The sequence below is a fragment of the Endozoicomonas sp. ALB115 genome, assembly GCF_049310245.1.
In the GTDB taxonomy this organism is placed as follows: Bacteria; Pseudomonadota; Gammaproteobacteria; order Pseudomonadales; family Endozoicomonadaceae; genus Endozoicomonas.
In genome coordinates, this window is record NZ_JBLYZG010000023.1 from 1 (window position 1) to 57,671 (window position 57,671).

The 57,671-nt window shown below is 49.9% G+C and carries 53 protein-coding genes (1 of these 53 running past the window's edge); 36 read left to right on the top strand and 17 right to left on the bottom strand.

The features are described from left to right. From ACO6VE_RS12015 to ACO6VE_RS12025, 3 genes are all read left to right on the top strand, one after another. Nucleotides 1–1,376, top strand: a 1,376-nt coding sequence (locus ACO6VE_RS12015; RefSeq protein ID WP_422461473.1) for an ankyrin repeat domain-containing protein, incomplete at its 5' end; no start/stop codon positions are given. 82 nt (nt 1,377–1,458) lie between these two features. Then, complete coding sequence (locus ACO6VE_RS12020) at nt 1,459–2,343, top strand: hypothetical protein (protein ID WP_422446880.1); 885 nt, start codon at nt 1,459–1,461, stop codon at nt 2,341–2,343. A gap of 149 nt (nt 2,344–2,492) precedes the next feature. Then, nucleotides 2,493–2,651: a phage minor head protein gene (locus ACO6VE_RS12025; protein ID WP_422446882.1), complete on the top strand. Its 159-nt coding sequence runs from the start codon at nt 2,493–2,495 to the stop codon at nt 2,649–2,651. Here ACO6VE_RS12025 and galU read toward each other — a convergent pair. Next, a complete protein-coding gene (gene galU, locus ACO6VE_RS12030) occupies nt 2,648–3,472 on the bottom strand; it encodes a UTP--glucose-1-phosphate uridylyltransferase GalU (RefSeq protein ID WP_422446884.1) in 825 nt (274 codons plus the stop codon). The genes ACO6VE_RS12025 and galU overlap by 4 nt on opposite strands. A gap of 67 nt (nt 3,473–3,539) precedes the next feature. Then, on the bottom strand, nt 3,540–4,907 hold the full coding sequence (locus ACO6VE_RS12035; RefSeq protein WP_422446886.1) for a phosphomannomutase CpsG: 1,368 nt from the start codon (nt 4,905–4,907) through the stop codon (nt 3,540–3,542). Between the two features lie 213 nt (nt 4,908–5,120). Here ACO6VE_RS12035 and ACO6VE_RS12040 point away from each other — a divergent pair, with 213 nt between their 5' ends. The 8 genes from ACO6VE_RS12040 to ACO6VE_RS12075 all read left to right on the top strand — a co-directional run bounded on the left by ACO6VE_RS12040 (nt 5,121) and on the right by ACO6VE_RS12075 (nt 12,970). Then, complete coding sequence (locus ACO6VE_RS12040) at nt 5,121–5,672, top strand: RimK/LysX family protein (protein ID WP_422461475.1); 552 nt, start codon at nt 5,121–5,123, stop codon at nt 5,670–5,672. Further along, nucleotides 5,669–6,256, top strand: coding sequence for a hypothetical protein (locus ACO6VE_RS12045; RefSeq protein ID WP_422461477.1), 588 nt, complete (start codon nt 5,669–5,671; stop codon nt 6,254–6,256). Before ACO6VE_RS12040 ends, ACO6VE_RS12045 begins: the two co-directional genes overlap by 4 nt. A 30-nt stretch (nt 6,257–6,286) precedes the next feature. Then, the gene (locus tag ACO6VE_RS12050) at nt 6,287–6,988 is read left to right on the top strand and encodes an ATP-binding cassette domain-containing protein (RefSeq protein WP_422461479.1); all 702 of its coding nucleotides are present in this window, start codon (nt 6,287–6,289) and stop codon (nt 6,986–6,988) included. Continuing rightward, on the top strand, nt 6,982–8,139 hold the full coding sequence (locus ACO6VE_RS12055) for an ABC transporter permease (RefSeq protein WP_422461481.1): 1,158 nt from the start codon (nt 6,982–6,984) through the stop codon (nt 8,137–8,139). Before ACO6VE_RS12050 ends, ACO6VE_RS12055 begins: the two co-directional genes overlap by 7 nt. Nucleotides 8,140–8,381: 242 nt before the next feature. Beyond that, nucleotides 8,382–9,305 carry a hypothetical protein gene (locus ACO6VE_RS12060; RefSeq protein WP_422461483.1) on the top strand — a complete coding sequence of 308 codons (924 nt, stop codon included), beginning with the start codon at nt 8,382–8,384 and terminating at the stop codon, nt 9,303–9,305. 209 nt (nt 9,306–9,514) lie between these two features. Continuing rightward, the gene (locus tag ACO6VE_RS12065; protein WP_422461485.1) at nt 9,515–11,107 is read left to right on the top strand and encodes a peptide chain release factor 3; all 1,593 of its coding nucleotides are present in this window, start codon (nt 9,515–9,517) and stop codon (nt 11,105–11,107) included. A gap of 188 nt (nt 11,108–11,295) precedes the next feature. Beyond that, nucleotides 11,296–12,477 carry a CD0519/CD1768 family membrane protein gene (locus ACO6VE_RS12070; RefSeq protein WP_422461487.1) on the top strand — a complete coding sequence of 394 codons (1,182 nt, stop codon included), beginning with the start codon at nt 11,296–11,298 and terminating at the stop codon, nt 12,475–12,477. 256 nt (nt 12,478–12,733) lie between these two features. Continuing rightward, nucleotides 12,734–12,970, top strand: a complete 237-nt coding sequence (locus ACO6VE_RS12075) for a hypothetical protein (RefSeq protein WP_101748311.1) — start codon at nt 12,734–12,736, stop codon at nt 12,968–12,970. Between the two features lie 80 nt (nt 12,971–13,050). On the opposite strand, the gene ACO6VE_RS12080 is transcribed toward ACO6VE_RS12075, so the two are convergent. Further along, nucleotides 13,051–13,536, bottom strand: coding sequence for an FKBP-type peptidyl-prolyl cis-trans isomerase (locus tag ACO6VE_RS12080; RefSeq protein ID WP_163372544.1), 486 nt, complete (start codon nt 13,534–13,536; stop codon nt 13,051–13,053). A gap of 142 nt (nt 13,537–13,678) precedes the next feature. Here ACO6VE_RS12080 and ACO6VE_RS12085 point away from each other — a divergent pair, with 142 nt between their 5' ends. Beyond that, nucleotides 13,679–14,260 carry a DNA-3-methyladenine glycosylase I gene (locus tag ACO6VE_RS12085; RefSeq protein WP_422461489.1) on the top strand — a complete coding sequence of 194 codons (582 nt, stop codon included), beginning with the start codon at nt 13,679–13,681 and terminating at the stop codon, nt 14,258–14,260. On the opposite strand, the gene ACO6VE_RS12090 is transcribed toward ACO6VE_RS12085, so the two are convergent. From ACO6VE_RS12090 to ACO6VE_RS12110, 5 genes are all read right to left on the bottom strand, one after another. Further along, a complete protein-coding gene (locus tag ACO6VE_RS12090; RefSeq protein WP_422461491.1) occupies nt 14,227–15,207 on the bottom strand; it encodes a hypothetical protein in 981 nt (326 codons plus the stop codon). The genes ACO6VE_RS12085 and ACO6VE_RS12090 overlap by 34 nt on opposite strands. 154 nt (nt 15,208–15,361) lie before the next feature. Then, entirely contained in the window at nt 15,362–16,324 is a 963-nt protein-coding gene (locus ACO6VE_RS12095; RefSeq protein WP_422461492.1) for a hypothetical protein, read from the bottom strand. Between the two features lie 86 nt (nt 16,325–16,410). Beyond that, entirely contained in the window at nt 16,411–16,782 is a 372-nt protein-coding gene (locus tag ACO6VE_RS12100; RefSeq protein ID WP_422461494.1) for a hypothetical protein, read from the bottom strand. A gap of 89 nt (nt 16,783–16,871) precedes the next feature. Further along, nucleotides 16,872–17,192 (bottom strand): DUF2288 domain-containing protein, encoded by a 321-nt coding sequence (locus tag ACO6VE_RS12105; protein WP_422446913.1) that lies wholly within the window; start codon nt 17,190–17,192, stop codon nt 16,872–16,874. Between the two features lie 208 nt (nt 17,193–17,400). Next, entirely contained in the window at nt 17,401–18,264 is an 864-nt protein-coding gene (locus tag ACO6VE_RS12110) for a hypothetical protein (RefSeq protein WP_422446915.1), read from the bottom strand. 836 nt (nt 18,265–19,100) lie between these two features. On the opposite strand from ACO6VE_RS12110, the gene ACO6VE_RS12115 reads away from it, so the two are divergent. Together ACO6VE_RS12115 and ACO6VE_RS12120 are read left to right on the top strand one after the other, a co-directional pair. Next, nucleotides 19,101–19,463, top strand: a complete 363-nt coding sequence (locus ACO6VE_RS12115; protein WP_422461496.1) for a nitrous oxide-stimulated promoter family protein — start codon at nt 19,101–19,103, stop codon at nt 19,461–19,463. Nucleotides 19,464–19,850: 387 nt separating this feature from the next. Further along, a complete protein-coding gene (locus tag ACO6VE_RS12120) occupies nt 19,851–20,627 on the top strand; it encodes a baculoviral IAP repeat-containing protein (RefSeq protein ID WP_422461498.1) in 777 nt (258 codons plus the stop codon). Nucleotides 20,628–20,799: 172 nt separating this feature from the next. On the opposite strand, the gene ACO6VE_RS12125 is transcribed toward ACO6VE_RS12120, so the two are convergent. Next, nucleotides 20,800–21,522, bottom strand: coding sequence for an SDR family oxidoreductase (locus ACO6VE_RS12125; RefSeq protein WP_422446921.1), 723 nt, complete (start codon nt 21,520–21,522; stop codon nt 20,800–20,802). Nucleotides 21,523–21,951: 429 nt separating this feature from the next. On the opposite strand from ACO6VE_RS12125, the gene rsxA reads away from it, so the two are divergent. The 7 genes from rsxA to ACO6VE_RS12160 all read left to right on the top strand — a co-directional run bounded on the left by rsxA (nt 21,952) and on the right by ACO6VE_RS12160 (nt 29,782). Then, the gene (gene rsxA / locus ACO6VE_RS12130; RefSeq protein ID WP_020581588.1) at nt 21,952–22,536 is read left to right on the top strand and encodes an electron transport complex subunit RsxA; all 585 of its coding nucleotides are present in this window, start codon (nt 21,952–21,954) and stop codon (nt 22,534–22,536) included. A gap of 71 nt (nt 22,537–22,607) precedes the next feature. Further along, nucleotides 22,608–23,198 (top strand): electron transport complex subunit RsxB, encoded by a 591-nt coding sequence (gene rsxB, locus ACO6VE_RS12135; RefSeq protein WP_422461500.1) that lies wholly within the window; start codon nt 22,608–22,610, stop codon nt 23,196–23,198. Beyond that, nucleotides 23,195–25,543 (top strand): electron transport complex subunit RsxC, encoded by a 2,349-nt coding sequence (gene rsxC / locus ACO6VE_RS12140; protein ID WP_422461502.1) that lies wholly within the window; start codon nt 23,195–23,197, stop codon nt 25,541–25,543. The genes rsxB and rsxC overlap by 4 nt, the downstream gene beginning before the upstream one ends. 88 nt (nt 25,544–25,631) lie before the next feature. Further along, the gene (gene rsxD, locus ACO6VE_RS12145; protein ID WP_422446926.1) at nt 25,632–26,708 is read left to right on the top strand and encodes an electron transport complex subunit RsxD; all 1,077 of its coding nucleotides are present in this window, start codon (nt 25,632–25,634) and stop codon (nt 26,706–26,708) included. Between the two features lie 3 nt (nt 26,709–26,711). Further along, entirely contained in the window at nt 26,712–27,422 is a 711-nt protein-coding gene (gene rsxG, locus ACO6VE_RS12150) for an electron transport complex subunit RsxG (protein WP_422461503.1), read from the top strand. Continuing rightward, nucleotides 27,412–28,152, top strand: a complete 741-nt coding sequence (locus ACO6VE_RS12155) for an electron transport complex subunit E (RefSeq protein WP_422446930.1) — start codon at nt 27,412–27,414, stop codon at nt 28,150–28,152. Before rsxG ends, ACO6VE_RS12155 begins: the two co-directional genes overlap by 11 nt. Nucleotides 28,153–28,432: 280 nt before the next feature. Continuing rightward, a complete protein-coding gene (locus ACO6VE_RS12160) occupies nt 28,433–29,782 on the top strand; it encodes a hypothetical protein (RefSeq protein ID WP_422446932.1) in 1,350 nt (449 codons plus the stop codon). Between the two features lie 214 nt (nt 29,783–29,996). Here ACO6VE_RS12160 and ACO6VE_RS12165 read toward each other — a convergent pair whose 3' ends face one another. After that, entirely contained in the window at nt 29,997–30,725 is a 729-nt protein-coding gene (locus ACO6VE_RS12165; protein WP_422461505.1) for a hypothetical protein, read from the bottom strand. Nucleotides 30,726–31,061: 336 nt separating this feature from the next. On the opposite strand from ACO6VE_RS12165, the gene ACO6VE_RS12170 reads away from it, so the two are divergent. The 6 genes from ACO6VE_RS12170 (at nt 31,062) to plsB (ending at nt 38,053) form a co-directional block, all read left to right on the top strand. Continuing rightward, nucleotides 31,062–31,874: a DUF3943 domain-containing protein gene (locus tag ACO6VE_RS12170; protein ID WP_422446936.1), complete on the top strand. Its 813-nt coding sequence runs from the start codon at nt 31,062–31,064 to the stop codon at nt 31,872–31,874. Between the two features lie 89 nt (nt 31,875–31,963). Further along, complete coding sequence (nth, locus tag ACO6VE_RS12175; protein ID WP_422446938.1) at nt 31,964–32,596, top strand: endonuclease III; 633 nt, start codon at nt 31,964–31,966, stop codon at nt 32,594–32,596. Between the two features lie 33 nt (nt 32,597–32,629). After that, a complete protein-coding gene (locus tag ACO6VE_RS12180; protein WP_422461507.1) occupies nt 32,630–33,688 on the top strand; it encodes a beta-N-acetylglucosaminidase domain-containing protein in 1,059 nt (352 codons plus the stop codon). A gap of 49 nt (nt 33,689–33,737) precedes the next feature. Continuing rightward, the gene (gene dapE, locus ACO6VE_RS12185; protein WP_422446942.1) at nt 33,738–34,892 is read left to right on the top strand and encodes a succinyl-diaminopimelate desuccinylase; all 1,155 of its coding nucleotides are present in this window, start codon (nt 33,738–33,740) and stop codon (nt 34,890–34,892) included. A gap of 10 nt (nt 34,893–34,902) precedes the next feature. Next, nucleotides 34,903–35,319, top strand: coding sequence for a hypothetical protein (locus ACO6VE_RS12190; RefSeq protein WP_422461509.1), 417 nt, complete (start codon nt 34,903–34,905; stop codon nt 35,317–35,319). Nucleotides 35,320–35,554: 235 nt separating this feature from the next. Further along, nucleotides 35,555–38,053, top strand: coding sequence for a glycerol-3-phosphate 1-O-acyltransferase PlsB (gene plsB / locus ACO6VE_RS12195; RefSeq protein ID WP_422446946.1), 2,499 nt, complete (start codon nt 35,555–35,557; stop codon nt 38,051–38,053). A gap of 62 nt (nt 38,054–38,115) precedes the next feature. On the opposite strand, the gene ACO6VE_RS12200 is transcribed toward plsB, so the two are convergent. Further along, on the bottom strand, nt 38,116–38,895 hold the full coding sequence (locus ACO6VE_RS12200) for a class I SAM-dependent methyltransferase (protein WP_422461536.1): 780 nt from the start codon (nt 38,893–38,895) through the stop codon (nt 38,116–38,118). 327 nt (nt 38,896–39,222) lie between these two features. Here ACO6VE_RS12200 and ACO6VE_RS12205 point away from each other — a divergent pair, with 327 nt between their 5' ends. Beyond that, on the top strand, nt 39,223–40,341 hold the full coding sequence (locus ACO6VE_RS12205; protein ID WP_422461511.1) for a polyamine ABC transporter substrate-binding protein: 1,119 nt from the start codon (nt 39,223–39,225) through the stop codon (nt 40,339–40,341). 285 nt (nt 40,342–40,626) lie between these two features. On the opposite strand, the gene ACO6VE_RS12210 is transcribed toward ACO6VE_RS12205, so the two are convergent. Continuing rightward, on the bottom strand, nt 40,627–41,979 hold the full coding sequence (locus ACO6VE_RS12210) for an NAD(P)/FAD-dependent oxidoreductase (protein ID WP_422461513.1): 1,353 nt from the start codon (nt 41,977–41,979) through the stop codon (nt 40,627–40,629). A 291-nt stretch (nt 41,980–42,270) separates the two neighbouring features. Between ACO6VE_RS12210 and ACO6VE_RS12215 the strand changes: the two genes are divergently transcribed. From ACO6VE_RS12215 to ACO6VE_RS12240, 6 genes are all read left to right on the top strand, one after another. After that, the gene (locus ACO6VE_RS12215) at nt 42,271–43,272 is read left to right on the top strand and encodes a substrate-binding domain-containing protein (protein ID WP_422446956.1); all 1,002 of its coding nucleotides are present in this window, start codon (nt 42,271–42,273) and stop codon (nt 43,270–43,272) included. A 175-nt stretch (nt 43,273–43,447) separates the two neighbouring features. Continuing rightward, nucleotides 43,448–46,510, top strand: a complete 3,063-nt coding sequence (locus ACO6VE_RS12220) for a beta-galactosidase (protein ID WP_422461515.1) — start codon at nt 43,448–43,450, stop codon at nt 46,508–46,510. A gap of 172 nt (nt 46,511–46,682) precedes the next feature. Further along, entirely contained in the window at nt 46,683–47,204 is a 522-nt protein-coding gene (locus ACO6VE_RS12225; protein ID WP_422446960.1) for an MFS transporter, read from the top strand. Between the two features lie 171 nt (nt 47,205–47,375). After that, entirely contained in the window at nt 47,376–47,633 is a 258-nt protein-coding gene (locus ACO6VE_RS12230) for a hypothetical protein (RefSeq protein ID WP_422447927.1), read from the top strand. A gap of 42 nt (nt 47,634–47,675) precedes the next feature. Next, nucleotides 47,676–47,993 carry a GH36 C-terminal domain-containing protein gene (locus ACO6VE_RS12235; protein WP_422446962.1) on the top strand — a complete coding sequence of 106 codons (318 nt, stop codon included), beginning with the start codon at nt 47,676–47,678 and terminating at the stop codon, nt 47,991–47,993. A gap of 76 nt (nt 47,994–48,069) precedes the next feature. After that, nucleotides 48,070–49,119, top strand: a complete 1,050-nt coding sequence (locus ACO6VE_RS12240) for a methyltransferase domain-containing protein (protein WP_422461517.1) — start codon at nt 48,070–48,072, stop codon at nt 49,117–49,119. Nucleotides 49,120–49,255: 136 nt separating this feature from the next. On the opposite strand, the gene ACO6VE_RS12245 is transcribed toward ACO6VE_RS12240, so the two are convergent. After that, a complete protein-coding gene (locus tag ACO6VE_RS12245) occupies nt 49,256–49,774 on the bottom strand; it encodes a ProQ/FINO family protein (protein WP_422446966.1) in 519 nt (172 codons plus the stop codon). Between the two features lie 340 nt (nt 49,775–50,114). Continuing rightward, entirely contained in the window at nt 50,115–50,324 is a 210-nt protein-coding gene (cspE, locus tag ACO6VE_RS12250; RefSeq protein WP_101748687.1) for a transcription antiterminator/RNA stability regulator CspE, read from the bottom strand. A gap of 667 nt (nt 50,325–50,991) precedes the next feature. On the opposite strand from cspE, the gene ACO6VE_RS12255 reads away from it, so the two are divergent. Next, nucleotides 50,992–51,720: a hypothetical protein gene (locus ACO6VE_RS12255; protein ID WP_422446968.1), complete on the top strand. Its 729-nt coding sequence runs from the start codon at nt 50,992–50,994 to the stop codon at nt 51,718–51,720. Then, on the top strand, nt 51,704–55,243 hold the full coding sequence (locus ACO6VE_RS12260) for a hypothetical protein (RefSeq protein WP_422461519.1): 3,540 nt from the start codon (nt 51,704–51,706) through the stop codon (nt 55,241–55,243). Before ACO6VE_RS12255 ends, ACO6VE_RS12260 begins: the two co-directional genes overlap by 17 nt. Nucleotides 55,244–55,369: 126 nt before the next feature. On the opposite strand, the gene ACO6VE_RS12265 is transcribed toward ACO6VE_RS12260, so the two are convergent. The 3 genes from ACO6VE_RS12265 to ACO6VE_RS12275 all read right to left on the bottom strand — a co-directional run. Next, nucleotides 55,370–55,861, bottom strand: coding sequence for a hypothetical protein (locus ACO6VE_RS12265; protein WP_422446972.1), 492 nt, complete (start codon nt 55,859–55,861; stop codon nt 55,370–55,372). Between the two features lie 361 nt (nt 55,862–56,222). After that, entirely contained in the window at nt 56,223–56,960 is a 738-nt protein-coding gene (locus tag ACO6VE_RS12270) for a hypothetical protein (protein ID WP_422461520.1), read from the bottom strand. A 94-nt stretch (nt 56,961–57,054) separates the two neighbouring features. Next, nucleotides 57,055–57,671, bottom strand: partial view of a hypothetical protein gene (locus ACO6VE_RS12275; protein ID WP_422446975.1) — the 3' portion only. 976 nt of this gene lie beyond the right edge of the window; the window shows 617 of its 1,593 coding nt (coding positions 977–1,593); its start codon lies off the right edge, out of view; it ends in the stop codon at nt 57,055–57,057.

Genomic DNA, 57,671 nt, shown 5'->3' on the forward strand with positions numbered 1-57,671 from the left:
CCCTGTCCAATCTTCTGTTAACCGGTCATTGTGATCAATTGACCAGTATCGTGAACAATGATCTGGACACCCCCCTGGCGTGCTTTGCAAGTTCCGGTAATTTGCCTGGATTGGAATACCTGTTGAAACCGGGCAACCCTCAGGTTCACCAGAAAAATATCCATGGCTCGACGCCCCTGCACATCGCTGCCGAAAACGGGCATGTAGCGTTCGTCAGGGCGTTACTGACCATCGATGGCATTGACGTCAATGTGAAGAGTAACGATGGCTCGACGCCCCTGCACTGTGCTGCCTTAGAAGGCCACGTAGTGTGTGTCAGGGCGTTATTGACCGCCGATGGCATTGACGTCAATGTACAGGATGAAGATGGCTCGACGCCCCTGCACTGTGCTGCCTCAGAAGGCCACGTAGCGTGTGTCAGGGCGTTATTAACCGCCGATGGCATTGACGTCAATGTACAGGATGAAGATGGCTCGACGCCCCTGCACTGTGCTGCCTCAGAAGGCCATGTAGTGTGTGTCAGGGCGTTATTGACCGCCGATGGCATTGACGTCAATGTGCAGAATGAAGATGGCTTTACGCCCCTGTACTTTGCTGTCGCAGAAGGCCACACAGAGTGCATCAGGGCATTACTGTCCACCGACGGCATTGACGTCAATGTGGAGACTAACGATGGCTTTACGCCCCTGTACCGTGCTGTCGCAGAAGACCTCACAGAGTGCATCAGGGTATTACTGTCCTCCGGCAGCATTGACGTCAATGCGAAATCGTCTTCAGACTTTACGCCCCTGCACTGGGCTGCCACGAAAGGTCAGGCAGAGTGCATTCTGGCGTTATTGACCGACGACCGGATTGACGTCAATGTGACGACTAACGAAGGCTGGACGCCCCTGTGCTGCGCTGTCCATTATGGCTATACAGACTGCGTCATGGTGTTATTGAATGCCAAAGGCATTGACGTCAATATGACACTACCCGGGGGCCTTACGCCTCTGCACTGGGCCGCCATAGGCGACAACGTAGAGTGCGTCGTGCTGTTATTGAACGCCAGGGGCATTAACGTCAATCTGAAAACAACCGAGGGTTTCACGCCCCAGCACTGCGCTGCCCAATTTGGCCGGGCAGGGTGCATCAAAGCGTTACTTACAGCTCCCGGCATTGATATCAGTATAAAAAATAGCGATGGCTTGACGCCCCTGGACGTCGCTCGCCAAAATGGCCATGCAGAGTGCGAAAGACTGCTGATTCCACTTTTAACAGTTACTGGTTCATTAACTGATAACCGTGATAGTACTGATGCTGGATTCCTGGCGGTGTCAGAGGAAAGCGCATCAGGAACCGGGTGGGAGTCAAACCCACTGGATTTCAACGATTAAAATAACCAATGGACGACAGTATTCATCGATCCTGCCAGCCTGAAAGTGGTGTCCCCAAATCTAATTAAGGATACAAATGACTATGCCCCCGTTAGCAAGCTCCAATGCACATTCACTGCCTTTACCACCGTCTAATCCAGACGTCAGTGAGGTTGTTTTCGCAGCTTCATTCAATGCCAGTGTTCAAATATCAGCCCCTTGTTCAAGCCGACTTCCTGATTCCGGCGAGCGTCCCGGGCACTCGCTGGATGAACACCAAATTACTGCTCTAAAGTCTGGTGGTGCAAAAACAGAGTCTGTCAAATCACCGGCCAGGTTTCAGGAAAATGATATAGTGCTCGTTTACCCTTATCGTGATTTTGATGGAAATTCCCGTTTTGATTTGGAGGTAAGACTCGAAAGACTTAAAGAAAGGTTAGCTTCGCAATTATGTGAGGAGTTGGCTGAGATAGATCCGAAAGATCTGGCAATCAGCAGTCAGGATTTGCCTTCCAAGGGGCTTACGGAAGAGTGGCTGGCTGATTTCATATTTTCAAAGTTTCCTCCAGAGCTAACAGAATTCCTTAACAAAGACTGGTCAGGTAAAACCCTGTTTGCTCCCGAAGAGTACCAGGTCCTGGCGAGATTCCACTGTGCAATGACTATGTATGATGATGTTTGGGGCTTAAAATATTCACAAGACTGGATGGATGATGAATTTGCAGATTTTTTCATAAATGAGTGCTTACCCCTCCGTGATGGCTGGACCAGCACAGAAATCGATTTAGTTCAGGGTGTGCTGAATCATGGACTGGATCAGTATATGGATTTTAAACCTGAGTTTATTAAACCTTGCCATTATGGTCTATTAAAAGCCGGATGTGTGTCGATCTGCAAAAATTATCATTGTCACTATAGCATCACTGAAAACTGGCAAACATACAAACACATCAAAAACCTTGAGAGCCAGCTGGCAAAGTTGTCATAACACTGCCACTCTTCCATACCAGTTAAAGAATATGCAGCTGGGCAGCGAAAAATTAGAAAAGACATTCAGACCCCACCTGCAGAGCACCTATGCCGTCGGCCAGTGGCAGTGCATCAAGGCCAACAGCAAAACTGCCCGCTATTTGATGTATGACGCCGTGGAAGAGCACCCCCGGGCAGAGCATCAGCAGCACCGCCCGCCCGGTAGACGACCCATTCTGGCAGACACACTATCCACCCAATGGCTGGAATTGCCGGTGTGGTGTGATTCAGCTGACCAAAGAGGAGATGGAGCAGACCTTTTTTTAACGGTACAAATGGTCGTAACAGTAGTTGGTAGCCTCAATAAAGCCCTCAATACTGCCACAGTCAAAACGCTCACCCTTGAACTTATAAGCCATGACACAGCCTCGCTGCGCCTGAGCCATCAAAGCATCGGTAATCTGAATTTCACCACCTTTACCCGGCTGGGTATCATGAATCAGGTCAAAGATGTCCGGTGTCAGAATATAGCGGCCAATGATAGCAAGATTACTGGGCGCATCTTCTCTGGCGGGCTTTTCCACCATATTCTCAACCCGTAGCAGATCTTCTGAAATGTGCTGGCCAGCGATCACCCCATATTTATGCACTTCATCTTCGGGTACTTCCTGCACTGCAACGATACTGCAACGGAACTGCTTATAGAGTTGCGCCATCTGGGCGAGAACGCCGGGCCCTCCGAGATTGATGCAGAGATCATCCGCCAGCACCATGCCGAATGGCTGGTCACCAATCAGCGTCTGCCCGGTTAATACCGCATGGCCAAGTCCCTTCATCTCACGCTGGCGGGTGTAGGAGAAGGTACACTGATCAATCACACTGCGAATATCGGACAGCAGGCTTTCCTTGTCCGTACCGGAAATCTGATGTTCCAGTTCGTAGTTCACATCAAAGTGATCTTCCAGCGAGCGTTTGCCCCGGCCGGTGACAATGCAGATATCCGACATACCGGCCTGCAGTGCCTCTTCAACACCATACTCAATCAGCGGTTTGCTGACGATGGGCATCATCTCTTTGGGCATGGACTTGGTGGCTGGCAGGAACCGGGTACCATAGCCTGCTGCCGGAAAAAGGCATTTCTTGATCATTTAAGGCTCCTTATTTATCCAACTCAAATGAAGAGACTGCTCCTTAATGAGCAATCTCTTGAAAATATCAGTCACGAATCAGCTTCAGCAGCTCGGCAGTTTTTTTCTGCATCAACACATCATCGCCACGACTTTCTACATTCAGACGAATCACTGGCTCGGTATTGGACAGTCGCAGGTTAAAGCGCCATTGACCCATATTCAGGGAGATGCCATCGGTGTTATCAATTTCCAGCGCATCTTGCTGATAGTGTGCCAGCACACGCTTTATAGCGGCCTGGGGATCGGTCAATTGGCTGTTAATTTCACCGGACGACGGGAACATAGCAATCCGCTCACTGACCAGCGCTGACAAGGGGTGACCCTTTCTGGAAATCAACTCAGCGACCAGCAGCCAGGGAATCATGCCGGAGTCACAATAGGCAAAGTCGCGGAAATAATGATGGGCACTCATCTCGCCACCATAAACCGCATCTTCCCGGCGCATCCGCTGCTTGATAAAGGCGTGACCGGTTTTACACAGCACCGGTTCACCACCCGCCGCTTTTACCTGATCGATGGTGTTCCAGGTCAGCCTGGGGTCATGGATGATTTTTGCCGCGGGGTTGTGGGCCAGGAAAGCCTCCCCCAATAACCCGACAATATAATATCCCTCGATAAACTGCCCCTGCTCATCAAACAGGAAGCAACGATCAAAGTCGCCATCCCAGGCAATGCCCATATCAGCCTGATGTTCCAGAACGGCGTCTACCGTTGTCTGACGACACTCAGGCAATAATGGATTAGGAATACCCAGTGGGAAGTGACCATCCGGCTCGTGCAGGACTTTGATAAACTCTACCGGCACACCGGCCACCCGGAATCGCTCCTCGATAGCATCCACCACATGCCCTGCTGCACCGTTACCGGCATTGACCACCAGCTTCATCGGCTTGAGACTGTCAGCCTGGATATACCCCAGAACGTGGCTGATATAATCATCCAGAACAGAGATCTTCTTGTAGCCGCCCCGTTGTGCCGCAGGCTCCCCAAACCGGCTCTCCTCTGCCAGCTGCTGAATCTCCCGCAAGCCGTTATCGCCACTGATGGGTTGCGCACCGGCCTGCACCAGTTTCATACCGTTGTAGTCAATGGGGTTGTGACTGGCCGTCACCTGAACACCGCCATCAACCCCCAGGTGGAATGTGGCAAAATAGATCTCTTCGGTACCGGACAGGCCAATATCCAGCACATTGACCCCGGCATCACGCAGGCCTTCAGACAATGAGTGTTTCAGGGCTTCACTGGTCAGGCGGCTATCGCCACCAACAACGACATCCTTCGGTTTAAGGTGCTCGCCATAGGCCCGCCCTATGCGGTAAGCAATATCTTCATTAAGTTCATCCGGCAGGCGGCCACGGATATCGTATGCCTTGAAGCAGGGAAGCTTGGTCATTTCTCGGTCGCAACGGAAATTAAAAGTCTGTATTTAACTACGAATCCCCCCAAATAGACAAACTGTGTCGGATAAAAAGTACCGGCATGTTAAACGACAAGGCAATACATCAATCACAAAGCCTTTGTGGAGAAAGCCACCTATCAAACCGTCACCTGAATAGCCGATAGCTTTCAGATAAATGCTGAACAGAGTAAAGCGGTTTTCAGAGCTATGAACAGGACCATCCCCCCCCCATCCACGCAGCCATCAGAACGGCTGTTACGGTTCATTACCGTGGTCTTCTTTTCAGGTTTGTCGCTGTCGACACCAGTAGCCAGCCAACCCTGCACCGCTAACGGGCGACCGCTGTTTGGCTATCTGGAAAACGCCACGCTGGTCAATATAAATCAACATAAGGTCGCATCACTGGTTGACAGTGGTGCGACAACCACTGCCCTGGATGCCCGTAATATCCGCATGCATATTAAGAGAAATGGCTATCGCTGGGTTTACTACGATTTCGTTCACCGGGAAAGCCGCCAGAAAACTCCCATGCATCAACCAGTCAGCCGGGTAGCCAGAATAATCACCCATAAAGGTGCGCCCAGTAAACGAGCGGTTGTCCGAAACACCGTAAAAGTGGGCCGGATTACGCGCATTGTAGAAATGTCCTTAATCAGTCGCAGCAATTTTCCTCAACAGTTATTGATTGGTCGCAACTTTCTCAAAGATACCGGACTGATTGATGCTGGAAAGCGATACCTTCAGGAACGCTGCCCATGAACATTCACCACAAAGCAGTGACTGCCTGGCTTATACTGGGCCTGACCGTCGCGATAACGTCAAGCCATGGGAAAGACCGCTCCATTGGGCAAAATATCCATCGGGCTTATGAACCGGCATCCATGCTGCTGGATGTTAACTTGCAACAGGATACCCTTAACCTGTTCCTCTCCATCTCCCCGGAGGCGACGAACGCGATCACCGCACTACCGCCCGGTGCCCTGGCCCGGTCTCTGCAAGAATTCACCCCTCTGGTTACCCTTCCGGACGATGCACAGTGTCGGCAAACGCAAAAGCTGTTTCTTGTTGAGCCGCTTGACCGCCCTGATCCCAAGGCGGAATGGCTGGCTGCACAGCTCAGTGAAATCAACGGCTATCTCGAATACGAATGTCAGCACCCGGAAAACCTGTCTCATTTCACATTCCTGGCTTTTGCAGCAATACCTGACTTAAAGCACACCAGCGTCTGGCTGGTCAGTGACAACTGGCAAAGTAAACAGCAGCTAAGTCAGAAACAGCAGGAGGTTCAGTTGCAGAAACATCCAGCAAAAAGTGATGTGTTTCCGGACTTTTTTAACGATTAAAAAAAGCTGTGCGTTGCAAGAGGGCCATGTATGAGTCAGGCAGTTACCGTAGAAAAGCTTGAATTAAGCAGAGGAAAGCAAAACTGCCTGTCGATACCACTGTTTACGGTAGAGAATGGCGAACGCCTGCAGATTACCGGGTTAAACGGCTCTGGCAAGACCACGCTACTGCAACTGCTGACCGGGTTACTCCTACCGGACAGTGGCAGAATTGACATACTTGGGCAGCAGATTGACAGCCTGTCCAGATCCGGGCGGGAGACATTTCGAGCCGGACAGATAGGCTACATCTTCCAGCAGCCAACATTGGTCCCCTATCTGAATCCACTGGAAAATATTTTACTACCCTGTCGTTTATCCAGGTGGCGCCTGCAGCGGCTGGCAGACCGGAAAACCACGGCGAATTATGAGGCCTACCAGCTGATGGCCGCACTCAACATGGAGAACCCCGAGCTCTTGCGCCAAAGCACCGGCATGCTGAGCATTGGTCAGCAACAACGGGTGGCTATTGCCCGGGCACTGATCGGCTCCCCCCCGCTGATTCTGGCCGATGAAGCCGCATCAGCACTGGACCCGCAGGCGCGAACAACCCTGTATGACATGCTGCTGAAAAGCACCAGAGAACATGCACAGACATTGATCTGTGTTGACCATACCCCTTACCCGGGATTTGACCGCTGTATTGATATGTCAGACATCAACCATTCACAACTGGTGGCCAGGCTATGGTAAACATCCACTGGCTCAGTACTGCACTACTGACCTTTCAGCACGCCATGAAGAGCATGAACTATCGGAAAAAGAACACGCTGATCATGCTGCTGGTTCTGGCCTTTGGTTTTTACCTTGTGTTTCTGTTTCAAGGTATCAAGCAACAAATGATTGAAAGTATTGATCGCTATTCACTGGAAAGCGACCTGATCATCAGTAAAGAAACACCTGCCATGCCCCTGGTTCTGTTCTCGCTATTCCATGTGGGCTCACCACCACCACAAATGCGCCTGAGCCTGCTGAATAAGCTGATAAGCCACCCGGAGATTGAATACGCCATTCCTTATGCCTATGGCGAAACTCACCGGGGAATCACCGTTATTGGTACCAGCGCTGAAGGGATAGCGCGATTGACTCGACATTCAGCCAACCCTGCAAAACACCCACAGAGAAAACAGCAACGGCCGATCAGCCCAGAAACATTACCGCCAGCAACTCACCCGATGGTCGCTTATATCGGGATAAACATCGCCAATACCCTTGGTTACCAAATCAACGATCAGATCACCATTGCCGATGGCAGCGAACCAGGGTTAGAACAAGAATACAACGAGCTATTTACCATCGCCGGTATTTTGCCACGGCAGAATACCCATCAGGATGACAGTATTTACATCCCGATTGAAGGTTTGATAACCGCAAGAAAATCCTACGCAAAAGGCAATACGCCGAGCTGGTCAAGCCCTGATGATATCTCTTTTATCGATATCAAACTGCAGGACCGCATGGCCCTTCTGGCGCTGGAAAAAAGCCTGACTCAATCGGCCACGGAACAAGGCCTGGCGATAACCGCCGCGATGCCAGCCAGAGAACTGGAGCTACTTTATAGCTATCTGAACAGGGCAGCGGTCAGCCTGATATTCATCTCGTTTGTCACGCTCGGGTTGTGCCTGCTGACCCTTTTTTATGCATTGACCCGCAACCTTCAGGAACGAAGGCAGGAAATACAGCTTTATCAGACGCTGGGAATGAGCCAGACCTGCATCAGTGTTATGGCCCTGCTTGAGCCTCTGTTAATTATCTCCGGTGCTCTTGTTCTGGGTTTCATTGCCAGTGAAATGCTGTCAGCCCATACCGCCGATTTTTTCCTGATAACATGGTTAATGAATTAAGGTGATTTAAAAAAGTATTTTTTTGATCCTTGGTTATTAACCCAGACTGAACACGAAAAATTGCCGGGCAAAACAACAAATCAAGCTCATAACCCGGTTAATAACGCTAAGCTGGGAAGGCAATAGAGGGAACTTTTCCATACAACCCGGATCTAATGGAGTTAATCACAGTAGTTACCAAACACGTTGGAAGATTTCATTCCGAATTGATCAGCGGAGAAACTTCCACCCGGAGTGCAAGAATGCCCGCGCAAGTTGTCAACAGGCTACCCAACATAGCCTTACTTCTGGTTCTGACCATTTTTATCACTTATCCGCAGCTTGATTATGCCAGTAGCCATGCTGGATTTCCCGGGCAAAGCCATAGCAACTACTCTCTGCCAATTGACTACCGACATATGGCGCTGTTTCAGCTTAAGCTCAATCGTTATTACTACCCTTCCCGTTCAGGTAACCCCGACTATATTCATATTGAACACACCCATCATCATTCACACCTGGGTTGGTGGGATGGCCCGATTTTCTGGGGAGGCCATACCATTGACGACGATTCTTCCTTCAGTGAACGGGTGTCGGACGGGCTGATTGCGGTTGCAGTGGTGCTGACAGTCATTGCTGTTACCGCAGCAGCCATCTACTCAGTGGTCCATGCAACCTCGCCCTATCTGGGCGCTGTCGGCCTGACATCGATTGAACTCCCGGAAAACTCACCCTGGAAAATTACGGGTTATAAAGTTGCACATGGTGGAGCGATACGATACTCAGATTTTGCCTTCAACGAAGACGCCATGATCAACGCCAGAGAACAGGAAATGTTCGACCGGCAGCAAATGAAGCAAGGCCGCTTTCTTCTCGTTGACCAGGAGAACTGGTGGGGTATTGTCGATTACCCTGTAGACGTTGACGTAACCTTCACCCACTTTGATGACGTTTCAGGCGAAGCCACTGAACAGGTAACGGTGAATGTGCAACGTAAAGTCACCAACGGCATGAAAGCCGGAACCATTTTGCCACGGGTTGTCCACAGGACTCAAAACCTGCAGAAGTATCAACTGGCCACCAGAACCGATTATCCGGCATGGTTCAATTTTTCCAACTGGTATCATCAGCCAGCCCGGATAATGATTGATTTCAAGCCCTCTGGCCCGGTGACACCTCACGATTAATTACCATCTCTTGCCAATTCAGCGAGTTGAAAGTCCGGTCTTCGTTTTTTAAACCACAGAATCACCGGACTGACCGCCAGCCTACTTGCAGTCATCCCCCCGATTTGGATAATTCACCCAAATTTTGATTATTTTCTTGTTTTGTACACATCCCTTCTTTGCGGTAGGCACCTGTGTACAGAGATACGTACACAATTTGGAACCCGCTCATGCCTCCAACAACGTCACCACTTCTCCGGGAAGTTGAAGCCAGACGCACTTTTGCTATCATCTCCCACCCCGATGCCGGTAAAACCACGATTACCGAAAAGCTCCTGCTGCTCGGCGGTGCCATTCAGCTTGCCGGTACAGTAAAAGGCCGCAAGAGCGGGCGTATGGCCACCTCTGACTGGATGAAGATGGAACAGGAGCGTGGTATCTCCATCACCACCTCGGTGATGCAGTTTCCCTATGACGGCCGTACCGTAAACCTTCTGGATACGCCCGGACACGAAGACTTCTCCGAGGACACCTACCGGACACTGACCGCAGTTGACAGCTGCCTTATGGTGATCGATGGCGCCAAAGGTGTCGAAGATCGCACCATCAAACTGATGGAAGTCTGCCGCCTGAGGGACACACCAATATTTACCTTCGTCAATAAAATGGACCGTGAAGTCCGTGACCAGATTGACGTGCTGGATGAAATTGAAGATATTCTGAAAATCCAGTGTGCACCTATCACCTGGCCTATCGGCATGGGTAAACAGTTCAAAGGGGTTTATAACCTCTATACCGATACCATTCATGTGTTCAAACCCGGTCAGGCCAGTGTGGTTCCGGAAGATATCCGAATCAAAGGTCTGGAATCAGCAGAAGCCAGAACCCTGCTGGGTGATCTCCATGAAGAGTTGATGGAGGAAATTGAGCTGGTGAAAGGTGCCAGCCATGAGTTTGACCTGGAAGAGTACCTTGCCGGTCGGATGACTCCGGTCTTCTTTGGTACCGCACTGGCCAACTTCGGCGTTCGGGAAATGCTGGATGATTTTGTCAAGTGGGCTCCCTCCCCCATGCCCCGGGAAACCAATGAACGCACGGTGGTCGCCAATGAAGAGAACTTCTCTGGGTTCGTCTTTAAAATCCAGGCCAATATGGACCCCAAACACCGTGACCGCATTGCCTTTCTGAGAATCTGTTCCGGCAAATACACCCGGAATATGAAAATGAAACATGTTCGTATCGGCAAGGATGTAAAAATTGCCGATGCCGTGACGTTCCTGGCGGGTGACCGTTCCCATGTGGATGAAGCGACCTCCGGTGATATCATCGGTCTGCACAACCACGGGACTATACAGATTGGTGACACCTTTACCCAGGGTGAAATGCTCAAGTTTATGGGCATCCCTCACTTTGCGCCCGAGCTGTTCCGCCGTGTCCGCCTGAAAGACCCATTAAAGCTCAAGCAATTGCAAAAAGGGCTGCAACAGCTCTCGGAAGAAGGTGCTACCCAGCTATTCATGCCAGTGAACAATAATGACCTGATCCTGGGGGCAGTGGGTGTACTGCAGTTTGATGTGGTCATGCGCCGACTGAAAGATGAATACAAAGTTGAAGCGATCTATGAGCCGGTTAACGTCAACACCGCGCGCTGGATTGACTGCAGTGACCAGAAAAAGCTGGAAGAGTTCAAGCGCAAGTGCGCTGATAACCTGGCTATGGATGGCGGTGGCCATCTAACCTATCTGGCACCCACCCGGGTCAACCTTTCCCTGGCAGAAGAGCGCTACCCGGATGTGACTTTCCGCGCGACCCGGGAGCATTGATCGCAACCGATAACCCCGGATATAAAGTGACAGGCAAACAGGTTTGGACTGTCTGTCACTGTGATTAGTTCCATTGTTCAAATCAATAATTTATCTCGCCTGCACTTATTTCTTTTCTGACTAATACCGATACTGCGGGACCAAAAAATATTGTCTAATCTGAAGGTTCCTTTCTTTCTGGTATTTCTATGAGTGATGCAGTCTCGACCAAATCGGAAACCTCAACGGGTGTACGTCAAATCGTAGAGCCGTTAGTCCTTCTTCTCTTGGCAGGACTTTTGTTTGGCTACCTTGGCCAGACTATGGGTGTTACCCACATGTTCAACACCCTCTTCAACACCGCGCACCAGCTGTTGTTAAACACCGTGCTGTTCCTGATGGGGATCACCGTATTGACCGGTGCCGCAGGCCGTCTGCTGATGGAGTTCCATGTCATTTCCCTGATTGAACGGCTGCTGGTGCCATTAATGAGACCTGTGTTCAATCTCCCCGGCCGTGCTGCCATGGCGGCCATGATGACCTTTTTCTCAGATAACCCGGCCATCATTGGCCTGGCAAAAGACAGGCGTTTCAACCACTCCTTTAAGGTTCCCGAAATCATTTCACTGACCAATTTCGGTACCTCTTTTGGTATGGGACTTATTGTCATCACCTTTATGGCAACCCTGCAGAATAATGAGACTGGCGCTACCTATTTCCTGCCGGCCATGATTGGTCTGGGCGGTGCCCTTATTGGAGCCATCATATCCACACGGCTGATGCAGCGCCTTATCCGAAATGATTCCCGGCTGCATGAGCTAAGCATTAAAGATACTCACAGTGAACTTCTGGATGACCACAGCTCCACAGATCCGGTCTGGTTGAGATTCCTCAACGCTCTGCTGGATGGCGGTAAAGGCGGCGTCAAAATGGGGGTAGCGATTATTCCCGGAGTCTTAATCATCAGTACGTTTGTTATGGTCCTGACCTTTGGCGCACCAGTAACCGGCTATACCGGTGGAGCGTTTGAGGGAGTCGCCCTGCTGCCCAAACTGGCCAGCCACGTTACCTGGCTGTTTGAGCTGCTGTTTGGTTTTGATCATGCCGAACTGGTTGCCTTCCCCATTACCTCGCTGGGTGCGGTTGGTGCCGCCATGTCGCTGGTACCAAACTTTATCAGCCAGGGCATTATTGGTGGCAGTGATATTGCTGTGTTTACAGCTATGGGTATGTGCTGGAGTGGTTACCTGAGTACCCATACGGCCATGCTCGACTCTCTTGGCTTTCGCCAGCTCACCTCAAAAGCCATTCTGGCTCATACGGTTGGTGGTATCTGTGCCGGTATCGCTGCCCGTTATCTTTACCTGCTGCTCAGTCCTTTTATTGGCTAACAGCCGGAACAAACAATCAACCCATCGGATGAGTTGATTGTTTGTTTTTTCGCTTGGGAACGGCAAAAACAGTATCCGCAATAATATCCCCCTCCAGATCGCGATCAAGTGACTCAAACCAAGGTCTAACGGTCAAAAATCATTTCCGGAGCCATATTTAAGATTCTACAGATATAAGCAGAAAGCTTATTACACCCACAGATTTTAAAAAACTGGACTGATCAGTCCGGAATACTGAATTGGTAAGGAGAGATGTATGCGCCTGAACCTTCTGTTAGCACCGCTACAACAGGTAATCGATACCATGCATAAGGGAAAAACCTTCAAGATCCGGGTGCTGATGGAGGAGCTTGGCCTGTGGGAACATCAGGATGATCTGCAAAAAATGAGAACAGCCCTGGCTTTTCGCTCCATGGTGGAAAGTGGCGTGCTTAGCAATATTCAGCTTCTCACTCACCATAAAACCCGCCATGCGGTTTATATCACGATATAATTGCCATAAAGAAGCCGGAGATATCCGGCTTATGAGATCAACGTTCTGCTCAACGCTTCACACTGTGGGATTTGATAGACTCAGTGAACATGTCCGCCAGGCCCATGCACATGACCGTGGTCCAGCTCTTCCTTGGTGGCTTCACGAACCTCAACCACTTCAACGCTAAAGTGCAGATTCTCACCCGCCAGGGAATGGTTAGCGTCGATCACCACCTGGTTCTCTTCATCATCAATAGCCACCACGGTGACAATACGTGGGCCAATGGCGGTATCGGCATGGAACTGGTTACCCACCTCTACAGGATGGTCACCAAACTGCTCTTTCGGTACCGGCTGCACCAGACTTTCGTCGTACTCGCCGTAGCCTTCAGCAGGCTCAACCACCACATCAAACTTGTCCCCAGCCTGCTTGCCTTCCAGGGCATTTTCCAGTCCTTCGACAATATTGTGCTCACCGTGAAGATAAGCCATGGGCGACTCGCCTTCCGAACTGTCGAGAACTTCTCCCGCATCATTTTTCAGAGTGTAATGGAACAGAGCCACTTTCTCTTTGGCTATCTTCATCTGTTTATGCCCTTAATAAAGTAAACAACTATCTTAACTGCCATTGTTACTGGTAGCCAGAAAACTGCAAATAAATGCGTTATCTGATCTAATTGGCAAACTACCCCTGTTGGCAAGCGCCTGATAAAAGGAGTTTTTTATCTTGAACGATTCTCGATGCAGCTGGTGCCATGGCGATGAACTCTATACCCAATACCATGACACAGAGTGGGGGGTTCCCTGTCATAACGACCAGAAACTCTTTGAATTCCTGATTCTTGAAGGTGCCCAGGCAGGTCTGAGCTGGATCACCATCCTGAAGCGCCGGGAAGGCTACCGGACAGCATTTCATCAATTTGACGTTCAACAAGTGGCCAGAATGACAGACCCGGATATTGAAAAGCTGATGCAGGACGCTGGCATTATCCGCAACCGGCTGAAAATCCGGAGCGCCATTAACAATGCCAAGGCGTTCATCCGGGTGCAAGAGGAATTTGGCAGTTTCAGCCAGTATCTGTGGTCGTTTGTAAACCATCAGCCCATCATCAACCGGCGACAATCCATGAGTGACGTACCGGCCACCACAGATATTTCAGACCGGATGAGTGACGATCTGAAAAAACGCGGTTTCAGTTTTGTTGGCAGCACGATCTGTTATGCCTATATGCAGGCGATGGGGCTGGTGAACGACCACTTGGTCAGTTGCCCATCTTATCTAACCGAAAACGCTATTGCTTCTTCATAGGTCGGTGGTTGCTCTTGTGGTGCTGGTTTATTAATCAAGGGAACTGCTTGTGTTCCATGCTTGCAGGTTGTTTGTGTTCCCTGCCCACAAGTGGCTGGCGCTGTCGGCGCAGGGGCTCTTTGAGCAGAGGGAGCTGGCAGTCGGTACATTTCCTCCGGATTATACCGGGTTCTTTCCATATCATTTGGGTTATGGAATGCTGCTTTAATTAATTGATAGCTTGATGCATCAGGGTTGTAGTACTTGAATTGCTGATACCTGGCATGGACGTTGGCGCAGCAACCAATACCGAAAAACACCCCCGCAAGGACCGCCATTCCACCGAAGATACACAAGGCCTCGAACCCTTCGCTCTCGTAAAAAGAGGTGGGCTCAGAAGTCGTGTTCAGGTTTGTCGTTGAATAGGCAAAGGGTGGGTTGTATGGGGTATCTGCCACATTTACCCCATTACTGTAAGCGTAGGTCATGCTGCAGCCAGGCGCGCCATCAGGGCATACCGGTCTGGTACTCACCGGGTGGGCACCCGCCAGAGCAGGCATTGCCGCCAAAAACATCAGACTCTGTTTTATGTCCGGAAATACGCCAGGGAACTGCCCTGATTTCATCAAATGCTGAAGGGCGAAACCGGCGACATTGTGTATCAGCTTATTGCCGCCCTGCAGACCGGCCTGTAAGGTCTCATTGACAAGCTGTACTCCGTAACCAGAGAGGGATTTGTCTGTTTTACTAATGATTTTATCCGGGCACACCGACTGGCTGGGGTGTGCGCAGTTGACAACCCTGCCATTAGTCATTGACACCTGAGGAGAACATTCGATTTGGGAAGCTGCGTCCTTTTTGATAGCAACCATTTGCGCATGAGGCGAGCTGGATGACGATTCAGGGATAGCGTGCATTTTTGAAATTCCTTTCGAAACAATCTGCTGATTTTGACCATCAATCGGCAATCAAGTTCAATCAAGAAGATTGATGTGATTGGCATCATTACAGTGGACATGGATAAGAATGCTCCGAAAATCAGACGCAGGAGGATGAATCGAAAGGCTTGAGGGTTACCTGAAAAGCAAATGGTCATGTACCTGATGCCTGAGGATTTTCAGGCTAAGTACGTGTTGCTTCATCATAGGTTGGTGGTTGTTGCTCTTGTAGTGGTGAGTCATTAATCACTGGATACGTTTGTGTTCCCTGCTCGCAAGTTGTTTGTGTTCCCTGCTCACAAGTGGTTGGCGCTGTCGGCACCGGGGCTCTTTGAGTATGGGGAACTGGCACCGACGCAGGGGGGCTTTGAGCAGGGCGAACTGGCAGTTGATACCTTGCCCGCCAGTTATACCGGGTTCTTTCGAGATCATTTGGGTTATTGAAAGCTGCTTTAATGAGTTCACGGCGTGATGCATTAGGGTTTTGGTACTTGAATCGCTGATACTCGATATGGACGTGAGAACAGTATGCATAAGCGCAACACAAGCCCACAAGAGCGGCAATTCCACCGATGACACACAAACCAACAAACCTTTCGCTCTCGTAAAAAGAGGTGGGTTCAGAAGTCGTGGTCAGGTTTGTCGTTGGGTAGATGGAGGCTGGGGTGTATGAGGTAGCTGACTCGTTTACCCCATTACTGTTATCGGAGGTCATGCTGCTGCCAGGCACACCATCAGGGCATGTCGGCCTGGTACTCATCGGGTGGGCACCCGCCAGAGCAGGCATTGCCGCCAAAAACATCAAGATCTGTTTTATGTCTGGAAATACGACAGGGAATTGCCCCGATTTAATCACATGCTGAGAGGTGAAACCGGCGACACTGCGTATCAACTTATTGCTGCCCTGCTGACCAATCTGTAAGACCTCTCTGGCAAACTTTACACCGTAATCAGACAAGGATTTGTCTGCCGTAGTAATACTGTTATCCGTATCCGGGCAGTCCGGCGGGCTGGGTTGTGCGCAGCTGACAGCCCTGCCGCTGGGCATTGTCACCTGGCAACAACCTTCGGTTTGGGAAGCTGCATCTTTTTTACCAACCAGCTGCGAATAGCGCAGGCCTGATGGCGGATCAAGAGAAGCATGCATTTTAGTATTCCCCTTTCCAAGAAATCTGTTATTACAGACCATCAGTCGGCAATGTAAGTTCAATCAATGGCAACAGATGACTCTTGTTATTTCTCCTCCCCCCAGTTTATCGCTAAAGACATTTCAAAAGAGGGTGGACAACGCAGAGAGATCAGGTTTCGAGAAATAATGATATCCTCAAGACAGCTATTTTTGAGATCAACCAGGGATTTCAGGCAACTGTAAGTAAGAACACAAGCGTTGGTTGCCAGTGTAGCCACTGTTCTGGCCGACAGGTTTCTGCCTTCCTGAAGGCATTGCAGCAGACTTAAACTGGTTCCCATGGTAGCGGAAAGACACATGACACAATGACCTTGCCACTGAACCAGGGGTGAACAGTTAGCCAGACCATAATTGAGATTTACGGCAGCTGTCAGGCCAAGCCCCGCCAAACCAGTTGCTAAATTGCCAATATTCATGGTGTCTCCAATCTCTGCTTCAGTTATCCTCCCTGCTCAGACATTTGAAAATAGTGAAAGGTTCATTATCCCTTATTCCGAAACAGCCCCTAACGTCTTTCCTGCTCTCTTTCCTGCACCAGTACCCAGGGGCGAACCACAACCGCCCACAGATCACGATTATCGGTAACCCAGGACCGGGCCTGCTCATCGCTGACTGCCCCCAGGACACCCTGTTCAACCCAGGCTTCTACCGCTGATTTATTGTCTACCGAGATCTGATAGCCAACATCAATCAGGTCCAGCGAATCATCTACCAGCAGCACAACCCCCTGGGCAAAGTAACGCAGCAGTTCGGACCAGGCTATTAATGAGGTTTCCTGATTTAATTTGGCCTTTTCAAGCAATTCACGGCTAACCGTCTCAGACATCTTTTGCTTCCCATTTAATTGCACAGAGATTGTACAAACCGACAATTTTTTTATAACGGTGGGCGGGAGCATAACAGCACATAACACTAAAGTGAAAACGCTCAAAAGGGCCCTGTTGACGTTTCGTTGCTTACTCGCAACGCGTCAACAAGCCCTGATAAGAGTTGAGCTGACTTTGTCTTTAATGGAGAGAAGCCCCGGTTCTCTTCTATACGGCACCTTGACTGATGCTCAAAGCTGCAAAATCTGCACTATCGGTGATGGTTATCTGTTTGTTTTGCAATTTGAACAACGCCCCGGGAGACCGATCAATACTGGCTTGTTGCCCGCTGTAAAAGTGCCTGGTGAGTTGATCAATGCTGTCACTGTATTCTGAATATGCAAACACCTGTGCAGACCAGCCAGCCTGGAGAATGAATTCTTTTAGTTCATTGAGTGCCTTTTCAGCCCTGATGATAGGGGAACCGATAGCCTTTTGTTGATTCAAATGAGATAACACAATGCTTTTGAACTTCAGGCCGAGTGCTTCACAATTCTTTTTATAGAATTCTGAAAGGTAAACCTCCGGCTCACCTGAGACATTTATTGAAACTTTAATAAACTGCATTGATGAACTCATCCATGATATTGAAGAATCAAGTTCACCAACGAACTTTTCAAGATCTGAATGTTGATCTTCTGCTCCAATTAATAAGAAAACAGAATTTGCCCTGGCAATCTCACAGGGTGCGCCTGACACTATATATCCACCAGTATTACAAGGTGCTGTCTCTTGACTGTTGCCATGCGTGGGTGTGGGCGGGTTAAATTCTAAAATGACAATCGCACTATTTTCTTTATCTGTGGTCCGGAGTTGCTGACCATTTAACTTTTTGTTCAGGTAGGTGGTTGCTGTAGTAAAAAACCGGACATTTTTTCCCTCTATAAACTGCTTTCTGACATTTTTAAGGGTCGGTGAAGACCCCGGGGAACGAGAGGAATCCTCGACATAATCAATATCTATACAGCGCCAGGCAATTTTTTTATCTGATACCCCGCTCTTGGTGATTTGCTGGTGAATCAGCTGCTCCATCAACAATGCTCCAGCCCCCATGGATATAAAAGTTACCCGACTGTCCGGCAGTTTTTGCAGATAGTCGCACACCCATTGAGTCACCTTGTTGATCACCTTTATACGGGATTTTATGCTGTCAATTTCGTCATAAACATTAAAACTCAGGTACCCCAATTTAACACAGGTTAGTGATTCATTGCTTGCCTCCGATACTTCCCGTCGATGGATAAACTCACTGGTATGGATATCTTTATACTCAAGCTTCTTTGCTACCAGGGGGAGGCGCTTGAATAAATCATCAATTTCCTGAAGCTTAACACTGGGCAGGTCGTGATAGATCATTTCTTCAACCATACGATGAATTGCTTCTTTTTTTTCTGACTCTGTTCCACCTGAAGGAATTTTTTTGAGCAGCGAGAGGCAGGCTTCGTTTGTCAGTTTTAATACAGTTCTCAAGGACAAGGGTATTTTTTGATGTTCGATGATATATCGTGAAACAGTCTCCTTTACAGCACTGGGGTTAACAGTAATGTTCTCTGGTAATGACTGACCAGCAGCCTGAGGCTCTGGTGTAGAAGGGGTACTGTGGCAGCTGCTGATAGTGGTTTGCATAATTACTGACTCAAGTGATTATTTTAATGGGCTGAGCAAATTTGTTCAGTACTTGAGTAGTAGAAATAACTTCTTGAGAAAAGTTCAGTTTTGTCACTGGTCAACTGGTATAAACGACACGAATAGGCTGGTTCTCAATGGCTATCAGACTTCGTCAGTGCCATTTTCGAATGGCCTGATTTGGCAATCAAGGCGGATTATGGGAGGATGGCTTCCTCGAAACAGAGAAGGTTACGTTGTTTATGCCCCTCGCTCTCAAAGGCCGCCTGAAAGATCACCCCAGGCTGGCCCGTGAATATTTTACCGTTACCCGCATGATTGAGCTTTACTGCCACCACCACCAGCACCCCACCCTGTGCAATGAATGCCTGTCTCTGCTGGCTTTCAGCAAGCGACGGCTTGAACGCTGTATTTATGGCGTCGAAAAACCCACCTGCGCTAACTGCCAAATCCACTGCTATAAACCAGAACAACGCCGACAAATTCGTGAAGTGATGACATGGGCTGGCCCTCGCCTGCTACTTAAACATCCCGTTCTGACCATTCAACACCTTTTTGATCAACGCAGGGCTGCGCCGGTGCCCCCCAACGCCGGGAGCAATTGAATGAGCTGAGGGAACTTTCCTGTAAGAAACTGGTCAGAGAGCTATAAACAAATATACCTCTGGACGGATCTAAATATGGAATGTCATTGGCTTAACCCGAATGTTTTTCGAGCCCCACAGCGTGGATACCTTCTTCTTCTACCTAGAGAGCCCGGGGAAGAGAGACATACACCGGTTCACTTTCGTAACCCCCTGACGGGCAACTCATTTACTGGTCTTCGTTTTGCACCGGTTCCAGGATTACTAGTAACTCACGCGCCTCCCCACACGCCGTTCGAGCCAAGGGATCTGCATACCCGTAAATCACATCATGCACCTTCCGGGCATGTTTATACCCGGCTTCCCCACGAGAACCCCCCAAGCCCTTCTCAACGAAATGATATGCTGATGGCCAAAGCAGCCACATTCAAGGGCTTTGAGAAGAACTTCCCCTATCATACTCCGAGGGAATTGGCTGAAGCGGGATTTTCCTGCAGTGAATATAGTGACTCAGTTTATTGTGATAAATGTGATATGCATGTTGGCAACTGGAAACCTGATGATATCCCATGGATTGAACATACTCGCCTGTCGCCAGACTGCGCGATCGTGAAGTGGGAAATGGGTCAATCATTTATCAAAACGATTAAAGAGTCATTTGATGTGGAAAAACAATTAAAACAGCACTGCGATCAACACACTCCTGTAAAAGAGAATCCTTACAATACGCTTGTAAAATTCAGACTGAGCTGGCCTTACCAACAACTTGAACAGATTTACAATAAAAACCTTAAAGATCTTCCAGAACAAATGCGCAAGGTCGAACAAGCCTTTATTCATTGGCATTATACTGAAAACCTCTCTGGAAATAGCACCTTGCACGCTTCCTGTATTCTAAGCCTGCTTGATCCCCGGAACCATAACAAGCCGGCCATAGCTGAATCCTGTAGAAGATACGAGCAGGAATACAATGAATACCTGGATCAATTAAAAGAATTAAAAGAATTAAAAGAAGTGCAAAAGCTAATTGTTCAGTTGAAAAATGAGCGCATTGCACTCTTTGAACAAGTAAATCAGCAAAGGCAAATAAGAACCAAGGCTGAACAAGAGGGTGAAGATGCAAAGATCGCCCGTAGACTTCAAGAACAGTACAACAATGGACAGTTTCAATTACCTGCCCACTAAGTCAGAAAATATGATTTCATTTGGTTAACTACGTAGTTTCATTTGAGGACTCGAGTTGGCTTGCATGCACTATGAATTCACATGCAAGCCGACTTTCATCGAGACCATTTGCAACATGTTCGCGACAACCCCGGGGTCGTCGGAATCAGGTGCCTGTCAGAGCGGAAATTCTCTACGCCGTTTGTCGGGTAGCCGTCACTACCAGTTCACGGATACAGACATTTTGCGGCTGCTGATACACAAAGGTAATACAACGGGCAATATCCTCTGCCGTAATAACGCCGCCCATGCCGTGCTTCCACTGCTCATAGCCCTCCTTGATGTCACTGGATGTGGTATGGCTCAGCAGCTCAGTTTCTACCGCTCCCGGTGCGATGGTTACCACCCGTACACTGTCGTCAGCCAGCTCTTCTCTCAGGGTTTCAGACAAACCATGCACGGCAAACTTGGTGCCACAATAGGCCATATGATTTGGAAAACTTTTGATACCAGCCACTGAGCTGATATTGAAGATGGTTCCCCCTTTTCTGGCTTTCATCTGATGGGCAACAGCATGGATGCCATTCAAAACACCTTTGATATTCACATCAACCATGTTGTCCCACTCGGCAGGATCCTGTTCATCGACACGCCCCAGCTGCATTAGCCCGGCATTGTTGATAAGACAGTCTGTAGGTCCATAGCGGGACTCGGCCTCTTCGATAACCAGTTTCAGGGCATCACGATCCGTCACATCCACTCGTCGGCAAAGTGCGTCAGTCAGATCCAGGGCCTCCAGGCGCTCGACCCTTCTGGCCAGTAATAACAATGGATGTCCAAGCTGACTCATGGCCCTGGCAACGGCTTCACCAATACCAGAGCTGGCTCCGGTAATAACAACCAATGGTTTATTCATGGCAGGACTCCTGCTGGAGTATATGAAGGGATTTCAGTCCACCGGCGTGTGGTGAACCCGGGTGCGGATGCATTTACATGCAGATAATTATGATAGCTGATCTGAAAAGGCTTATTGATGAGAAAACAGCATTCGTTGACTGTTATTCGGTTTTCTTCAGCCCCATTAGAGGCATCACTACATGCATCCTCCCTGTTGTGGCGTTATAATCCCCGCCTCCTGAGCCAGGAGGCTGTTCAATTAAGACTCAATGAGTCTTCCGAAAAAAGCACACAAACCGGTTACCGGATTATCGTTATTCGATTTGCGTCTTTAAAGATGATTTATCAGCTTATTTCGGAAATATATACTTGACGCCCTCCATCAGGCATTCAACAGCATTTTTGATCGACCGGCTCTAAGAGCCGGGCATTGCGGCAGGAAACCCCAATGAGCGAACTGATACTGATTCTGGTCAGCGCCATACTGGTTAACAACTTTGTACTGGTCCAATTCCTTGGGTTGTGTCCTTTTATGGGCGTGTCCAACAAGCTGGAATCGGCCATGGGTATGTCGATGGCCACCACCTTTGTGCTGACACTGGCCTCTATCTGCAGCTATCTAACGTATAAGTACATCCTATTGCCACTGAATCTGGAGTTTCTGAAAACCATCTCATTCATTCTGGTGATTGCCGTGGTGGTGCAATTCACCGAGATGGTGGTGCGCAAAACCAGCCCGCTGCTGCATAAGGTGCTGGGCGTTTTCCTGCCACTGATCACCACAAACTGTGCGGTACTCGGGGTTGCCCTGCTGAACACCAACCGAATGGACAGCTCCCTGGTAGATTCAGCCACCTACGGCTTTGGTGCGGCGGCCGGTTTTTCCCTGGTACTGGTGCTGTTTTCCGCCATGCGTGAGCGCATCGCCGCAGCGGATGTACCAACGCCATTCAGAGGGGCAGCCATTGGTATGATCAGCGCCGGTCTGATGTCGTTGGCCTTTATGGGTTTTACCGGACTGATCAAACTGTGAGTGCAGGATTTCAAACCATGATGAGAAATGCCAGACGTGATAAAAAGCTGAAGGAGCGGTTGCGTTAGTCCATGGACATTGTTCTTTACGCCATTGGAGCCCTGCTGGCTCTTGCCCTGATTTTCGGGGCGATTCTCGGTTTTGCTGCTATCCGCTTTAAGGTGGAAGGTAACCCGATTGTTGACCAGATTAATGAAATTCTGCCCCAGACCCAGTGTGGCCAGTGCGGTTATCCGGGGTGTCGCCCCTATGCGGAAGCCATTGCCAATGGCGATGCCATCAATAAGTGCCCGCCCGGTGGTCAGGCAACCATCAACACACTGGCGGACCTGCTGGATGTGGAGCCTGAGCCGCTGGATGCGGAACATGGGCAGGAGTCGGTCACCAAAGTTGCCTTTATCCGGGAAGCGGAGTGCATCGGTTGTACCAAGTGCATTCAGGCCTGCCCGGTGGATGCCATCCTGGGTGCCGCCAAACAGATGCATACGGTGATTTCCGATGAGTGTACCGGCTGCGATCTCTGTGTTGAGACCTGCCCTGTTGACTGTATTGAAATGCGTCCTGTGGATATCACGGTCAGGACCTGGAGCTGGGCGCTGCCCCAGCCGAATCATGGCAAGGCTGGCTTGATTGCCACTGACCTCAGGGGGCAGACCGTATGAACGCAATTGTAAAAAGTCCACACCAGGACATACAGAGCCCTGTGGCCGGGAGCCAGGTGATAGCAAGTTCTGAACGCAAAATCTGGCCACTGACCGGTGGGGTTCACCCGGAAGAAAACAAGCATCAGTCCACCAGCCGCCCTGTCAGTGCTGCGCCTCTGCCTGAAACACTGGTGCTGCCATTGTCGCAACACGCCGGTTTGCCTGCTGATCCGCTGATCCGCGTGGGAGACAAAGTACTCAAAGGCCAGATGATTGCCAAAGCGTCCGGCTTTGTCAGTGCTGCGTTGCATGCGCCCACTTCGGGCACTGTTACCGCCATTGAGAACCGTCCGATTCCCCATGCCTCCGGCTTTTATGATCTGTGCATCATTCTCGAAACCGATGGTCAGGAGCAATGGTGTCAACTGGCACCCGTAGTGGATTATCGTCAACTGTCGTCTGCTGAACTGGTAGAAAAAGTGCGTGATGCCGGCATCAGCGGTATGGGGGGCGCTGGCTTCCCTACAGCCATCAAACTGGCACCCGGCACAGCAATCAATACCCTGATTATCAATGGTACGGAGTGTGAGCCCTATATTACCGCCGACGATATGCTGATGCGGGAAAAGGCCGATGCGGTGATTCAGGGCGCAGAAATCCTCCAATACATGCTCGGTGCCCGGGAGTGCCTGATCGGTATTGAAGACAACAAGCCGGAAGCCATCGCCGCGATGCGCAGGGCGGCGACCGGCAAAAATATAGACATTGTCGTTTTCCCCACCATCTACCCTTCCGGTGGTGAAAAACAGCTGATCCAGATTCTTACCGGTCAGGAGGTGCCTTCCGGAAAACTGCCTGCGGATCTGGGCATGGTGGTTCAGAACGTGGGAACAGCCGTTGCCGTCAAAGATGCCATTGTGGACGGCAAACCGCTGATCTCTCGTATCACCACCCTCACCGGTGATGCCCTGGCAGCGCCACAAAATGTCGACGTATTGATCGGTACACTGGCTCAGGACCTGCTGCAATATGCGGCGCTCAAAACGTCCGAATTATCAACGCTGGTGTTTGGCGGCCCCATGATGGGCTTCACTGTTGATCGCATGGATATCCCGGTGATCAAAACCTCAAACTGCCTGATTGCCGCGACGGAGGATGAATTTCCGGCAGCACCGGATGCCCAGGCCTGTATCCGTTGCGGGCACTGTGCCGAAGCGTGTCCGTCGTCATTGCTGCCCCAGCAGCTTTACTGGCACGCCAGGGCTGAGAACCATGAGCAGCTTATGCACCACAATCTCTTTGACTGTATCGAGTGCGGTGCCTGCGCCTTTGTCTGCCCGTCGTCTATTCCGCTGGTTCAGTATTACCGGGCATCCAAAGGCGCTATTCGTACCCAGGAAGCCAAACACACCAAGTCGGAGCGCTCGAAACAGCGCTATGAAGATCGCCTGGCCAGACTGGAGCAGGAAAAAGCCGAGAAAGAGGCCAAACGAAAAGCCAATGCCGAACGGGCAGCAAAACTGAAGGCGGCCAAAACAGCGGAACAAACCGGAAGTGACGCCAAAGCCGAAGAAGACCCGATCCAGGCCGCTATCGCCCGGGCCAAGGCACGAAAAGCAGCGGCGGCTACCGGGAACTCCGAGCCCACGTCAGCCAGGCAAGCGCCTGACAGACCGCTCTCTGCCAAACAGAAAGAGCTGAAAGTTCAGCTGTCCATGGCCAAAGCTCAGGCCAAAAAGACAGAGAGAGCGCTGGCTACCGCAGAAGCTTCTGCTGAGCTTAAAGGCGACAGGGGAGATATTGAACAACTGAAGTCTAATCTGGCGATGCTGAATGAGCAGGTGAGTAAACTTCAGCAGGCGTTTGATGAAAACAGTCAGGATTCTGCCAGCAAAGACAGTCCAGAGAAGCCCGCTAAAGCAGCCAAACCGGCACTCTCAGACAATGAGAAGAAACGCAAGGTTGAACTGGCCATGGCCAAAGCGGCCTTGAAAAAAGCAGAGCGCGCACTGGCAGCCGCGGTTGAGAGCAACAACGAGAACACCGAGTCGTTCAAGCAGGCCGTCGAAGCGTGCCAGGCCAACATCAAGCGCCTCGAAGCTGAAGCTTCAGAGCCTCCGACAGAAACGGCAATAACCCCTTCTGCGGATGCCAAACCAACAGCAACAAAGGCCAAAGCGCCGTTAACTGATGAAGCAAAAAAGCTGAAAATCGAGTCGGCCATGGCCAACGCTGCGGTGAAAAAACTTCAGCGAGCGATCGCCAGTGCCGGTGAAGATGAGCAGGATACGCTGAAACACCAGCTGGTGGCAGCGGAACAAAAGGCGGCTGAGCTGAAACAGGCTCTGGAGAGTCTCTCGTGACTTACAGCTACAGCCACCTTGTTCCCACGCTCTGCGTGGGAGGAAGCCCGGGAAGCATGATAAAGACACAACAGAGCGGAATCGTTGAATGGCCTTGATTAATAGCAGATCGTCCATCAGCCAGCGGGGAAGAGAGACCTCACCCCATGCGCTGGGACAAAACAGCACTCAGCGGGTCATGAGTCTGGTGATCATGGCTACCATCCCCGGTCTGATGGCACAAACGGTCTTTTTTGGCTGGGGCACACTGATCAATGTTATCTGGTGTTCCCTGGTTGCGATGGGCTGCGAAGCGGCCGTGGTATCAATGCGCCAACGGTCCGTGAGCTTCTACCTGAGTGATTGCAGCGCCCTGTTGACCGGTGTACTGCTGGGGCTGGCATTGCCGCCCTTTGCCCCCTGGTGGCTATCACTGGTCGCTGTGTCCTTCGGTATGGTCATTGGCAAACATCTCTATGGTGGCCTGGGTCAGAACCCCTTTAACCCGGCCATGCTGGGCTATGTTGTGGTACTGATTTCGTTTCCCCAGGAAATGACCACCTGGCTGCCACCACTGGGGCTGGAAGGTCATAACAACAGCCTGACCGATGCCCTGTTCACTATTTTCCCCCTGGGCCAGAGTGTTGATGCCATCAGTATGGCCACCCCACTGGATGTGTTGCGCGAAAACAAAAGCCAGACCATCAATGAACTTTGGGAAGCCAACCCGGTATTTGATGGCATGGCTGGTCGTGGCTGGATGTGGGTTAACCTGGCTTATCTGGCCAGCGGCGTCTTTCTGATCTGGCGCAAAGTATTTACCTGGCACGGCCCTGTGGGGATGCTCGCCGCCATTGCCATTATGGCGACCCTGTTCTGGAGTGGTAACGGGTCAGACAGTCATGGTTCCCCGCTGTTTCACCTGTTCAGTGGTGCCACCATGCTGGGTGCTTTTTTTATCATTACGGATCCGGTCAGTGGTGCAACCAGCAACCGTGGACGTCTGATTTTTGGTGCGGGTGTTGGCGTTATGGTCTACGTCATCCGTGCCTGGGGTGGATACCCGGATGGTGTCGCCTTTGCCACGCTGCTGATGAATATGGCGGCCCCCACCATCGACTATTACACTCAGCCACGCACTTATGGCCACCACAAGGCCAATAAAGGCCTGCCAAAGAAGGACTGAATCATGAGTGACGGCCAGATTCCTTTAAAAGACACCACCGGCAGCAAGGCTCCCGGCGGGAACGGTCTGCTGCAAAGCATTTTTCGCAATAGCCTGGGCCTTGGCCTGTTTGCCGTATTTACCGTAGGCCTGATTTCCGTGACCTGGATCATGACTCAGGAACAAATAGAGACACAGGTTCGAGCCTATGAAGCCAAAGCATTGATGGAGATTTTACCGGCCGACACTCACGACAATGTGCTGGTAGATTCGAAAATTATTCTGGAACCATCCCCCCTGCTTTCCAGCCAGGATCAACGTGACGCCTATATTGCCCTGAGTGATGGGGCGGTCTCTGCCGTTATTCTGCCGGTCACCGCACCTGACGGGTATAGCGGGCGAATTGAGCTTTTGGTGGGCATCAACCGCAATGGTACGCTGTCAGGCGTCAGGGCCATCACCCACAAAGAGACACCCGGGCTTGGCGACAAGATCAACAGCAATGTCACCGATTGGATTCTCGGGTTTGCCGGCAAATCCCTGGGCAACCCCTTTAGCGAAGGCTGGGGAGTGAAAAAAGACGGTGGTGAGTTTGACCAGTTTACCGGTGCCACAATAACGCCAAGAGCGGTTGTTGCCGCGGTGTACCGCGCACTGCAATACTTTGAGGCAAACCGCAAGCGATTGCTGGACCCACTCGCCGGTGTCCGCGAGGAGATTCAATATGACAAATGACACTGTGGCGAACAAGAGCACTGCTGGCAGCCAGGCCGCAAAGATTGCCCTGGACGGTCTCTGGAAAAACAATCCGGCACTGGTCCAGCTGTTGGGCCTGTGCCCTCTGCTGGGGGTTTCCAGCAGTGTCGTCAATGCGCTTGGTCTGGGCATAGCCACCATGCTGGTGGTGATGGGCTCCAACGTTGCCGTCTCCCTGATACGACACCAGGTAACCGATGCCATTCGCCTGCCCGTATTTGTGATGATTATTGCTTCTTTCACCACCTGTATCGAACTGCTGATGCAGGCTTATACCTACGAACTCTATCGGATACTGGGTATTTTTATTCCGTTGATTGTCACCAACTGCATCATCCTGGGCCGGGCCGATGCCTTTGCCTCCCGAAACCCGGTGCTGCCTGCCGCTTTTGATGGCTTGATGATGGGTACGGGCTTTGCTGTGATTCTGGTATTGCTGGGGGCACTGCGGGAGCTGATTGGCCAGGGCACGCTGTTCTCCGGCATGGACCTGCTGCTGGGCTCCATTGCCGCTGACTGGACCATTACGGTGATTGCCAACTATAAACAGTTCCTGTTTGCCATTCTTCCCCCGGGTGCCTTTGTCTTTATGGGCTTTTTGATTGCCATTAAAAATATTATTGATCGTCGCCTGGAAGAAAGAAGGAAAAGCCTGCAACCAGTAACTGCAAAAGTAAGCAAACGGGTCAGGGTTACCGGTAATGTTTGAATATTCTTAAGTAGCTGGCCATATGAAATCATATATTTCTGGCTACTTGGGCAGGTGCTATGCGAGGCACAACGGAGGGAGCATAGCCGTAGCTATGTGACCGGAGTTGTAACGAAGCAGAGTGCCTGAACAAGGAGTCAGAAATATATGATTTCATATGGTTAGCTACTTAACGCCGACACAGGAACTTATTCTCTGATTTCCTGTCTATTGAATCAGAATTGGTAAACCTTTTTTGATTTGCCAGACAGGCCCCCATTAAACCAGAGGAAATTCTGTAATGTTATCTGTTCAATCGACTCCCCCGCCCTTGCAATCAACACCAACAGGCAATGAAAAAGCGGTTAAAGACGTGGAGGTGAGCAGATCAACTCAGCCTGTTGAACTGACACAACTCCAGAAATGCATCCTGGACAACCAGCGCTTTATCCTCGATACAGTAAATCTGGTTAAAGTTATGAACAAAGTCTTTGGAAAAAAGGAACCAGACGCCTCGCTACGAATGCCAGACAATTTCGATGCACTGCCGGAGCCAAAAAAGTACGAAAGTCTGATTAAGCTTGTCAGGCAACTTGACGTCTATTTCCACCAAAGCCCTATTCTCAGGGAAGAGCAGGGAAAAATAGTGGAGCGCTGGAATGCCATAGAGCAAACTGAAGTCATTGAAAACCTGAGTGACGCTGCCAAAAATGAGCTACGGTCAGCACTTAAGCCCTTAAGGACTGCTGACTCAGAGCCCCTTGAGTTTACTGATCAATCAGTTCTTCTTTTTCCGGGAGCGGCTATCCCTAGAATGCACCTTCGTCCTAATTTCGCTATTGCACAAAACAGTGACAATAAACTGCCCGGACTGCTGCTCTGTAACGGTTCTTCAAGGACTTTGGGCGACGTCGACGAGCTTCAGGATGTTGCTAGCAATGATCGTCTGTATAAGCGCATGGGTGAGCTGGTTAAAGAGTTTAAAACTACCCTGGGATCCACTGCCACAGAAACTCACGCCCAAATGGCTCTTATGGACATGCTCCGTATGGCTGACCAGAAAAGCGATCAGAAAAGTGAGGAGATAAGCGAGGAGATAAGTGAGGAGAAAAGCGACCAGAAAAGTCAGCAGACATGCTTTCTGAACAAACAAACCATCTATGTAACTTATACCGGAAAAGTTCAATTCTTTCAGCAATCTCTCCAGGAAGATGGCAAATACACGCTCAACCTCAATGAGAAAAATATCATCACTGGCAGAGCAAACACCGAAGGAACGATAGTGTCTGCCTTAAATGCCCTGGAACTACTGCCTGGAGCCACTCCCGGAGACATCGTTCTGGTCAGCAACCAGCCCCATATACGTGCCCAGCAAATTGCCACAGAACGCGTGGTTGCCAATAGAGGGTACAACAATGACTACTCTCCAATAACCATCCGTGCCTGTGGTGACGAGTGTTCGCTGACAAGCTCTAAAGATTTGTTCCTTGCCATCGACTCAACCAGAAAGGCAATCCAGTTGTTAAATCCGGAATATCATGTGACAACTAATTGGGTTAAAGCCCCGGAATGGAAGCTGTTTGAATCCAGGAAAGCCGGTGAATGGCAGCTCTATAAGCCTGAGCTACCGCCACTGGAACTGTTGGTTTAGGCTTTCTTCGCAGGGTGGCTTGCTGATGTTATGCCAACCTGCGAACGTCCCTAGGAGCCTGTCGGACTTAAGCGTCCGTAGCGAGGATTGAGAGAAATTGAGGATAAAAATTTCTGCTTCTGAGGAGAATAGCGGGGCTATTTGACGAAAAAGCAGGAATTTTTAGACCAATTTATCGCAACCACAGTAGGACAGTCTTAAGTCCGACAGGCTCCTAAAAATCCACATCAAGATGATAGCTGTCAATCAATTTCTGAATTTGATTATCCAGTTTTTTCTGATGATTTATAAAGGCACCCTGCCTATTCTGATGCTCTGTTAACAGGCCATCACTATCAGCATAAAAGGCTTCTGCCCTGGTTAATCCGTTATACAGAGGATGATATTCACGACTTGCCCGTTCAGCAGAAAAATAGAACGCATAGGTTTGCGATACCAGAATCGAGCCTCTATCCATAACCCGGGCGGTGATAACAACTTCTGTATCGGTATCTGAAATCGGGTTTATGGTTCTTGGTCGAATCATTGTCAGGGGTTCCATTTTTAAATGAGCAAGCTGATCTGAATAGACAGAACCAAATTCCTTTATCTCCCACAACTGGTCGATATCCCCTCCCTCAGAGTACACGGTCCCCCTGCCATTCGACCGGGTTCGAACATCAACATCAAGCTCAATCATGTTGAAGGCATTGGTTGGCGCCCTCACGTTTGCACCGGATTTTTTCAATGAAACTGACAGCTGTTTTTCCAGATATCGGGCAACACCTGAAGCGGCATGTTTTTTATCAACATAAACGGAATCTGATCCAAGACGTCCTCTGGCGATGAGGCTTTCGGCAAGCTGGTTGGCAATAACATTCCAATATTGAGTAAATGGAACAGGCTCATATTCCGGTGAGGATACTGCCAGCAACCTGGTTGAAGGAAATAGTCCACCGATCATTAATAAACCTGTAACCACTGACAGGTATAACTGCTTATTAAACACGATACATCCCTATACTGCTTTTTTATTTCAATGTAGCATGTGCAACCTTATTCGTGTTCAGGTTGCCTGAACCACTGCTCTGAACAAAGTCAGAAATCCGGCATGACAAAATAAGAGCCTGATTTATCAGCCCGATAAAACTGGAAATAATGATAAACCTCAATCGATTATTGACAGAATTCGCTATAGAATCCCCCTCTTTTGTCCAGAACAGGGGTAATGACCTGAATGGATAACCCGTTTTTGGGTGGTTTCTGCGCCACCCCCCAGCCATCTCATGAATAAAAGACGATGCTTAACCAGATATTGCCAGTTTTTTTATCTGGCCTGATCATGCTTTCCGGCTTTGTCCAGGCCAACGCCACAGCTCCTGCTGTCCCATCAGTGGCGGAGCCAGACGCTGAGTTCACCCTATCTGAAGAGCGCTCCCCATGGGCAATAACCCTGTTCGATGACAATCCTCAGGAGAATCAGGCACGTCTCTGGTCCCAGACAAAACTCATGTTCGGTCTGGGCGTTGGTGTGATTGGAGCCCTGGCCGTTATGCCGGAGTCCTTTACCAACTGGGATAAGTCTGACATGAAACAGTTCCACAAAAAGTGGTGGGATAATGTCAGTTCAGGCCCGGTGATGGATGAAGATGACTTTTTCCTTAACTACGTAACACACCCTTACTTCGGTGGTGTTTACTACATCGTTGCACGGGAGTCTGGTTACAACCAGTGGAACTCCTTTGTCTACTCCTTCCTGATGTCCACCTTCTACTGGGAGTACGGTATCGAAGCCATCGCTGAAGTGCCTTCCATTCAGGATATTATCGTAACGCCCATTGGTGGCTGGCTATACGGCGAATGGGCTTACCAGAAGAAGCGCTCGATTGTCGACAATGATGGCCTGGTATGGGGCTCTGCCGGCCTGGGCTCCACGGCACTGTTTTTCCTGGATCCGGTCGACAGTATTGACCAGTGGATCAATGGTGACCGTGAACAGCCCGTTATGGAAGACTTTGATATCCGTCTGACATTTGCTCCAACCTTTTATCAGGTAGAGAATCAGGATGAAAACCGGAACTATTTCGGTCTGGTTATGACATTCCGGATCTAACCCTTTCATGATCAGAAACAGGGCATTCCAGCCCTGTTTTGCATTAAAATAAGCACAAACTGATTTTTATACTTTTTACTGGTCAAAGGATGAACAAGGAAAAGCGCACACAGATTTTTACCCGGTTTCGGGACGCTAACCCCAACCCAACGACCGAGCTAAACTACAGTACACCTTTTGAACTGCTTGTCGCGGTGATACTGTCTGCCCAGGCCACCGATGTAGGGGTCAACAAAGCCACCGATAAACTTTACCCGGTTGCCAATACCCCTGAGGCAATACTTGCCCTGGGTGTTGATGGCCTGAAGGAGTACATCAAAACCATCGGGTTATTCAATGCCAAGGCAGAAAACGTTATCAAAACCTGTCAGATGCTGATGGATAAACACAATAGCGTGGTACCCGATAACCGGAAAGATCTTGAAGCACTTCCCGGCGTTGGAAGAAAAACGGCTAACGTCGTTTTAAATACCGCCTTTCATCAGCCCACCATGGCGGTGGACACCCATATTTTCCGGGTATCCAACCGAACAGGCATTGCCCCCGGCAAGGATGTTCTGGAAGTGGAAAAACGGCTGGTCAGGCTGGTTCCCAAAGAGTTTCTGATGGATGCCCACCACTGGCTGATCCTCCATGGCCGTTATGTGTGTAAAGCAAGAAAGCCACAATGTGGTAGCTGCATTATTGAAGACCTTTGTGAATTCAAGCAGAAAACGTCTTAGTCTGACTCACTTTAAACAGGGAAATATCCGCTCATGGCATTCCACTATGGCGTAATAGAAGGGCTGTATGATCAGGAAAACCAGTGGTCCTGGGAGTCCAGGAATGCCTATGCCAGCTTTTGTGCAAAGAAAGGTTTCAATTTCTATATCTACGCACCAAAGAATGATCCTTATCTGCGCGAACAATGGGATCAGCCCTGGCCAGAACAGGATTTCCACCACCTGAACACACTGGGTTTGTCGCTTAAACAGAACAATGTGCGTTTTGGTATCGGACTAACGCCGTTTAATGTACTGGAACTGAACCAAAAAAGTCGCCAACAGCTGCAACAGAAAATCGCCAGCATCAATCAACTGAATCCACAGATTCTCTGTATTCTCTTTGATGATTTCAGTAACGACATTGATGACCTGGCAAAAACCCAGGCTGACATTGCCGAATTTATCGCCGCAGAAAGCACCGCGACCCAATTTATTGTCGCAGGCACCTACTACTCAAAAGACCCGTTATTGCAGAGAGTCTATGGCACCATGCCCAAAGGCTACTGGTCTGACCTGGGCCAATACCTGGACCCGCAGTTTGATATTTTCTGGACAGGCGACCACGTTATCTCCCTTGGCTATGACCAGTCAGGCTTGCAGGAAATGACGGACCACTTCCAACGCAAACCCTTCCTCTGGGACAACTACCCGGTCAATGACACCGAATGGCTGAAGCACCGGCTCAGACTCTATACCTTCACCGGCCGCCCATGGCAAATCAGCGACTGGTGCCGTGGCCATGCCGTCAACCCGATGATCCAGCCCTGGCTATCCATGATACCGCTGGCCACTCTGGCTGACCTTTACCAGCAGCAAGACCGGTTTGATGGCCATGCCAGCTTCAGGAAGGCAGTGGTTGATCTTTGCGGCCAATCGCTGGCATCGGCCATCGAAGACAACCTGCTCTATTTTACCGAAGAAGGCACGTTGAACTTTTCCGATTTCACCCGCAAACGCCTGGAAAACACCTTTTCGGCGTTTCAGTCCGACACAGAGCAGCCTTACGTCCGGGAAATTCTCACATGGTTGCAGTCCGGTGAAAAATGCTAGACTGCATTGCAATTGCTGCCAACTATCCGATTTCTTTCCAGAACAATAAATGACCGATTCCCTGACTATGACCTCCAAAACCCTGCAACTGGCCATGGACCTGATCAGCCGCGCTTCCGTCACTCCTGAAGATGCGGGCTGCCAGGAACTGATGATCAGCCGACTTGAGCCACTGGGCTTCAAGGTTGAGCGACTCCGCTTCGGTGAGGTCGATAATATCTGGCTGCGCAGAGGCGACCAGAGCCCGGTGCTCGCCTTTGCCGGACATACCGATGTGGTGCCCACCGGCCCGAAAGGGAAGTGGGACAACCCTCCGTTTCAGCCAGACATCATCGACGGCATGCTGCACGGCCGTGGAGCCGCCGACATGAAAGGCAGCCTTGCCGCCATGGTCACCGCCTGCGAAGACTTTCTGGCAGAACACGCTGACCATAAAGGGTCCATTGCCTTTCTGATTACCAGCGATGAAGAAGGCCCCGCCAAAAACGGTACGGTAAAAGTGGTTGAGCACCTTGAGGCTCGAAACGAGAAAATCGACTGGTGCCTGATTGGCGAGCCATCCAGCACCAACCAGGTGGGAGATGTGGTGAAAAATGGCCGCCGTGGCTCACTCCATGGCCACCTTACGGTCAAAGGTATTCAAGGACATGTCGCCTATCCTCACCTGGCCAGAAACCCGGTACATCAAGTAGCCCCGGCCATTGCCGATCTGACCGGCGAAGTCTGGGATGAAGGCAATGAATTCTTTCCGCCCACCAGCCTCCAGATCTGGCAAATTCAGGCCGGTACCGGTGCCAGCAATATCATTCCCGGCGAGTGCCAGGTGAATTTCAACTTCCGGTTTTCTTCAGAGGTCACGGCTGAGCAGCTTCAGGAAAGAGTCACCGCGATTCTGGACCATCATCAGCTGGAGTACGATATTGACTGGTACCTGAGCGGTCAGCCGTTTTTAACCCACCCTGGGGCCCTGGTCAATGCCGTTCAGCAAGCGATACGGGACGTTACCGGCATGGAGGTGGAGCTATCAACCTCCGGCGGTACCTCCGATGGTCGTTTCATCGCGCCTACTGGTGCCCAGGTGGTAGAGCTTGGCCCGGTTAATGCCACCATCCATAAAGTGAATGAGTGCGTTAACGCGGAAGATCTTGATACCCTGCAGGAAATCTATACGGGTATACTTAAGCATTTGCTAGCTGAAAAGTGACGTTTTTCCAATGAGCAGTCTTGATCCATCAAAAGCTGACGCAACCGAAGTTGACGATATTGAAGTGTATGCCAGCGATCTCTCCCTGGAGGCTATTACCGACTGGCTGAACGATACCTTTGATACCGTTGTGACAGTGAACAGCGGCAAAGTGGTGCATGATATGGAAGTCACCCGCCTGGACAACACCATTCCGGTGATGATTGTTGAAAACGCTGTTGGCAAAGCCTGGACCAGCATCTGGTTTAAAACCACAGGCACCCCCTGGCAGGATGACACCCAGTGCGCAAGAAACCTTCAGGCCTACGGTCAATGCCGGGTTCGCTGTAACTCCGGCCCCTGGCAGGAAGGTGCTGATATGGATGAATGGTGGCAACTGGATGAACACGGCCAGGAAAAGCTGATCAAATGGCCTAACGCCTCATAACCGCGAAGCAGCCTAGGAGCCATACTGTCAAACGGAGCGTGGTTTCTTCCTGATATCGAAGCTCGTAACTTTTGCGCAACACCACGTAATCAGGCTAGAATGCCCGATTAACTCATCAGCGACTTGAGAGCTACCATTGAATCTCAAGCCATGAGGCCTGTACCGGTTTACCGGTACCAGTCTTCTGACGTTTCTTATCTCCTTTACTGACGGATGCAGGCCAAGAGCCAGTTCCATGCTGAAGCCCATTACCCTGAATCGCTATGTTTTTCATAGCCTGAGAAAACTCCTCTCCACGTGGGTGCGTACCACGGTTGAAAACAACAACCCTGAAGCTTTGCACCTGCAGACCGGAAAACCGGTGGTCTATGTTATGCACCAGCGCTCCCTGACGGACCTGATGGTGCTGGAAGGTGAGTGCATAAAAGCAGGTCTGCCCCGCCCTTACAACCCCATTGTCGCTGACCAGCCACAGAGCAAAGCGCATTTTTTTCTTAGCCAGCACGAAGGCCTGATTCTCCAGAGAGAACGGCCAGAGCCCCCGGAACTGCTGGAAGCGCTGGTCAGGCAGGTTGAAGCAAAGCATCAGGATGTCCAGCTCGTTCCCGTTACCATTATCTGGGGACGCTCACCGGAAAAAGAACAGTCCGCCTTTAAACTGCTGTTTGACTGGAACTTCAGCCTTGGCGGACGTTTCCGGAAGTTTCTGGCAACCCTGCTGCACGGCCGACAGACCATGGTGTCTTTCAGCCCTGCCTTATCACTGCAGGAAATCATGGGTGACAGTAACAACCATGCCCGCAGTGTGCGCAAGGTCAACCGGATTCTCCGGGTGCATTTCCGCCAGAAAAAAGCATCGGTTCTGGGGCCGGATCTCTCCCACCGTCGTATGCTGGTCAACAGCCTGATTCATACGCCCAGGATTCAGAAAGCCATTGCAGCTGAAGCTGCGGCTCAGGAAATCACTCTGGTAGAAGCCGAAGCAAAAGCCCGGAAGTATGCCAATGAAATCGCTTCTGACTTCTCCATGCCCGTGATCCGCTTCCTGGATATTATCCTGACCTGGTTCTGGAACAAGCTATACAGCGGCGTAAAAATCAATCATGTCGAGCCCCTGAAGGCGCTGGCACATAGCCATACGATTGTTTATGTGCCCTGCCATCGAAGCCATATCGATTACCTGCTACTGTCGTACGTTCTGTACTATGAAGGTCTGCCACCGCCCCATATTGCTGCGGGCATTAACCTGAATATGCCGTTGGTTGGCACCATTCTGCGCAAGGGCGGTGCCTTTTTCATGCGCAGAACGTTCCGTGGCAACCCGCTTTACAGCATGGTCTTCCATGAATACATGTACACACTGACCAGTAAAGGCTTTGCTACCGAGTATTTCATTGAAGGCGGCCGCTCAAGAACCGGCCGCACCCTGACACCAAAAACCGGCATGCTCTCCATTACCGTCCGCAGTTTCCTGCGTGACCATCGCAAGCCGCTGGCGTTTGTTCCGGTCTATATCGGTTATGAAAAACTGTTGGAAATGGCCAGCTACCTGGGCGAACTCCGGGGTAAAGCCAAGAAAAGTGAGTCACCTCTGGATATAGTTCGCACACTGGCGGCCCTGAGAAATGAGTTTGGCAAGGCGTGGATCACTTTTGGGGAACCACTGGACCTGGGCTCCTTCCTGAATTCACAGGTACCCAACTGGAAAGAAAGCTCAGGTGCCAATGACAAACCGGCATGGCTGGAAAAAACCACCTCAAACCTGGGCGATACGCTGGCTGGCAGAATCAATGCGGCAGCGGTCATCAATCCGGTCAACCTGGTCGCCATTGCCCTGCTTTCCTCACCCAGGCATGCACTGGGTGAAGAGGAGCTGATTCGCCAGCTGGATGGCTATACACGTCTACTGTCCATGGTTCCCTACAGTGACCGGACAGCAATGACCGATCTGGATGCCCGCAGCATGATTCACTATGTGGAAAACCTGCAGCTGATCCAGAGAAAGACCGATGCGCTGGGCGATATCATCAGCATGGATGAGAAAACAGCCATTGCCATGACCTATTATCGCAACAATGTGCTGCATATTTTTGCCATCCCGTCCCTGATCAGCTGTTTCTTTGTGAACTGTGCCAGCATCACCAGAAAAGAGATTCTGCGCATCAGTGCGGTTCTCTACCCTTACCTGCAGGCAGAACTGTTCCTGCAATGGACGCAACACGAAGCGCTGGCCGTGGTGCAAAAATGGCTGGATTGTCTGGTTGCAGAAGGACTGATTACCCATGGTCAGGATGATGATGGCGAAGCGTGTTATTTCCAGCCGGACCCTGCCACCGCCGAATACATCATGTTGAATGTTTTCTCACGCTCCATTGTCCAGACACTGGAACGCTTCTATATGGTGATCAGCCTGCTCCTGCGCAATGGCAGTGGCAATATTGAAGCAGAAGCCCTGGAACATCAGAGTGGGGTGCTGGCACAGCGCCTGTCGATCATTCATGGTCTTAATGCGCCGGAGTTTTTTGATAAATCACTGTTCCGTGGCTTTATTGCCCAGATGCGCTATCACGGTGTATTGGAGATCACGCAAACCAATAAACTGGTGTTTGGCGATGATATTCAGAAAGTGGCTGATCAGGCGCACACCCTGTTAACCACTGAAATACGACACAGTATCAACCAGACCAGTCGATACGGAGTCAGTAACGGTCCGGGGGAAAAATCCACACCCTGAACAGCGGGTAAAACGCACGATAACCGTGGTCACACCATGACCACGGTTATCATTAGATCTGATTACCCGGAAAATGCCTTCAGGGCATAGATATCATAGCGGCAGGCTTTCCCTTCCAGCCGGTAGGTGGGAGCCTGGCCATTAAGATCCGGTGCCAGCCTTGGCCTTTTCACAACAACGCGATACCGTGCAAGATCCAGTGCCGGTTGCAGCAACTGATCCGCATCCGGATCATCCCCCAGCAGATCCTGAAACAGCCGCATCTCTTTTTTGACCAAGGCCGACTTTTCCCGATGAGGAAACATCGGATCCAGATAAACAACATCGTACTTATTGTCCGATGCCTGCATCAGCTCAATGGCATTACCGGGCAAAAGCGACATCTGTTGTGCAATGGGCGCAACATCACTATCGCCGAGTGCCCGGCGCAAACCATCTGCCAAAAGGGCTGCCACCACCGGTGACCGTTCAATCAGGGTGACATTGCACCCCAGGCTGCCCAGCACAAACGCATCCCGACCCAATCCACCGGTTGCATCGAGCACCGATGGTTTGACGCCTTTATTCAGACCCACGGCCTTGGCGATATCCTGCCCTTTGCCACCACCAAACTTGCGTCGATGCCCTGCCTTGCCACCGACAAAATCAACGACAATCGGCTTCTCTTTCGATCCCGCACGCTGAACCGCCAGCGCTCCGGATGCATCAAAAGCCACCAGAGCGCCTTCATCAACGTCTTGAAGACGGTGACTAAAGCCGGTATTCAGCTGTGCGGCAAGGCCTTCAAGCAAAGCCTGAATGGCAGGGTGATCAGAAGCAAGAAGAAATAGCGGGGTAGACATCTGTGCAAAAGAAATAAGCCATGGGGTGGCAGAATCTAACACCTCCAGAGCAGCCGTTGCAATCTATGCACATCAGCGATATGTTCCGGGAGCCTGTGCAGGTTCACTCAGTCATAGGTTTTTACCGCTATTTCATACAGCAACGATGGATTTCCCATAACCTTGTTGCTATCTTCCGCAGCTTCATTTTCATCAACCTGATGACTGGGGGTGTAGCGACTCCGTTGAGTCACTACTGATTATTGAAAAAATGCCATCGAAGAGTAACTGGCTCCAACTGACCGGAGTACCAGGAAGCTCACCCATGGCTTGCTGTAAGGATTCACCATGATCAGACATCTGGGGAAATCTGTATCCACTCTTGTAATCGCTGCTTCTCTCACCATAGCGCCTGCATTTGCCACAACGGCCAATGAAGGACAGAGAACGCTTAATATCTACAACTGGTCGGATTATATCGCCGAAGACACCATAGCCAACTTTGAAAAAGAGACTGGTATCAAGGTTCATTACGATGTCTTTGACAGCAATGAAGTCCTGGAAGCCAAATTGCTTTCAGGAAAAACCGGCTATGACATCGTCGCACCATCAGCAGACTTTCTGCTTCACCAGATCAAAGCCGGGGTATACCAGCCGCTGGATAAAGAAAAGCTGCCCAACTGGAAGCACCTGGACGCTGAGTTGATGATCTTGATGGAAACCTACGACCCGGATAACCGGTACTCGTTTCCCTATCTGTGGGGCACCACGGGCATCGGTTATAACCCGGAGCGGGTGAAAGCGCAGTTGGGGAAAGATGCTCCCATCAACAGCTGGAGCCTGATCTTTGATGAAAAGTATATCAGCAAGCTCAGTCAGTGTGGTGTTGCGTTCCTGAATGCACCAACCGATGTGATTCCAGCGGCACTGAGTTATCTGGGACTTGACCCGAACTCGACCAACAGAGCGGATTACGCCAAAGCCGAAGCACTGCTGATGAAAGTTCGTCCCTACGTCACTTACTTTCACTCTTCCCGCTCAATTTCCGACCTGGCCAATGGTGATATCTGTGTCGCCATGGGCTGGTCCGGGGATATTCTGCAGGCAGCAGACCGTGCTGATGAAGCGGACAATGGTGTAACCGTAAAGTATATGATCCCTGATGAAGGTGCTGGCCTGTGGTTTGACACCGTAGCCATTCCACAGGATGCCAGAAACCCTGAAGAGGCCCATATCTTTCTGAACTACCTGCTGCGTCCGGATGTGATCGCCAACATCACTGACTATGTGGCTTATGCCAACCCGAATAAATCCGCCACAACATTAGTGGACGACGATATTCGTGAGAACCCTGGCATCTATCCAACCGCTGAGGCAAAAAAACGGTTATTTGTCTTTAAGGTTCTGCCTTCCAGAATTAACCGTCAGGTCAACCGCCTGTTTACCAAACTGACATCCGGTCAATAAAAGCGGCAAGGGCAAGAAAGAGTGTACTCTTCCTTGCCCTTGACATATCACAGCATCGATATGATGGATCGGAACACGGACCCGGAGAGGCCAGCATAGTCCGTTAGAAAGAAGCCAAAGCCCCAGTTAATAATTGCAGTCACGGAAGACCTCCTGTTTATGAAAACAAAAACATGAAAACATGGTGTCGCCCGCTAATAGACAAAGGAACATCCATTTTGTTCACTTCATCATCAAAATTATTTCACATCAGCCAACCAAAAAACGCTGACTGACGTAAATCCATCAGCCTCCCAGAGAATCTTCAAGCTCTGCTTTCCAGATGGCCATGGCCAATGCCGGTACACGAAGGACTTTTGGCGTTGGTATCCACTTGTGGCGAATGCGGGAAAACACATCAAATCGCTCAGACATCCCCGCCATTGCTTCCGCAACCACACGCCCGGCAATATTGGTCAGTGCTACACCATGCCCCGTATAGCCATGTGCCGTGTAAATATCATTTCCAAGATGCTCAATATGCGGCATATATTCCCGGGTAACCGCAAACAAACCACCCCAGTGATACTCCATTTTCACATCATCAAGCTGTGGAAAGACCTTCAGCATCCGCTGACGCAGGCGCTCTTTGGAGTCACTGTATTCGCCATTGAACGGATGATTAACGCCACCAAACAGAATTCGGCCATCGGCAGTAGGACGGAAATAGTCAAGACTGTTGTTTAAGTCAGACATGGCCATTTTGTTGCTAATAGGCTGTCGTTTACCCAACGGTTCGGTAACGGCAATATACGAGGCCACCGGCAATACTTTGCTTTCCGCTTTCCGGTTAAGACCGTCGATGTAAGCGTTACAGGCCAGCAGAACCTGCTTCGCCTTGACACTGCCCTGCTCCGTCAGTATCCGGTTTGGACTGCCTTTGACCAGTTTGATCGCCTTGCTCTGCTCGAATACGCGAGTGCCCAGCTCGATCGCTGCGCGGGCCAGGCCCAGGGTGTAGTTGAGGGGGTGCATGTGGCCACTGTTGGTATCGAACAGTCCACCGAGGTACTTCTCGGTTGAGGTCACTTTCCGGATTTTGTCCCGATCCCACCAGGTAACGCTGGGGTAGTTATAACGGGTCTGCTTCAGCTCCAGCCAGGACTTCAGCTCTTTTACCTGACTTGGCTTGATGGCCAATTCGATATAGTTCTGCTGGAAATCACAGTCGATATTGAACTCACGGATACGATCACGAACGATATCCAGCGACTCACAGGAGAGATCCCACAACTGCTTTCCCCACTGCGGACCAAAGGTTTCATCCACCTCACGCAGCCCCAGACAGTAGCCCGCCAGACACTGTCCGCCATTGCGCCCGGAAGCGGCCCAGGAAATACGACCAGATTCCAGCAGCACCACATCAAAGCCCCGCTTGCGCAGTTCAATGGCCGCATTAAATCCGGTCATGCCTCCACCGATGATGCACACATCCGCGGTGATGTCTCCACTCAGCACCGGCTGAAGTTCCAGTGAATGCCCGGTGACCTGATAATAGGAATCGATATATTCGCCAGCTTGGCTCATTCCAGTTGCCCACTCATTGTCAAAAAACTGAACGTCAATAACGCAGAGCCCTGAGCGATGCAAACCAACCATTACACACTCATCGTCAGTCTCTGATTATGGCAGTATGGCTTGATCACCATAAGCGGCGTGGATTATCAGGCGGATATACGATGCTGGCAATAAGTACCCGACTGCATAAAACGGTAATTATCCTACGCATGGAACGAGACACTCTCGATCTGACTGGCAATAACGCCCGGAAACTGCGCTTGTCCCGCCCATAACCGAACCCGAATATACGTGACCTTAATTTCCACTTCCCCCCCCCGGCCTCTGCCGCTACGATATCGCCAGCCAAGGTCATAAACACATGAATTATTTATGGTTTCAATAAAAGATGTTGCCAGGGAAGCTAATGTTTCTACGGCAACCGTTTCACGGGTAGTCAATCGCTCCCCCAACACCAGTAACGAAGTGGTGCAACGGGTCTGGCAAACCATTCGAAAGCTGGGTTATCGTCCGGTGATTGGACGACAGTCGGCAACCACTATCGGTGCGGTGGTGTCTGATGTTTCAGAACCCTTCTTTGGCCAGATGTTGAAAGGCATTGATCAGGTTGCCAGAAACCACAACAAACAGCTGTTGATCCACAATGGCCACTACAGCGAACCAACCGAGCATCAGGCTATTGAGCGACTGATCGGTCACTGCGAGTCGGCCATTGTACACAGCAAATGGTTGTCCGATGAAACACTGATAGACTTTGCCAGCCAAATCCCCGGTTTAGTGCTGATTAATCGTTACATTGAGCCCATTGCTGAGCGCTGCATCGCTCTGGACAATGTTCAGGGAGGCTACATTGCTACCCGACATCTTCTGAATAAAGGTCATCAACAGATTGGCTATTTATGTTCAGACCAATTTATCGATGACGCGCAAGATCGTCTTAAAGGTCACCACAAAGCCATGGCAGAAGCGGACATTCCTGTTGATGAACGTTATATTGCCGCCTGCCCACCCACCGAAAATGGCGGGCGACTGGGGGTTTATGACTTACTGGCAAAAGACTTACCACTGACAGCCATTATCACCTACAACGATATCATGGCCGCTGGCGCGCTGTTTGGCCTGCAGGAAAACGGCCTGCACTGTCCGCAGGACATCTCTGTCGTTGGCTATGATGATCTGGTCATTGCCCGTTATCTGCACCCGAAACTGTCCACTGTCCGTTACCCCATTGCCGTTATGGCTGAACAGGCGGCACGACTGGCCATCAGCCTGAGCGATAAGAACAGGGCAAAGGTAACAGGCCAGATAATGATGCCGACTTTTGTTGAACGCAGCAGTGTGCAAGCACTAAACCGGTATCAACAAACAGACTGACACCAGAAAATGTAACAGTTACATAAGTTTGAGCTGGATCAACACTTTTTCCCGCCTTCACAGATAAGATACATCCTGTTGAAGTATGAAAATTCTGGATAACTGTCGTCAATAATCTCACCACCAGGTGAAATGATCTGTGACTCCAGAGACAGGAAAATGATGTAGCCAACCTATGAGTAAATTCATGCAGCGCGACTGGGAAAGCCCACAAATCACCGCACGCAGCCGACTGGCAAGCCATACCCCTATGAGCAGCTGGCGCAGTGAGCCACAATCTCTGGCAGACCATGCAAGTGATTCGGTATTAAGTCTGGATGGCCAGTGGGCTTTTGCACTGTATGACTCTCCGGAACAAGTCCCTGAAACATTTTCAAGGGAGGGATCCGACCCGACACAGACCATTACCGTTCCCGGTAACTGGCAGCTACAGGGCTTCGATAAGCCCATCTATACCAACGTCAAGTATCCGTTCCCCTGCAACCCGCCCCGGGTGCCTGTGACGAACCCGACTGGCTGCTACTCCACCACATTCACCCTGCCTGAGCAGTGGCAGGAAGATAGCCAGACCCGGGTGATCTTTGATGGCGTAAACAGTGCCTTCTATCTCTGGTGTAACGGCAAGTCCGTGGGCTATTCACAGGACAGCCGACTGGCCGCCGAGTTCGATTTGACACCATACCTTCAAGCCGGAGAGAACCGGTTATGCGCGATGGTTATCCGCTGGTCCGATGGCAGCTACCTGGAAGATCAGGATATGTGGTGGCTAAGCGGCATTTATCGTTCAGTCCGCTTGCTCAATAAGCCACACCAGCGTCTGGTGGATATTCGCGTAACACCTGATCTTGATGACCGCTACGAACACGGCAAACTCACCATTGTTGCCGACACCAGGAATGCCGATGACCTGGCCATTCGGGCGACGCTGTATTTGGCTAACGACGTCATTGCCACCACCACATCCGCCGTTGGGACCGCACCGATGGACGAAAAAGGCGGGTATAACGATCGCACCTGCCTGCAACTGGATATCAACCATCCGCAAAAGTGGAGCGCAGAGGCACCCAACCTCTATCGCGTTGTGGTCACGCTGACGGATCCGCAAACAAACAGCGATATTGAAAGCGAAGCCTACGACGTTGGATTCCGTAAGGTAGAAATCAAAGATGGCCTGCTGCAATTAAATGGTCAGCCACTAATGATTCGTGGTGTGAACAAGCACGAGCACAACCCGGCGACCGGTCATTTTGAAACGGTAGACGATGTTCGTGAACACCTGATACTGATGAAACAGCATAATTTCAATGCTGTGCGCTGTTCACACTATCCGCACCAACCGGCATTCTATCAGCTGTGTGACCGCCTGGGCCTCTATGTGGTTGACGAAGCCAATATTGAAACCCACGGCATGACCCCCATGCGCAAACTGGCCGACGACCCGATGTGGGCCAATGCGTTCCTGGAGCGGATGATGCGCATGGTGGCGCGGGACTTTAACCACCCATCCATCATCATCTGGTCACTGGGTAATGAATCAGGCTACGGTGCCGCCCATGATGCCATGTACCAATGGACCAAACGGACCGACCCGTCTCGCCCGATACAGTATGAAGGTGGTTGTTCCGATACCCCCGCAACAGACATCATCTGCCCAATGTATGGTCGTACTGATGAGGATCAGCCACAGCAGTTCCTGGGCAAAAACAAATGGGCATTGACCAAGTGGGTCGGCATGCCCAACGAAACCCGGCCAATTATCCTGTGTGAATATGCCCATGCCATGGGCAACAGTCTGGGCGGTTTTGCCGAGTATTGGGATGCGTTCAGAAAGCACCCCCGCCTGCAAGGTGGTTTCATCTGGGACTGGGTGGACCAGGGACTGGACAAGTTCGACGACAATGGTCAGCATTTCTGGGCATACGGCGGTGATTTTGGTGACAAGATCAACGATCGCCAGTTTTGCATCAATGGGCTGGTATTCCCGGATAAAACACCGCACCCGGCACTGTTTGAAGCCAAAAGAGCACAGCAGCCGTTTACTTTCGAATTAGTGGCAACCCGACCACTCACCGTGAAAGTCACCAGCGAAGCCTGCTTCTGCGCCACCGACAACCATCAACTGGTGTGGCAGCTAATGGCGGGCGAAGAAGCTCTGGTTGCTGGCGAAGTCACGCTGAATATTGCGCCCCACTCCTCAGAACTGCTGGTACTGTCTGAGCAGTCACTGACCATCAGCGGCAAACTGCCACGACTGGATCTCTCTATTATCCAGCCTGAAGCAACCGACTGGTCCGAAGCCGGCCACGAAGTCGCACGCCAACAGTTTATGTTGACGGGATCGCTGACCCATCAAGCGGTTACTCCTCGCTTGCCAACCTCTGCGGTCATCAATGAGGCCGACAGCAGCTTTATCGTCAATGCGGCAGAAAACAGCTGGACGATTGATCGTAACATTGGCCAGCTGGTGAGCTGGGTAAAAGACGGTAAAGAACAACTGCTTACCCCGTTGGCAGACAATTTCTACCGGGCACCGTTGGACAACGATATTGGTGTCAGCGAAGTTGACCGTCCGGACCCTAATGCCTGGATGCCACGCTGGGAGCGGGCCGGATTAAACAACCTGCAACACCGCTGCCTGCTGGTTGAATGTGATGCCAAGAAAGGGCTTGTTCTGGCTCACCATGGCTATTTCCACCCGGAACAACCGGAAAAAGAGATTCTGCGCAGCGTATGGACCTATCATTTTGCCGCCAACGGCAGTGCCCGTATCGATATTGAGGTCACTGTTGATGGTGATATGCCGCCTATGCCCCGCATCGGTGCCTGCCTGAGACTGAAGGAACAACCGGCACAAGTGAACTGGTTTGGCCGTGGGCCCCACGAAAACTATCCGGACCGCAAGTTAAGCGCGGATATCGGACACTGGGAGCAGTCCCTCAAGGCCATGCACACGCCTTACATTTTCCCAAGCGACAATGGTCTGCGGTGCGATACCCAGGCGCTGATGCTGGGCGATATCCGGGTAACAGGACAGTTCCATTTCAGTGTCAGCCCATACGGCCAGGCACAATTGGCAAGGGCAACACATACCCACGAGCTTCAGGAAGAAGAAGGCATTTTTGTCTATCTGGATGGCTTCCACATGGGTATTGGTGGTGATGATTCCTGGACGCCGAGCGTTCGCCCTGAGTACCTGTTGACTCAACCGATGTACCAGTGGTCGTTCGAACTGTCGTGATCACACGTTCATAACCCTGAATCCACAGTGATACGGGGTTATGACCAGCAAGCTTTGAAACACCCTGAGACGGTTAATGGTTCAGAATTAACCATCTGCCGGGATTCACTACATTTTATTGCTGCTGCTAAACAGGGGGGTTAACGATTCATTCAATGGAGGGTTAATTCAGATGCAATTCTCAGGTATCTTCCTGTTCCCCTGGATTGCTAAAGTAGTCAATCGTCGTTTGATGTGGCCCCTGGCCTGCGGCTTTCCGATTCTGTGCAGCTCCGTACTCTACTTTTCCAGCGTGATTGCCCCGGAAAGCGCCATTCTGGTAGGTCTGGCCGGTGCTGCTCTGAAATTTGGCAACGGTCTGTTCAATGGTCTCTCTACGGTTATGCTGGCTGATCTGGTGGACTACGGCGAAGCCAAAACCGGCTTGCGCAGCGAGAGCATTATCTTTTCAGTGCAAACCATGCTGGTGAAATGTGCCGGTGCCATGGCAGGTTTCCTGATTGGTTTTGGTCTGACGTTTATCGGCTATGTGCCCAACGTTGTTCAGACACCGGAAACCATTGTCGGACTGAAAGTACTGATGATCCTGATTCCCGCAGTACTGATTGCCCTGAGCGCCATCATCTATAAAAAGACTTATCGTCTGGATGCCCGCCTCAGCAAGGATGAAAGTGCTGTAGCTGCTAGTGTCTGAAGACCGGTAGTTCACAAATAACCTGTTTTTGTGCCCCCCTTATGTGGGGGTATTTTTGTTGAATAGTCAGAACCATTTCTTACGAGCACATTGTGATGAGCAAACCGTTAATTCACCTTTTCACAGACACCACCAGCCTGGTGATCAAGGCAGGCACATCCCTTCCGGGGTATTACTGCGCTGTTTGGTCATATGGGGGTAGAGCTGGACCCGGCCAGTGCTTCAGAGGAAGAGAAGCGCTCCTTTGCCAAATACATTGCCCTGCACAAGTCCTTAAGACACCTGTTGCATACCGGTGATCATTTCCGCTGCGACACCGCCCATAAAGCGTCACAGGGCTGGGGAGTTGTTATACCAACTCCACCTTCTAAATATGAACTGCGCAGCCATTTTGAACCGCTGGATCTTCGTTGGAATTCCTCGCAATAGCCCTGCTATTACTCGTCATTCCGCCTTGCCCAGCGGTCCAAAATGACTTGCTCGTTATCATATTTAGAAGGTGGAATTGGTATTAGCACCGATAAGCAGGAAGCCGTGGTGATGTTCGCCCAGCTGGATATGCCTGAGTATGCCATGTCCGCCACTGTGCAAATTCCCGGCCTGGACCCGGAAAAAGACTATAAGGTTCAGGTATTGGAAAAAAGTTCTTCCGATATTTACATGAAACAGTGTCCGCCCTGGATGACAGAGCCTGCCATTATGAGCGCCGCCCTGCTTGAACAGGTAGGTCTGATGATGCCAGTGATGCAGCCGGAAAGTGCACTGCTGATTAAGATTACGCAGGTTTAAAGTTAATACGATAACTGGCAACGTCCCGGGTTTTCAGATTTTGTCTGGAAACCCGAGTTTTTCAGCACCATAAAGTTTGTCACCGAATCCCCAAAAAACAGCCTGGGTTTCTGGCAAAACTGCAACTCTGGCAAAAGCACAACTCTGGCAAAAACACAATGATCTCTCTATTATCCGTACTCAATTAAAAAGCATGGATAAAATTAAAAGTCAGCTTATGCCAATTCTTTCATTTCTTCTCGGAGTGCTCCTGACGTGGCTGTTTATGTCAGGCCTGATGGCTCAGGGTCTGGCACTGTTGATACGTATCTGGTGGCCATCGTCAAGCCGCGAGCGCGAGTTGAAGGTTGATCAGTGGCTGTTGAATAACCCGTTACAGCCCTCCTCCGGCTGGCGCTTGCTGGGTTACTGGAGAGACACGTCCCAATACCGGCAGGCCTGCTCGGAAATGGCGGGGTTACTGGCCGACAAAGTCTGTCTATCCAGTCAGGATGAAGTCCTTGATGTCGCTTTCACCAGCCATGATCAGTTGCTGGTCTGGCTGGATTATTACCAGGTTCAGCACCTGACGGCAATCGCCAGTGATGAGCAACAGATGGCCCAGGCACTGGAACATTGCGGGCATTTCAATACGCTTAAACTGGTGCGGGGGGGTGACAAGTCACTGGCAGAACGGCCAGAGAATAGCTGCGACAAGTTAATCGGCCTGGACTGCGTTTACCATCTGGAGTCCCGCTCTCATTTTTTCAGCCATGCCAGGAAAGCACTAAGGCCGGGAGGCACTCTGGTGTTTACCGATATGGTGCTGGCCCGGCCATTTCAGGACCGCCGGGAACAGCGCCTGGTAAACAAGCTTGGTCGTATATCAGGACTCCTGGTTGAAGATATGCCCGTCAAAGAGACCTACGAAAACCTGCTTAACCAGCATGGGTTTGAGCAGGTTGAGATTCTGGATATTACCGATGATGTCCTTTCCGGTTTCTGTTTCTGGTTTGGCCAACACTACCAGAGCCTTTCAGCATTCACACGTTCCAAGATGTGGATCAGGCTGCGACTGCAAGTCTGGTTTATTCGCTGGATGCTTCACCGGGAGCAACTGCGCTATCTGATGATTATTGCCCGCTGACAGGCTCATATAGTTTATCCGCAGCTTTTGTGGATAAACTTGTGACAACATTCGGGATAGTTCACAAACACCTGTCAATTCAGGCCACCCGGACAGATTGATTAAAAAATAATCAGACCGGCCTACTGGTATCCGTTCAAGTCTGTTTATTCACGGACAATAAACGAATCTTCTTAATAATGACCCGATCCCGTGTTATGACAAAATCACTGCTCTGGGTATACAGCTTGATTTCTGCATCCACTGCTTCGCGAAGTTTCACCCGACCTGCTGCCTGCCCCTGAAGGTTAATGCGGGTAGCACCGGGCTTAATCTTCTCAAGGTAGCGTTCCATGGACGTAAAAAACCGCAGTGCAACCGGAATAATGTGTGCAGGCAGCAGGTTTGCCTCTGCCATCTCCTTGTGAATACCAATCTTAAGGGGCCTTGGATCCGAAACATTGAAGGCACCGGGCCAGATAATTCGCACCAGACGCAGCGCCTCAGAGTTCATTACGTCGCTTTCCGGCCGGTTATGCAGCCTCTCAAGAATTTTCCTGCCCTCTTCCGGAAGCGCTTGATTCATAGGGGAACCGGAAACATCCTGTTCAGAGGCCAACTGCTGTTCCTGCTTCTGGATGCCCTGGTCAGAAATATTACTGTCTTCTGCTGTCATCGACTGCCTTGCCCAAATAACACTCGGCATCCCGGGAAAATGCTACCACTCCCCTGAGATGCCCTTGAAAACCAACACCAAACCAGCCTGAGCCAGCGGGAGCACTATAATGACGGATTCAGCCCCGCCATAAAAGTGTAATTTATCAACAAACCGTACCAATCATAAGACAAGTACTGAAGAACAGGTCATTTTGGGCGACAGCAGACGAATGTTGAGCAAGTACGTGAATCAGAAGGGGCATAACCGGTTCTTTCTGCCCCCTTTGTGGCAGGCAATAAAAAAGGCAGTACCGTAAAGCACTGCCTTTTATATGGATCGCCCAAATAAAAACTGAGTTTTACAGAGGACGGATATCTTCAGCCTGCAGACCTTTCTGGCCCTGAGTAACACGAAACTCAACGCGCTGGCCTTCAGTCAGGGTTTTGAAGCCTTCGGTAGCAATCTGACGGAAGTGGGCAAACACGTCAGGTCCACCGTTTTCCTGGCTGATAAAACCGAAACCTTTCTCGTCATTAAACCACTTAACGGTTCCTGTAGAGGTAGACATACTCATATCCTGATATTCAAACACTATAGGGTGACTTTGTGGGCAAAGCCGTTTAGCTAGAAGTTTTATTTTTGTTTATGAAGGATATGCAGAGAGACTACGCTCGGAACATCAAATCTTTTCATAAAAAAACTAATATCACTTTTAACGGTCCCTATCATACAGACTCTCGTCAGAAAACTCATCAGTGATTACCTTATCTTGAAATAATTCCTGCCTCCATGAACCGGACAGCAGTGAGTAGTCGTAGCGTACACCTAAGGAATTTCAGGTACAGAATGGAACTCTACAGCACATCAGTAGTCGCTGCTCTGGGCAGCGAGTGATAGAACCTGTTGTGCCTTGCATAGTAACTGCCCACTAAACCAAAAATATACGATTCCATTGGCCAACTACTTAATGGCCACTTTGGAGAGGGCAAACAGGGCGTTTCAAGGCATGTTTTTTTACACCAGCTGTATCGGTGTCAGTTTCATCGAGTCAACGACTAATGCTGAAAGGGGGAACTTTTATACGAATCAGTGGTCTTTGGCTGTAATTCAACAGTTCAATAATTCTAATGGACACATTCAATCTGAACCTGGATCCCGATCTTTTTTATGCCAATTTACAGGGTTTTCCAGATGAATTTTTAACACTAAACGACATTTTCAGCTCATCGCCATGCATGGCTGGTTATTCTGTACACAGGCATGACTCACCCCTTGACGAATATTTCAATCAGGAAGTCACAAACCAGGAGCCACCTTCTCCACGGTCACTGAATGACTTTTCAATTTCTCATTTACCATTTGCTGAAAATGCATCAGCTCATTTTTCTCAGCCACCACCCCGTCCGGTTGCTGTGGTTCGCCCATTGAATAAAAACACAGAACAGCCAGGGCATACCGTAACTTCTGGATTTACAGGCACTGAATCTTCCAGTTCTGATGAACCTCAGCCACCTGCGCCTGAAGTGGCCAGTGCTTCTGAAAAACGCAAGACGAACAAAGCCAAATACCAGGCCAAATACAAAGCATCCGAAAAAGGCAAGTTGAGCAGAGCCAGATACTTCAGATCCGAAAAAGGCAAGGCGTCCAAAGCCAGATACACTTCATCCGATCAAGGCCGGGCGAACAACGCCAGGTACAACTTATCCGATGAAGTCAAGGCAAATAGAGCCAAAAGGCACGCCAGGCATGCTACATCCGCTAAACGCAAAACGTACCTGGCCAAATACGAAGCATCCGATAAAGCCAAGGCATACAAAGCCATCAGAAATGCCAGATCAAACGCCTATACATCTGCCATAAGAAAAGGCTTCAGCGAAACATTGGCCAGGGAGAAAGGAGAGTTGGCAGCTAAGGCCAAAAGAGCAGAATTATCATCAGTGCTGCCTCTTGCCACTGTTAATTAGACTGGCTGAAGGAATATTTGTACCGAATTCACCTTCTCAACATGAACTGTCCAGACAGGGTTTTATTCTGAAAGCAAACGCATCAACCTACTCCCGCCCAAAGCCTGCTGGCCGTGTTGCCCAGCCAGCTGGTTCCAGGGGGATTCCTGATCGCTCAAGAAGTACATTTAACGGTAAAAGAGTCTCAAACCATCCGTCTTATAGAGGTAGAGCTCCCACCCTGGATGTCGGCAAACGTGTTGAGGACGCCTTTTGGGATAAAAACCCATTAAAGGAACGTCACATCTCCTCGGCCGCTGTGCTTGGCACCTATAGAAATGATAAAACGTCTCTCAGAGGTGGCTTCTTTCTGCAAAAGCTCTGCTTACAGAACATTCTACACGGCAATAAAAAAGTGTCCCCGGACCAGGTCATTCAGGAATTCAATCGGAAACCAGATGGTAACAAGCAGTGCAGATTAGCGATGGTCCGCTTCAAAGCGGAATGTTGCCTGAGGGGCCTGCTGTTAAATGGACGACAGGTCTCACCGGATACGGTGATTAATGATTTTAAGGCAGTCAGGGCTCCACTGGAGCTGGCGCGCTTTAGGGCAGAATGTTGCCTCAGGGGATTGCTGTTGAATGACCAGCTGGTCACAACGGACGATGTGGTTGAGCATTTCCCGGCTAGTCCGGAGGGCAAATTGGGGATGGCCCGGTTTAAGGAACAATGCTGCCTGATGGGCAAGTTAGTGAATGGCCGTAAGGTCACACCGGATACGGTAGTTAAGGGTTATCAGGCCACCAAAGCAACACTTGAGCTGGGGCGCTTTATTGAACAATGCTGCATCAGAGGGCTGCCACTCAATGGCCAGCGAGTCACACCAGCTACGGTGGTCAGGGAATATCAGTCAGCCGGAGCCTACCTGGAGCTGGCACGCTTCAAAGCGAATTGTTGCCTGAAGGGCTTGCCGTTGAGTGGCCAGCAGGTCTCACCGGATACGGTAGTTAAGGATTGTCAGGTAGCCAATGCAACATTGACGCTGGCACGCTTTAAGGAAGAATGTTGCCTGAGAGGCCTGGCGTTGAATGGCCAGAAGGTTACACCGGAGGCGGTGGTTGAGGATTTTCAGAAAGCCGGAACCACACTGGAGCAGTCCCGTTTCAAAGCGGAATGTTGCCTGAGGGGCCTGTTATTGAACGGCCAGCAGATAACACCGGATGAGGTGGTCAGGGATTATCAGGCAGCCGGTGCAACTCTGGAGCTCGCCCGTTTCAAAGCGGAATGCTGCCTGAGGGGCCTGGAGTTAAACGGCCAGCAGGTTGCACCGGATGCGGTGATCACGGTTTTCCCTGACAGTCCCGAAGGCAAATTGGGCAGAGCAATCTTCAGGGTACAATGTTGTCTGAGAGGGCTGCTGGTGAATGGCCAGCAGGTCAGACCGGATTCGGTGGTTAAGGATTTCCCGGATAGTCCGGAAGGCAAACTGGGAATAGCGCGCTTTAAGGAAGAATGTTGCCTGACAGGCCTGGCGTTGAATGGCCAGAAGGCGACACCGGATGCAGTGGTTAAGGCTTTCCCGGATACGACAGAAGGCAGACTGGGAATAGCGCGCTTTATGCAGGAATGCTGCCAGAGGAGACTGGTATTGAATGGCCAGCAGGTGACACCGGATGCTGTGGTTAAGGCTTTCCCGAATAGTTCAGAAGGCAGGCTGGGAATAGCGCGCTTTAAGCAGGAATGCTGCCTGAGGAAACTGGTACTGAATGGCCAGCTGGTTACCCCGGATGAGGTGTATAAGAATTTTCAGACGGCCAAAGCGACACTTGAGATCGCACGCTTCAAAGAAGAATGTTGCCTGAAGGGGCTGCTATTGAATGGCCAGCAGGTAACACCGGAGACGGTGGTTAAGGATTATGAACGTGGTGGCTGGTTGCTCGAAAGAGCTATTTTTTATTCTCTACTGGCATTGCATGCCAGAGAGTTGAATGGCAACTATCTGGATAACCAGAAAGTGCTAGAAGCATTTAATGAAGTACCTGGCGATCATTCTTCACGACAAACGATGTATCTGATTCAAAGGCTGAATCAATCCCAGGGATATGATGAAACCAGCGAAGCTCAGGATATCATTCAAAAAGCCTGGCAACTATTAAACAACGTATCGCTCAAAGATGAGCAACATCGGCTGCAATGTATCTTGAAATTCATGGCTATGCAGAATGAATTGACTATCGATCATCAGGAAGTGTCAGCAGAACAGGTGTTGCAATCCATCAAAAAACTGAGGAACTCATTTCAGAATTCACGCGTACATTTCTTCTTCCTGGCACACTGCTATATCACGAGGCAGTCTATTGATGGACTGAAAGTCCATAAGGACCAGGTACTTGGCTGTCTTCAGAGTTTTCCGGAAGGAAGCAAACTGCGCCATGATCTAGGCTTCTGGTTTGAACAATACAGCTACGAAGCCCATTGTGTAAAAAACACCGGACATCGACATAGAGATAACCTCCCCGACCTGATTCCCAATATAGAGAACGCCGGCCGAACAACGAAATACCGGGGTGAAACAGACCATACGTGTGCCACCCAGGGCATTACCACCAATGGGGCACAAACTCTGAAGCAATGGTCAACAACTGGCAGAGCGGATTTCCCGGAAAATCCGGTTCTGCGGTTAAATGCGCTAACACTGAAAACACTGGAGATTATTCAGGAAATCAATGTTTCTTATAACAATACCCCCATTCTGATTACCGGTTCTTATGCGCGTTATTTACAGGACCACTGCTCATTATTTAATGATATTGACATTATCTGCTCAACAGAGGAGCCCGCCAGAATACTCTTTGCAAAGCTAGAGGCACTGAACACCACAGACTCAGACATTCCCAAAAGCATCACCATCTGGCAACTCCCGGGGTGTCCGGAGATTAAACTACCAAAAACCTACAATATTCATCTCAGGGACGCGGATCTGTGTATGAAAACCATGGGGCTTCAGGTCAGTGTGGACGCCCGATTAACCCATGAAAATACCGAACCATTGGCCGTCCGCGTTCCTGGTGTTGCGAGGCCGGTACTGTGTTTGTCGTTTGCTGATGAAACAAAGTTACTGAACGATACGCTGGAATACCTCGCTGAAAACCTGGATCCGCTGACCAGGCAACTACAAAGAGGGGCAGTATTTGACCTGCAACGAACCATTCTTTTTAACGACCCCCAAAATATCGAGGAGCGTATTTATGGCTTGCTTATTCGCTCTCTGCTTACCCTGAATAAAGCCAGGCAGTTTATCGATCTGCACTCTGAAGGCAAACCCGGAACACCTGACTGTCTGCCTGAATATCGTCAAGTACAACAACAACGCCTGCACACGCTTACGGCACTTCTTCAAAAAAAATTGGCTGGCCATGTTTGCCGCAGTGGTTTCGAGCACAGAATTAACAACTGGCTGTCGACCAATCAGTATGTGAGTGATTATGAAATCAAAAAGAAGGATTTTATCAAATCACTGCTTGTGATGATGCATTCGGCATAAGATCTGGCACACACAACAGTTACTCCAAAGTGCTATCCGTAGCACTTAATCTTTGGAATTATCTTAATCCTGTAAAATGCAGCCATTTTCAGAATGAGCTTATGCAATACTATATAATCCATGCGGTCAGTGTATAAGCTGTATTTTTGTCAATGTATCAGCACCAACCCGAGGTAATTTAATATGAAAGTATTCACTCAAATTTTTGCAAATGGCATATCTATCAAAGGCCATGGCACTAATAGCGTCAATGATTTTGTAGGTGGACTTGTTCCGGTAAATATTGAAAAAATGCCCTTTTTCCTTACCAGCCACTTGATATGAAAAACTGACAATGGCGTGTTCATTTTGCTTCATCTCAAGTAACTTCTGCTCACATGAAAATATCAGATCATCATGTTCTCCTTCAAACAACTCCAGTTTCAGTGTTTTTTTTCCCAAGTACATGTCATCAAGTTTGCCATAGACAGTCAGTGTTGATAGTGGTGCTGGTGCATTGAATTCATCACAAAGAATGGGCTGAAACGTTTTATTCTCCAGGTAATGAAAGACCCTCATAGCAACAAACCCACAATTGGCTTTACATTCTGCCTGGTTAATATTGGCAAGAATATCCATGTTCTGCTCCTCAAGCCTATCAGTTTGAGATGCAGTTATATTACTGCTTTGATTTTGTGCGGATAAACAGTCAGAAATCATACATTAGATCAGTGAAGCCGGAATGGGTCGGTACTCTCATTGTTAGCATTAACTTCTTTAAGCGTTAACCAACACAGTGATGTTTTATGCCATTGACCCGCCTCCCAATGCCATGAGGACTATGCCTCTGCGCTCTATAAAAGAAAGTTCATTCTGGTGGCGGTGTAAATGAAGTTTGAGGCCTTTGAGACTGGCTGATTTACGTTGACACAAACTACACTGGTAGGGATACCTTTCTGCTGACAGCTCCTCCTGCCGAATATGGGCATGTTTGGCACAGTTATTGAGTAGACCTTTCCCCTGGTTGAACAGCAATCCCCTGCATGATAGCTTGATATTGTTTCCAAATATTATTTTTTTCCGCTATTTGAGACCTGAGCTCTATCTCTAACCTGTTTTTTTCCGTTATTAGAAATCTGTTTTCTAACTCCAACCTGTTCTTTAACGCTACAATAGCCCTGTTCTCTAACTCAAGCTTGTTTTTTCCCATTATTAGAGACTTCTTCTCTAACTCCAGCCTGTTTTTTTCAGACTTCAACATTTTCACTTCATTGGCAACAGCCTGTTTATTAGCCATTACCCCTTTTCTATATCCTGCTTGATGACGCCTGTTTTTTTCCGCTCTTCTAATATATCTCACGAAACTTTCAACTTCCTTGCTATTTTCTTTCTTGAGAAGCAGATTAAGCTCTTTAGTTGATATCTCAGAAAGTTCCTGACGCGTATACTCTCTATTACCTATAAAAATTTTCTGAGCTGTTTTTTTCAGTGAGTTTTGATCCGTTAAGCCAGCTTCTGTCATTTTGCAGCTTTTGTCTCTGAGATCTGCAGCGACAGAATTATCACACTCTGCTTGACGTTTGACTCCCATGGCTAAGGCCCACTCGTCAATGCTTACCTTTCTGCAAAACGATTTTGAAGCCAGCGTTGCTTGCCTCGAAACAGTCCTGGTCGTCTTGAGAGACATATCGCCAGTATGTGGGCCTACCCCAGTCGCATCGACATTGGCTTGATACATTTATTGACCACCTTTTCTATTGACCACCTTTTACCGATTTTTTCTATGATTTTATTTGAGTTTTAATTAACGCCCCCTGAGGCTAGCTTGAATTTTATATCTGTCCAGTACCCAGATCGGGTAGAGATTCAAGCAAAGACCGAAGGTTCTGGAGCCACATGATGTCGTCTAAGGTTTGCACCGCTGTGTTTTCAAACAGAATATCCATCATCTGTTGTTCATTTTCGGTGAGGTGTGATGGGTCAAAGGGTCTTTCCGGATGATTGAATGGAAGATCAAAAACACTTAACTCCCCACAGTTGCCCTGATGCAATCTGAACTCGATAACGCAATAACTTGTTTCCTTAATTGTTGTTAATTCATAGAGGAAATAATATTTGTCATTGCGCTTGGGCAGAACAAAATCTCGCAAGTAACCAGCTGCCTTGCCCGGATCAGGCAATATCAGTTTTTCATTATCTCTGGTGACAATATAAGGAGTTGATAAAAAAGGGCTATACACATGGTGTTTACCGTGCTGTTGCCTTATTTTGAGGACTTTAAACAGTTCCCGGACTTCGTGAAACAGCCATTGCTCCAACTTTTCATAGGCGGTGCGTTTTTCAGGAAATTCTTTCCAGCCACCGTAGTCCAGAAATATCAGTATTATGACCTTGTACAGGTCGTTGTCCCGATCTCTATTAATGCTTGTGACCAACTCGTTAACGGTCT

Coding starts and splice junctions, on each gene's coding strand:
- ACO6VE_RS12020 (WP_422446880.1), top strand. CDS start 1,459: ATGCCCCCGTTAGCAAGCTCCAATGCACATTCACTGCCTTTACCACCG.
- ACO6VE_RS12055 (WP_422461481.1), top strand. CDS start 6,982: ATGGTAAACATCCACTGGCTCAGTACTGCACTACTGACCTTTCAGCAC.
- galU (WP_422446884.1), bottom strand. CDS start 3,472: ATGATCAAGAAATGCCTTTTTCCGGCAGCAGGCTATGGTACCCGGTTC.
- ACO6VE_RS12105 (WP_422446913.1), bottom strand. CDS start 17,192: ATGTCTGAGACGGTTAGCCGTGAATTGCTTGAAAAGGCCAAATTAAAT.
- ACO6VE_RS12065 (WP_422461485.1), top strand. CDS start 9,515: ATGCCTCCAACAACGTCACCACTTCTCCGGGAAGTTGAAGCCAGACGC.
- ACO6VE_RS12155 (WP_422446930.1), top strand. CDS start 27,412: ATGACAAATGACACTGTGGCGAACAAGAGCACTGCTGGCAGCCAGGCC.
- ACO6VE_RS12080 (WP_163372544.1), bottom strand. CDS start 13,536: ATGAAGATAGCCAAAGAGAAAGTGGCTCTGTTCCATTACACTCTGAAA.
- plsB (WP_422446946.1), top strand. CDS start 35,555: ATGCTGAAGCCCATTACCCTGAATCGCTATGTTTTTCATAGCCTGAGA.
- ACO6VE_RS12095 (WP_422461492.1), bottom strand. CDS start 16,324: ATGCATGCTTCTCTTGATCCGCCATCAGGCCTGCGCTATTCGCAGCTG.
- dapE (WP_422446942.1), top strand. CDS start 33,738: ATGACCGATTCCCTGACTATGACCTCCAAAACCCTGCAACTGGCCATG.
- ACO6VE_RS12170 (WP_422446936.1), top strand. CDS start 31,062: ATGCTTAACCAGATATTGCCAGTTTTTTTATCTGGCCTGATCATGCTT.
- ACO6VE_RS12070 (WP_422461487.1), top strand. CDS start 11,296: ATGAGTGATGCAGTCTCGACCAAATCGGAAACCTCAACGGGTGTACGT.
- ACO6VE_RS12125 (WP_422446921.1), bottom strand. CDS start 21,522: ATGAATAAACCATTGGTTGTTATTACCGGAGCCAGCTCTGGTATTGGT.
- ACO6VE_RS12265 (WP_422446972.1), bottom strand. CDS start 55,861: ATGGATATTCTTGCCAATATTAACCAGGCAGAATGTAAAGCCAATTGT.
- ACO6VE_RS12050 (WP_422461479.1), top strand. CDS start 6,287: ATGAGTCAGGCAGTTACCGTAGAAAAGCTTGAATTAAGCAGAGGAAAG.
- ACO6VE_RS12045 (WP_422461477.1), top strand. CDS start 5,669: ATGAACATTCACCACAAAGCAGTGACTGCCTGGCTTATACTGGGCCTG.
- ACO6VE_RS12225 (WP_422446960.1), top strand. CDS start 46,683: ATGCAATTCTCAGGTATCTTCCTGTTCCCCTGGATTGCTAAAGTAGTC.
- ACO6VE_RS12165 (WP_422461505.1), bottom strand. CDS start 30,725: ATGATCGGTGGACTATTTCCTTCAACCAGGTTGCTGGCAGTATCCTCA.
- rsxC (WP_422461502.1), top strand. CDS start 23,195: ATGAACGCAATTGTAAAAAGTCCACACCAGGACATACAGAGCCCTGTG.
- cspE (WP_101748687.1), bottom strand. CDS start 50,324: ATGTCTACCTCTACAGGAACCGTTAAGTGGTTTAATGACGAGAAAGGT.
- ACO6VE_RS12220 (WP_422461515.1), top strand. CDS start 43,448: ATGAGTAAATTCATGCAGCGCGACTGGGAAAGCCCACAAATCACCGCA.
- ACO6VE_RS12215 (WP_422446956.1), top strand. CDS start 42,271: ATGGTTTCAATAAAAGATGTTGCCAGGGAAGCTAATGTTTCTACGGCA.
- ACO6VE_RS12025 (WP_422446882.1), top strand. CDS start 2,493: ATGACGCCGTGGAAGAGCACCCCCGGGCAGAGCATCAGCAGCACCGCC.
- ACO6VE_RS12210 (WP_422461513.1), bottom strand. CDS start 41,979: ATGGTTGGTTTGCATCGCTCAGGGCTCTGCGTTATTGACGTTCAGTTT.
- ACO6VE_RS12035 (WP_422446886.1), bottom strand. CDS start 4,907: ATGACCAAGCTTCCCTGCTTCAAGGCATACGATATCCGTGGCCGCCTG.
- ACO6VE_RS12110 (WP_422446915.1), bottom strand. CDS start 18,264: ATGGAGCAGCTGATTCACCAGCAAATCACCAAGAGCGGGGTATCAGAT.
- ACO6VE_RS12235 (WP_422446962.1), top strand. CDS start 47,676: ATGACTTGCTCGTTATCATATTTAGAAGGTGGAATTGGTATTAGCACC.
- ACO6VE_RS12255 (WP_422446968.1), top strand. CDS start 50,992: ATGGCTGGTTATTCTGTACACAGGCATGACTCACCCCTTGACGAATAT.
- ACO6VE_RS12245 (WP_422446966.1), bottom strand. CDS start 49,774: ATGACAGCAGAAGACAGTAATATTTCTGACCAGGGCATCCAGAAGCAG.
- ACO6VE_RS12180 (WP_422461507.1), top strand. CDS start 32,630: ATGGCATTCCACTATGGCGTAATAGAAGGGCTGTATGATCAGGAAAAC.
- nth (WP_422446938.1), top strand. CDS start 31,964: ATGAACAAGGAAAAGCGCACACAGATTTTTACCCGGTTTCGGGACGCT.
- ACO6VE_RS12270 (WP_422461520.1), bottom strand. CDS start 56,960: ATGTATCAAGCCAATGTCGATGCGACTGGGGTAGGCCCACATACTGGC.
- ACO6VE_RS12100 (WP_422461494.1), bottom strand. CDS start 16,782: ATGAATATTGGCAATTTAGCAACTGGTTTGGCGGGGCTTGGCCTGACA.
- ACO6VE_RS12075 (WP_101748311.1), top strand. CDS start 12,734: ATGCGCCTGAACCTTCTGTTAGCACCGCTACAACAGGTAATCGATACC.
- ACO6VE_RS12200 (WP_422461536.1), bottom strand. CDS start 38,895: ATGTCTACCCCGCTATTTCTTCTTGCTTCTGATCACCCTGCCATTCAG.
- ACO6VE_RS12115 (WP_422461496.1), top strand. CDS start 19,101: ATGCCCCTCGCTCTCAAAGGCCGCCTGAAAGATCACCCCAGGCTGGCC.
- ACO6VE_RS12060 (WP_422461483.1), top strand. CDS start 8,382: ATGCCCGCGCAAGTTGTCAACAGGCTACCCAACATAGCCTTACTTCTG.
- ACO6VE_RS12040 (WP_422461475.1), top strand. CDS start 5,121: ATGAACAGGACCATCCCCCCCCCATCCACGCAGCCATCAGAACGGCTG.
- rsxB (WP_422461500.1), top strand. CDS start 22,608: ATGGACATTGTTCTTTACGCCATTGGAGCCCTGCTGGCTCTTGCCCTG.
- ACO6VE_RS12120 (WP_422461498.1), top strand. CDS start 19,851: ATGGCCAAAGCAGCCACATTCAAGGGCTTTGAGAAGAACTTCCCCTAT.
- rsxD (WP_422446926.1), top strand. CDS start 25,632: ATGGCCTTGATTAATAGCAGATCGTCCATCAGCCAGCGGGGAAGAGAG.
- ACO6VE_RS12190 (WP_422461509.1), top strand. CDS start 34,903: ATGAGCAGTCTTGATCCATCAAAAGCTGACGCAACCGAAGTTGACGAT.
- ACO6VE_RS12160 (WP_422446932.1), top strand. CDS start 28,433: ATGTTATCTGTTCAATCGACTCCCCCGCCCTTGCAATCAACACCAACA.
- rsxG (WP_422461503.1), top strand. CDS start 26,712: ATGAGTGACGGCCAGATTCCTTTAAAAGACACCACCGGCAGCAAGGCT.
- ACO6VE_RS12205 (WP_422461511.1), top strand. CDS start 39,223: ATGATCAGACATCTGGGGAAATCTGTATCCACTCTTGTAATCGCTGCT.
- rsxA (WP_020581588.1), top strand. CDS start 21,952: ATGAGCGAACTGATACTGATTCTGGTCAGCGCCATACTGGTTAACAAC.